The sequence below is a fragment of the Mesorhizobium sp. M00.F.Ca.ET.216.01.1.1 genome, assembly GCF_004010325.2.
In the GTDB taxonomy this organism is placed as follows: domain Bacteria; phylum Pseudomonadota; class Alphaproteobacteria; order Rhizobiales; family Rhizobiaceae; genus Mesorhizobium.
On the sequence record NZ_SADR02000010.1, the window covers coordinates 1 to 55995 of the forward strand.

At 62.4% G+C, this 55995-nt stretch carries 53 protein-coding genes and 3 pseudogenes (1 of these 56 only partly in view); 27 read left to right on the forward strand and 29 right to left on the reverse strand.

The features are described 5' to 3' along the window. Positions 1-191, forward strand: a pseudogene (locus tag EN859_RS39245) (phosphoribosyltransferase); the annotation flags it as partial. A 396-nt stretch (positions 192-587) separates the two neighbouring features. Then, complete coding sequence (locus tag EN859_RS14610) at positions 588-1523, forward strand: endonuclease/exonuclease/phosphatase family protein (protein WP_245525577.1); 936 nt, start codon at positions 588-590, stop codon at positions 1521-1523. Here EN859_RS14610 and EN859_RS14615 read toward each other — a convergent pair. The 3 genes from EN859_RS14615 to EN859_RS14625 all read right to left on the reverse strand — a co-directional run bounded on the left by EN859_RS14615 (position 1501) and on the right by EN859_RS14625 (position 5957). Continuing rightward, the gene (locus EN859_RS14615) at positions 1501-2685 is read right to left on the reverse strand and encodes an acetate/propionate family kinase (protein ID WP_127853604.1); all 1185 of its coding nucleotides are present in this window, start codon (positions 2683-2685) and stop codon (positions 1501-1503) included. The two genes, EN859_RS14610 and EN859_RS14615, sit on opposite strands and share 23 nt — an antisense overlap. A gap of 51 nt (positions 2686-2736) precedes the next feature. Next, the gene (locus EN859_RS14620; RefSeq protein WP_127853605.1) at positions 2737-5154 is read right to left on the reverse strand and encodes a phosphoketolase family protein; all 2418 of its coding nucleotides are present in this window, start codon (positions 5152-5154) and stop codon (positions 2737-2739) included. 374 nt (positions 5155-5528) lie between these two features. Beyond that, on the reverse strand, positions 5529-5957 hold the full coding sequence (locus EN859_RS14625) for an SRPBCC domain-containing protein (RefSeq protein WP_127853606.1): 429 nt from the start codon (positions 5955-5957) through the stop codon (positions 5529-5531). Between the two features lie 257 nt (positions 5958-6214). Here EN859_RS14625 and EN859_RS14630 point away from each other — a divergent pair, with 257 nt between their 5' ends. After that, positions 6215-6973, forward strand: coding sequence for a copper homeostasis protein CutC (locus EN859_RS14630; protein ID WP_189501968.1), 759 nt, complete (start codon positions 6215-6217; stop codon positions 6971-6973). Further along, on the forward strand, positions 6970-7461 hold the full coding sequence (locus tag EN859_RS14635) for a GNAT family N-acetyltransferase (protein WP_127853608.1): 492 nt from the start codon (positions 6970-6972) through the stop codon (positions 7459-7461). Before EN859_RS14630 ends, EN859_RS14635 begins: the two co-directional genes overlap by 4 nt. Positions 7462-7567: 106 nt before the next feature. Here EN859_RS14635 and EN859_RS14640 read toward each other — a convergent pair whose 3' ends face one another. The 3 genes from EN859_RS14640 to EN859_RS14650 all read right to left on the reverse strand — a co-directional run bounded on the left by EN859_RS14640 (position 7568) and on the right by EN859_RS14650 (position 11418). After that, positions 7568-8365, reverse strand: a complete 798-nt coding sequence (locus EN859_RS14640) for a xanthine dehydrogenase family protein subunit M (RefSeq protein ID WP_127853609.1) — start codon at positions 8363-8365, stop codon at positions 7568-7570. Positions 8366-8444: 79 nt separating this feature from the next. Beyond that, positions 8445-10793, reverse strand: a complete 2349-nt coding sequence (locus EN859_RS14645) for a xanthine dehydrogenase family protein molybdopterin-binding subunit (protein ID WP_127853610.1) — start codon at positions 10791-10793, stop codon at positions 8445-8447. A gap of 124 nt (positions 10794-10917) precedes the next feature. Beyond that, positions 10918-11418 carry a (2Fe-2S)-binding protein gene (locus EN859_RS14650; RefSeq protein WP_127853611.1) on the reverse strand — a complete coding sequence of 167 codons (501 nt, stop codon included), beginning with the start codon at positions 11416-11418 and terminating at the stop codon, positions 10918-10920. 494 nt (positions 11419-11912) lie between these two features. Between EN859_RS14650 and EN859_RS14655 the strand changes: the two genes are divergently transcribed. Continuing rightward, a complete protein-coding gene (locus EN859_RS14655) occupies positions 11913-12908 on the forward strand; it encodes an FIST N-terminal domain-containing protein (protein ID WP_348632923.1) in 996 nt (331 codons plus the stop codon). Between the two features lie 9 nt (positions 12909-12917). Continuing rightward, positions 12918-14258 carry a hybrid sensor histidine kinase/response regulator gene (locus EN859_RS14660; protein ID WP_127853613.1) on the forward strand — a complete coding sequence of 447 codons (1341 nt, stop codon included), beginning with the start codon at positions 12918-12920 and terminating at the stop codon, positions 14256-14258. Between the two features lies 1 nt (position 14259). Here the strand turns inward: EN859_RS14660 and EN859_RS14665 are convergent, their stop codons facing one another. Together EN859_RS14665 and EN859_RS14670 are read right to left on the reverse strand one after the other, a co-directional pair. Continuing rightward, positions 14260-14706 carry a VOC family protein gene (locus EN859_RS14665; protein WP_245525578.1) on the reverse strand — a complete coding sequence of 149 codons (447 nt, stop codon included), beginning with the start codon at positions 14704-14706 and terminating at the stop codon, positions 14260-14262. A 42-nt stretch (positions 14707-14748) separates the two neighbouring features. Then, positions 14749-15432, reverse strand: a complete 684-nt coding sequence (locus EN859_RS14670) for a response regulator transcription factor (protein ID WP_127853614.1) — start codon at positions 15430-15432, stop codon at positions 14749-14751. A gap of 200 nt (positions 15433-15632) precedes the next feature. Between EN859_RS14670 and EN859_RS14675 the strand changes: the two genes are divergently transcribed. The 3 genes from EN859_RS14675 to EN859_RS14685 are packed head-to-tail and all read left to right on the forward strand — an operon-like array spanning position 15633 to position 18059. Then, entirely contained in the window at positions 15633-16331 is a 699-nt protein-coding gene (locus tag EN859_RS14675) for a fumarylacetoacetate hydrolase family protein (RefSeq protein ID WP_127853615.1), read from the forward strand. A gap of 4 nt (positions 16332-16335) precedes the next feature. Continuing rightward, positions 16336-16986 (forward strand): maleylacetoacetate isomerase, encoded by a 651-nt coding sequence (gene maiA, locus EN859_RS14680; RefSeq protein ID WP_127853616.1) that lies wholly within the window; start codon positions 16336-16338, stop codon positions 16984-16986. Between the two features lie 32 nt (positions 16987-17018). Further along, positions 17019-18059, forward strand: a complete 1041-nt coding sequence (locus EN859_RS14685; RefSeq protein WP_127853617.1) for a zinc-dependent alcohol dehydrogenase family protein — start codon at positions 17019-17021, stop codon at positions 18057-18059. Between the two features lie 47 nt (positions 18060-18106). Here EN859_RS14685 and EN859_RS14690 read toward each other — a convergent pair whose 3' ends face one another. Beyond that, positions 18107-18970, reverse strand: a complete 864-nt coding sequence (locus EN859_RS14690; protein ID WP_127853618.1) for a DMT family transporter — start codon at positions 18968-18970, stop codon at positions 18107-18109. Positions 18971-19075: 105 nt separating this feature from the next. On the opposite strand from EN859_RS14690, the gene EN859_RS14695 reads away from it, so the two are divergent. Next, on the forward strand, positions 19076-20479 hold the full coding sequence (locus tag EN859_RS14695) for a PLP-dependent aminotransferase family protein (RefSeq protein ID WP_127853619.1): 1404 nt from the start codon (positions 19076-19078) through the stop codon (positions 20477-20479). A gap of 39 nt (positions 20480-20518) precedes the next feature. Here the strand turns inward: EN859_RS14695 and EN859_RS14700 are convergent, their stop codons facing one another. The 4 genes and pseudogenes from EN859_RS14700 to EN859_RS14715 form a co-directional block, all read right to left on the reverse strand. Then, positions 20519-21016 carry a MaoC family dehydratase gene (locus EN859_RS14700; protein WP_127853620.1) on the reverse strand — a complete coding sequence of 166 codons (498 nt, stop codon included), beginning with the start codon at positions 21014-21016 and terminating at the stop codon, positions 20519-20521. Positions 21017-21219: 203 nt separating this feature from the next. Further along, complete coding sequence (locus EN859_RS14705; protein ID WP_127853621.1) at positions 21220-21642, reverse strand: phasin family protein; 423 nt, start codon at positions 21640-21642, stop codon at positions 21220-21222. Positions 21643-21842: 200 nt separating this feature from the next. Beyond that, positions 21843-22118, reverse strand: a pseudogene (locus EN859_RS14710) (DUF445 domain-containing protein); the annotation flags it as partial. Positions 22119-22143: 25 nt separating this feature from the next. Continuing rightward, on the reverse strand, positions 22144-22743 hold the full coding sequence (locus EN859_RS14715; RefSeq protein WP_127853622.1) for a hypothetical protein: 600 nt from the start codon (positions 22741-22743) through the stop codon (positions 22144-22146). Positions 22744-22886: 143 nt separating this feature from the next. On the opposite strand from EN859_RS14715, the gene EN859_RS14720 reads away from it, so the two are divergent. Beyond that, positions 22887-24179 (forward strand): DUF445 domain-containing protein, encoded by a 1293-nt coding sequence (locus tag EN859_RS14720; RefSeq protein WP_127853623.1) that lies wholly within the window; start codon positions 22887-22889, stop codon positions 24177-24179. 7 nt (positions 24180-24186) lie between these two features. Then, entirely contained in the window at positions 24187-24777 is a 591-nt protein-coding gene (locus EN859_RS14725; protein WP_127853624.1) for an HMA2 domain-containing protein, read from the forward strand. Between the two features lie 14 nt (positions 24778-24791). Here EN859_RS14725 and EN859_RS14730 read toward each other — a convergent pair whose 3' ends face one another. From EN859_RS14730 to EN859_RS14745, 4 genes and pseudogenes are all read right to left on the reverse strand, one after another. Continuing rightward, a complete protein-coding gene (locus EN859_RS14730) occupies positions 24792-27626 on the reverse strand; it encodes a cation-transporting P-type ATPase (protein ID WP_189501971.1) in 2835 nt (944 codons plus the stop codon). A gap of 333 nt (positions 27627-27959) precedes the next feature. Then, positions 27960-28280 carry a DUF5132 domain-containing protein gene (locus tag EN859_RS14735; protein WP_127853626.1) on the reverse strand — a complete coding sequence of 107 codons (321 nt, stop codon included), beginning with the start codon at positions 28278-28280 and terminating at the stop codon, positions 27960-27962. 95 nt (positions 28281-28375) lie between these two features. Beyond that, the gene (locus tag EN859_RS14740; protein WP_127853627.1) at positions 28376-28639 is read right to left on the reverse strand and encodes a DUF5132 domain-containing protein; all 264 of its coding nucleotides are present in this window, start codon (positions 28637-28639) and stop codon (positions 28376-28378) included. Between the two features lie 121 nt (positions 28640-28760). Next, positions 28761-28973: pseudogene (locus EN859_RS14745) on the reverse strand (hypothetical protein); the annotation flags it as partial. Positions 28974-29180: 207 nt separating this feature from the next. On the opposite strand from EN859_RS14745, the gene rirA reads away from it, so the two are divergent. Beyond that, complete coding sequence (gene rirA, locus EN859_RS14750) at positions 29181-29642, forward strand: iron-responsive transcriptional regulator RirA (RefSeq protein ID WP_127853628.1); 462 nt, start codon at positions 29181-29183, stop codon at positions 29640-29642. An 8-nt stretch (positions 29643-29650) separates the two neighbouring features. On the opposite strand, the gene EN859_RS14755 is transcribed toward rirA, so the two are convergent. The 5 genes from EN859_RS14755 to hemP are packed head-to-tail and all read right to left on the reverse strand — an operon-like array spanning position 29651 to position 33750. Then, complete coding sequence (locus tag EN859_RS14755; RefSeq protein WP_127853629.1) at positions 29651-30439, reverse strand: heme ABC transporter ATP-binding protein; 789 nt, start codon at positions 30437-30439, stop codon at positions 29651-29653. Positions 30440-30446: 7 nt separating this feature from the next. Continuing rightward, the gene (locus tag EN859_RS14760; RefSeq protein ID WP_127853630.1) at positions 30447-31550 is read right to left on the reverse strand and encodes an iron ABC transporter permease; all 1104 of its coding nucleotides are present in this window, start codon (positions 31548-31550) and stop codon (positions 30447-30449) included. Positions 31551-31560: 10 nt separating this feature from the next. Next, positions 31561-32466, reverse strand: coding sequence for a hemin ABC transporter substrate-binding protein (locus EN859_RS14765; RefSeq protein WP_127853631.1), 906 nt, complete (start codon positions 32464-32466; stop codon positions 31561-31563). A gap of 11 nt (positions 32467-32477) precedes the next feature. Then, on the reverse strand, positions 32478-33533 hold the full coding sequence (locus EN859_RS14770) for a hemin-degrading factor (RefSeq protein WP_127853632.1): 1056 nt from the start codon (positions 33531-33533) through the stop codon (positions 32478-32480). A 10-nt stretch (positions 33534-33543) separates the two neighbouring features. After that, positions 33544-33750 carry a hemin uptake protein HemP gene (hemP, locus tag EN859_RS14775; protein ID WP_127853633.1) on the reverse strand — a complete coding sequence of 69 codons (207 nt, stop codon included), beginning with the start codon at positions 33748-33750 and terminating at the stop codon, positions 33544-33546. Positions 33751-33954: 204 nt separating this feature from the next. Between hemP and EN859_RS14780 the strand changes: the two genes are divergently transcribed. The 5 genes from EN859_RS14780 to EN859_RS14795 all read left to right on the forward strand — a co-directional run bounded on the left by EN859_RS14780 (position 33955) and on the right by EN859_RS14795 (position 38084). Then, positions 33955-36168: a TonB-dependent hemoglobin/transferrin/lactoferrin family receptor gene (locus EN859_RS14780; protein WP_127853634.1), complete on the forward strand. Its 2214-nt coding sequence runs from the start codon at positions 33955-33957 to the stop codon at positions 36166-36168. Between the two features lie 5 nt (positions 36169-36173). Next, positions 36174-36614, forward strand: a complete 441-nt coding sequence (locus tag EN859_RS14785) for a hypothetical protein (RefSeq protein ID WP_127853635.1) — start codon at positions 36174-36176, stop codon at positions 36612-36614. Positions 36615-36621: 7 nt separating this feature from the next. Further along, complete coding sequence (locus EN859_RS39250) at positions 36622-37140, forward strand: hypothetical protein (protein ID WP_245525579.1); 519 nt, start codon at positions 36622-36624, stop codon at positions 37138-37140. A gap of 212 nt (positions 37141-37352) precedes the next feature. Then, complete coding sequence (locus tag EN859_RS39255) at positions 37353-37706, forward strand: TonB family protein (protein WP_245525580.1); 354 nt, start codon at positions 37353-37355, stop codon at positions 37704-37706. Positions 37707-37769: 63 nt separating this feature from the next. Further along, positions 37770-38084 (forward strand): antibiotic biosynthesis monooxygenase, encoded by a 315-nt coding sequence (locus EN859_RS14795; RefSeq protein WP_127853636.1) that lies wholly within the window; start codon positions 37770-37772, stop codon positions 38082-38084. Between the two features lie 54 nt (positions 38085-38138). On the opposite strand, the gene putA is transcribed toward EN859_RS14795, so the two are convergent. Continuing rightward, positions 38139-41750, reverse strand: a complete 3612-nt coding sequence (gene putA, locus EN859_RS14800; protein ID WP_127853637.1) for a bifunctional proline dehydrogenase/L-glutamate gamma-semialdehyde dehydrogenase PutA — start codon at positions 41748-41750, stop codon at positions 38139-38141. A gap of 163 nt (positions 41751-41913) precedes the next feature. Between putA and EN859_RS14805 the strand changes: the two genes are divergently transcribed. Continuing rightward, the gene (locus EN859_RS14805; protein ID WP_127853638.1) at positions 41914-42366 is read left to right on the forward strand and encodes an Lrp/AsnC ligand binding domain-containing protein; all 453 of its coding nucleotides are present in this window, start codon (positions 41914-41916) and stop codon (positions 42364-42366) included. A gap of 1 nt (position 42367) precedes the next feature. Here the strand turns inward: EN859_RS14805 and EN859_RS14810 are convergent, their stop codons facing one another. Next, the gene (locus EN859_RS14810) at positions 42368-43567 is read right to left on the reverse strand and encodes a cytochrome c peroxidase (RefSeq protein WP_127853639.1); all 1200 of its coding nucleotides are present in this window, start codon (positions 43565-43567) and stop codon (positions 42368-42370) included. A 7-nt stretch (positions 43568-43574) separates the two neighbouring features. Next, positions 43575-44024, reverse strand: coding sequence for a FixH family protein (locus tag EN859_RS14815; protein WP_127853640.1), 450 nt, complete (start codon positions 44022-44024; stop codon positions 43575-43577). 155 nt (positions 44025-44179) lie between these two features. Here EN859_RS14815 and EN859_RS14820 point away from each other — a divergent pair, with 155 nt between their 5' ends. After that, complete coding sequence (locus tag EN859_RS14820) at positions 44180-45103, forward strand: sugar kinase (protein WP_127853641.1); 924 nt, start codon at positions 44180-44182, stop codon at positions 45101-45103. Here the strand turns inward: EN859_RS14820 and EN859_RS14825 are convergent. The 3 genes from EN859_RS14825 to EN859_RS14835 all read right to left on the reverse strand — a co-directional run bounded on the left by EN859_RS14825 (position 45090) and on the right by EN859_RS14835 (position 48776). Further along, a complete protein-coding gene (locus EN859_RS14825) occupies positions 45090-46115 on the reverse strand; it encodes an aldose epimerase family protein (RefSeq protein ID WP_127853642.1) in 1026 nt (341 codons plus the stop codon). The genes EN859_RS14820 and EN859_RS14825 overlap by 14 nt on opposite strands. Before the next feature lie 58 nt (positions 46116-46173). Next, a complete protein-coding gene (locus EN859_RS14830; protein WP_127853643.1) occupies positions 46174-47631 on the reverse strand; it encodes an NAD-dependent succinate-semialdehyde dehydrogenase in 1458 nt (485 codons plus the stop codon). Positions 47632-47828: 197 nt separating this feature from the next. Then, a complete protein-coding gene (locus tag EN859_RS14835) occupies positions 47829-48776 on the reverse strand; it encodes an AEC family transporter (protein WP_127853644.1) in 948 nt (315 codons plus the stop codon). Positions 48777-48944: 168 nt separating this feature from the next. On the opposite strand from EN859_RS14835, the gene EN859_RS14840 reads away from it, so the two are divergent. The 6 genes from EN859_RS14840 (at position 48945) to EN859_RS14865 (ending at position 54641) form a co-directional block, all read left to right on the forward strand. Beyond that, positions 48945-49493, forward strand: a complete 549-nt coding sequence (locus EN859_RS14840; RefSeq protein WP_127853645.1) for a histidine phosphatase family protein — start codon at positions 48945-48947, stop codon at positions 49491-49493. 230 nt (positions 49494-49723) lie between these two features. Further along, a complete protein-coding gene (locus EN859_RS14845; RefSeq protein WP_095486660.1) occupies positions 49724-50005 on the forward strand; it encodes an acyl carrier protein in 282 nt (93 codons plus the stop codon). 57 nt (positions 50006-50062) lie between these two features. Next, the gene (locus tag EN859_RS14850) at positions 50063-51250 is read left to right on the forward strand and encodes a beta-ketoacyl-ACP synthase (RefSeq protein WP_127853646.1); all 1188 of its coding nucleotides are present in this window, start codon (positions 50063-50065) and stop codon (positions 51248-51250) included. Between the two features lie 19 nt (positions 51251-51269). Continuing rightward, the gene (locus EN859_RS14855; RefSeq protein ID WP_127853647.1) at positions 51270-52541 is read left to right on the forward strand and encodes a beta-ketoacyl-ACP synthase; all 1272 of its coding nucleotides are present in this window, start codon (positions 51270-51272) and stop codon (positions 52539-52541) included. Positions 52542-52632: 91 nt separating this feature from the next. After that, positions 52633-53661, forward strand: coding sequence for a zinc-binding dehydrogenase (locus tag EN859_RS14860; RefSeq protein ID WP_127853648.1), 1029 nt, complete (start codon positions 52633-52635; stop codon positions 53659-53661). 2 nt (positions 53662-53663) lie between these two features. Then, positions 53664-54641 (forward strand): lipid A biosynthesis lauroyl acyltransferase, encoded by a 978-nt coding sequence (locus tag EN859_RS14865; protein WP_127853649.1) that lies wholly within the window; start codon positions 53664-53666, stop codon positions 54639-54641. Between the two features lie 49 nt (positions 54642-54690). Here EN859_RS14865 and EN859_RS14870 read toward each other — a convergent pair whose 3' ends face one another. After that, positions 54691-55122: a L,D-transpeptidase gene (locus EN859_RS14870; RefSeq protein ID WP_127853650.1), complete on the reverse strand. Its 432-nt coding sequence runs from the start codon at positions 55120-55122 to the stop codon at positions 54691-54693. 224 nt (positions 55123-55346) lie between these two features. On the opposite strand from EN859_RS14870, the gene EN859_RS14875 reads away from it, so the two are divergent. Next, positions 55347-55995, forward strand: the 5' portion of a protein-coding gene (locus tag EN859_RS14875) for an acetylornithine deacetylase/succinyl-diaminopimelate desuccinylase family protein (protein WP_127853651.1). The gene runs 632 nt beyond the window's last position; the window shows 649 of its 1281 coding nt (coding positions 1-649); the start codon lies at positions 55347-55349; its stop codon lies beyond the right edge, outside the window.

Consider the following 55995-nt stretch of genomic DNA (forward strand, 5'->3'; position numbering starts at 1 on the left):
CTCGGGAAGCCGACCGTGTGGTTTGCCTTAGCCAGCCGGGACGGTTCCGCGCGCTGGGTTACCACTATCAAAGTTTCCCCCAACTTTCCGACGGCGAGGTCATCGCTGCGATGGACGAGGCTGCCCATTCGCGAAAGGCTGGCCGGCACGGAAATCAGAAGGTCACGCACAAACAGCGAGGCTTGCGATGATCGTCGAGGATCAGCAAGGCGGTTCGGTGGTCGCCGATGCCGTGTTCGACAGGCCCGCCGATCGCGAGCGGATCGAGAAGGCTGCACGTGACAGGGGTGTCGTTTTTGCCGGATTTTGGCTGACAGCGGATCCGCTCGTTCTTTGGCAGCGGGTCAGCGAGCGCAAGGGCGGTCCTTCCGACGCCACGTCGACATCCTCTCGCGGCAATTGCAGCGAAATGCCGTTTCCACCTGGCGCAAGGTCGACGCCGATCGAAGACCTGCCGACATCGCCGCCGAGTTGGCGCGTTTCGCGGGAAATCGTGCTTCTGCGCCGGACGATTTCCTCGATACTGCGTCCTGACGCAGGCGCTGAATGCCGAGGTTCTCCACAATGCAGCCGTTCCGGAATTGTTGATGCCTGGCATCGTTGGTAAAAGAGCTTTAGCTGGATCGCCCCGCCAAGATCTCACAAGCAGCAATCGGATTGAAATGCTCAATCAGCCGCCAACGCTTTCGACTTCAGTCGCCGCTGCTCTTAGACAAAAGGCACCAAGGCTGATCGAGTTGAATGGCGATCCCGGCAGCATCACGATCGCGTCCTACAATGTCCATAAATGTGTTGGCACTGATGGCCTCTTCGATCCGCTACGTGTCGCGAAAGTTGTCCGGGAGATCGACGCCGACATCATTGCCTTGCAGGAGGTCGATGAGCGCACCGGCAAGAGGCAAGGTCTGCTCGACCTTGAAGCGCTTCGACAGGAAACGGACCTCGTCGCTGCGCACACGCCGGACAACCTTCGAAGCCATGGGTGGCACGGCAATATGATACTTGCGCGCAAGGGGATCGTTCAGGCCGTCAGCCAGGTGAGGCTGCCAGGTCTGGAGCCACGTGGCGCTTTGATCGCCGATCTGGAAATCGGTGGTGTGGTGTTGCGGATAATTGCAGCACATTTTGGCTTGCTTCGCCGTTCGCGCACCAAACAGGCGGGCGCGCTGCTCGAGGCTACGCATCCGGTCCTGCGGCCGACCATCCTGCTAGGCGATCTCAACGAATGGCGCGTGCGCAACAGATCCTCGCTGCTGGCGCTGTTGCCGCATTTCGGTCCGATCCATGTTGTGTTGCCGAGCTTTCCGTCACGGTTTCCGTTGCTTGCGCTCGATCGAATTCTCGCCAAACCACCTACTTTGATTTCCAGGATCGAGGTGCATCAGACGCCATTGTCCCGAATCGCGTCCGACCATCTGCCGATCAAGGCGCGATTGAACCTGAACGGCATCAGGCACCTGCATGTGCAACCGGATTTCTCCCTGTCTGACAAAACCGACATCAGGCCGGGCGATCAGGTATGAGGCGGAGCAACTGACTGCCTACGGCTCTCTCCTCGTCAGCGGGGATCACGAGAACGTCCACGCCGGAACCATCGAGGCTGATGGTTTCCTCACCGCGTCGGTTCCGCTCACGGTCGATGCCGACGCCAAGCCAACCGGCCGCGGCGCCGATCTTTTCCCTGACCAACGGCGCGTTTTCGCCAATGCCGGCTGTAAACACCAGCGTATCCAGGCCTCCAAGCGCCGCGGCCAGCGACCCGATCTCGCGCCCAATCCTGTAGACGAAGAGATCGACAGCCTCGGCGGCGAAAGGATCCTGCGAGCCCATCAAAGTCCGCATGTCCCCTGATATTCCCGACACGCCGAGCAGGCCGGATTGCTCATAGAGAAGCGAGGCCAGTTCGTCGCTCGACAGCTTCCTGTCCTGCAGGAGGTGGAGGACGATGCCCGGATCGAGCGCGCCGCAACGGGTGCTCATGACGAGGCCATCAAGCGTCGAAAATCCCATCGTCGTGGCGACGCTTGTCCCGGCGTTCATGGCGCACAGGCTGGCACCGCTGCCGAGATGGGCGACGATTGCCCGGCCGCCGGCGCCCGCGCCGTAGCGGTCGCGCAGCTTCGAAGCGAGGTGGTTGTAGGACAGCCCATGAAAACCATAGGAAACGATGCCGGCCTCGCTCATCGCGCGCGGAAGCCCATAGAGCTTGGCGAGTCCGGGCCGTGCCGAATGAAACGCGGTATCGAAGCAGCCGATCTGCATCGCCTGCGGCAAGAGGCTGGCAGCCAGTCCGACAATCTCGAGATTGATCTTCTGATGGACCGGAGCCAGCGGTTCGAGCAGGCGGAGTGCTTCGAGCGTGCGCCCATCGAGCAGCGTTGCCTCGACGAAGTCGCGGCCACCGTGCACGATCCGGTGCCCTACCCTGCCGATCCGGCGCAGCAGGCCCTGGTCGGTAAGCAGGGAGGCAATGGCCGCGAACGCCTCGCCGATATCGATCGGTCTGTCGCCCAGGCTCCTGTCGATCTCCGGGCTGCCGCCCGCAATCTTGGCCCGCAGCCGCGAATGCTCCCTGAGCGAAGAAACGCTGCCGCGCAGCAGCGGCGGAAGCTCGTCGCGCTCCTCGAAGACGGCGAACTTCAGGCTCGATGAACCGCCATTCAGGACGAAAATAGCGTCTGTCATTAGACCATCCGATGTGATGTCACCGCAATCCGCTAAAAGACTGAGATCGACTCAGTCCGGGCGCGCCGGCGCTGCATCGACGTCCTGCCCCCATTTCCAGCCAAGGATCTCCGGCATGTCCTGCCCATGCGTGCGGATATAGGCCTGATGTTCGAGCAGTTTGCCGTCCATCGCCTGCTTCAGGCCAACCTGCGCCCCCCTGAGTTCCGGAATCCGGTCGAGAACGCCTTGCACCAGATGGAACCGGTCGAGGCCGTTCAGCACCGTCATGTCGAACGGCGTCGTCGTCGTGCCCTCCTCGTTGTAGCCGCGTACGTGGATGTTGTCGTGGTTGGTGCGCCGGTAGGTCAGGCGATGGATGGTCCAAGGGTAGCCATGATAAGCGAAGATGACCGGCTTTCCGGTGGTGAACAGCGCATCGAAATCGCGATCCGACAGGCCGTGCGGGTGATGCTCCTTGGGCTGCAGGGTCATCAGGTCGACGACGTTGACCACTCTGATCCTGAGTTCCGGAAGATGATGCCTGAGGATCTGCACGGCGGCGAGCGTTTCAAGCGTCGGAACATCGCCGGCGCAAGCCATCACGACGTCCGGCTCCACCCCGCCGTCCGTCGACGCCCAGTCCCAGATGCCGACACCCGCCTTGCAGTGAACGATCGCCTTGTCCATCGACAGCCACTGCCATGATGGCGGCTTGCCGGCCACGATGACGTTGATGCGGTTCCATGTCTTCAGCACATGGTCGGTCACGCACAGCAAGGTGTTGGCATCCGGCGGCAGGTAGACGCGCACTATGTCGGCTTTCTTGTTGAGGGCGACGTCGATGAAGCCCGGATCCTGATGGCTGAAGCCATTGTGTTCCTGATGCCAGACATGGCTCGACAACAAATAGTTCAGCGACGCCACCTCCCGCCGCCAAGGGATTTCGCGGCACGCATCCAACCATTTCGCATGCTGGTTGAACATCGAGTCGACGATATGGATGAACGCCTCGTAGCAGGCGAACAGGCCGTGCCGCCCGGTCAGCAGGTAACCTTCGAGCCAGCCCTGGCAGGTGTGCTCGGAGAGGATCTCCAGAACCCTGCCTTCACGGCCGAGATGGACATCCTCGGGCAGAATCTTTTCCATCCAGGCGCGCTCGGTGGCCTCGAATACGTCCTGAAGCCTGTTCGAGGCAGTCTCGTCGGGGCCGACGATGCGGAAGTTCTTCGTCGCCTGGTTCAGCTTCATCACGTCGCGCAGGAATTTGCCCATGACCCGGGTTGACTCGGCCTTGACCGCGCCGGGCCGCTCGACCGCCACGGCATGATCCTGCAATCCGGGCAGATCGAGGGATCTGCGCAGCATGCCGCCGTTGGCATGCGGATTGGCGCTCATGCGCCGCACGGCTTGCGGCGTGGTCGCGCGGATCGACGCGACCGGGGTGCCGTCGGCGTCGAACAGTTCCTCGGGCCGATAGCTTTTCAGCCATGCCTCGAGCTGCTTGAGATGCTCGGGGTTTTTCGCGAGACCCGACAAGGGGACCTGATGCGCGCGCCAGAAGCCTTCGGTCTTCAGCCCGTCGACCTCTTTCGGCCCGGTCCAGCCCTTGGGGCTTCGCAGGACGATCATCGGCCACTTCGGTCGCTCCGCCGGCGCCGCAGGACTATCGCGCGCGGCGTTCTGGATCGCTCGGATGCGGTCTAGCGCGTCGTCAAGCACGGTCGCCATCCGTTCATGCATCAGGGCTGGATCGTGGCCCTCGACGAACAGTGGCTCGTAGCCATAGCCAATGAACAGCGCGCGCAATTCGTCTTCGGGGATGCGGGCCAGGATCGTCGGATTGGCGATCTTGTAGCCGTTCAGATGCAGGATCGGCAGCACCGCCCCGTCGCGCTCCGGGTTGAGGAACTTGTTGGAATGCCATGCGGTGGCGAGCGGTCCCGTTTCCGCCTCTCCGTCGCCGACGACGCAGGCGATGACAAGGTCCGGATTGTCGAAGGCGGCGCCATAGGCATGGGAAAGCGCGTAGCCCAGCTCGCCGCCCTCGTTGATCGAGCCCGGGACGTCAGGCGCGGCGTGGCTCGGAATCCCACCCGGAAACGAGAACTGCCGAAACAGCTTGCGCATTCCCTGCCCGTCCAGCGATATGTCCGGATTGAGCTCGCTGTAGGTACCTTCGAGATAGGCGTTGGCGACCATCGCCGGGCCACCGTGGCCGGGGCCGCAGACATAGATCATATCAATGTCCCGCAGCCGGATCGCGCGGTTGAGATGCGCGTAGATGAAGCTCAGGCCCGGCGATGTTCCCCAGTGGCCAAGCAGGCGAGGCTTGACGTGATCGAGCCGCAAAGGCTCGCGAAGCAGCGGATTGTCGAGCAGGTAGATCTGGCCGATCGTCAGATAGTTGGCGGCGCGCCAGTAGGCGTCGATGTCGCGCAGTTCATCTTCGGACAGCCGGCTGCCAGAGATTATCTTGTGCTCGGTCATCGCTGGCTCCCGTTGCCGTATTTTTTGAATACCGCCGGATCGCGACATGCGCCTGTGTCCATCGAACCGCGGCGAATGGACATCAACGCACTTGCACGGCGTTCGGTTCAGCATTCGTAGCGACAATGGACAGGGTGAGCCTTGATCCACCGCAAACGGGTTGTCATTGGATGGATAGGGGCGTCATCCGCCTGCGTAGCATCGAAAATCGTCAAGCACGGCGCGCTTCACACCAAGAAGACCTTGTTGCGGATGATTGGTTTCCTTCAGACGTGTTTTCGCAAACCCGAATGCAGAGCATCCGCGCTTCGGTTTGTCGGTTCGGTCAGTTCGCTGGTCGCCTGGTGACGCCGTGGCAGGAAAGAGCTGGGATATTACCCCTGTCCTGCGACCACCCGCTCAAGCCGTTCGAGGATGCGCGGCCAGCCGCTTCCCATGCCGGTGTAGCCACGTTCGTCCACGGGACGGAACCCGGACTGCTCCATCCGCACCCGCGTGGCCGCACCTTCGGGCGTTAGCGACCAGGTCACTACGGTCTTCAGCCCGGTGTCGGATTCCGTACCGTCGCCCCAGCTGTAGGCGAGCAGGCGCGGCGCTTCGACTTTCAGCACCACGCAGTTCGTCACACCAGACCAGCCCGGCACCGGTGTCGCGTGGAGGCTGAAGCGATGGCCTTCAACAGGCGCGAAGTCGTTCTCCATCAGCCATTCGGTGACCAGACGGGGCGTGGTCAGCGCGCGCCATACCTTGTCGGTCGCATGCGGAATTAGACGTTCGACGACGATTGATTTGGTTTCAGTCATGGTTGATTCCTCAGGGAATTGGTCTATCGCCAGGGTCCTGATCCAGCTTGTCCACCAAAAGCTCTGGGACCGCGAGATTGGCGCGCTGTCCATGCAAGACAAATAACCCGCTGGCTATGAACCATATATAACCGTTGAGTTATGGGATTGTCAAGCAGGGATTTGCCGCCTTGTCCAAGCGGCGGTGCGCTGTTCCGCTTTCGCTGCAATCGACCCGATGCTAGGGCTGTCCACGGAATGATGAATGGATTGTCGCTTTGCCCCAAGACTTTCGCCCGCCCCTGATCGAACTCTGCGTCGAGGGCATCGACGGGCTTTTGGCTGCGCAAACCGCCGGCGCCGACCGGATCGAATTGTGCGCCAGCCTGGTCGAGGGCGGCATAACGCCGAGCGTCGGCACGGTGCGCGCTGCGCTCGAACTCGCCACCGTTCCGTTCCACGTCATCGCGCGGCCGCGCGGCGGCGATTTTCTCTACAGCGAGACCGAGTATCACTCGATGGTCGCCGATGTGAGCGCGCTCCGTGATCTCGGCGTGGCCGGTGTCGTCGTCGGCTGCCTGAACGCGGACGGCACCATCGACGAAAAGCGCATGAGCGAATTGGTGCAGGTGGCGGGCGGCTTGAACGTCACCTGCCACCGCGCTTTCGATATGACGCGCGACCCGGCCGAGGCGCTTGAGGCGCTGATCCGCTGCAAGGTCGGTCGCGTGCTGACCAGCGGCCAGCGCGACACGGCACTGGAAGGCGCGGACCTGCTGGCGAATCTGGTCCGCCAGGCTGGGGACCGCATCATCGTCCTCGGCTGCGGCGGGCTTGCCCCCGAGAATATCGCCGAGGTGTTGGCAAAGACCGGGCTTACGGAAATGCATTTCGCCGCCCTCAAGGATGTGCCGAGCGGCATGCGCTATCGCAATCCTCATGTCGGCATGGGCGGCACGGGCCTCGACCGCGAGTACCGGACCACCGTCACCGACGAGGCACAGGTGGCGGCGACAATCGCGGCGGTCAGGGCATGAACACACTCTTGCCGATCAGCCGGGTTTCGCCGCAGGACGAACCTGCAATCCTCGCGCTCAACAACACCCATGCGGCCGAATTGTCATGGCTTGAACCCGAGCGGCTGTCCTTCCTGCTTGGCGAGGCGTTTTATGCGCGTTGCATCGGCGCGCTCGAAGCGTTCATCATGACCTTCGACCAGGATGCCCACTACGACAGCCCGAACTTCCTCTGGTTCCGCGAGCGCTACCAGCGTTTCGTCTATGTCGACCGGGTCGTCGTAGCGGGGGAGGCGCGAGGCCGCGGCCATGCCCGCCGGCTCTATCAGGATCTGTTCGACCATACGTCGCGCGCCGGACAGACCATCATCACCTGTGAGGTGAACACCGACCCGCCCAATCCGGCCTCGGATGCCTTCCATGCCGCGCTCGGCTTCGCAGAGGTCGGCGACGCTGTGATCCACGGCAAGAAAGCGGTGCGCTACTATATCAGGCAGCTCGCGGGCTGAGCCGGAAGGCAAGTCTTGCCGCTCGACAGGTCGGGCAAGGTAACGATCGCAAACTCAACGAAAAAGGGCCGCGAAGGCCCTTTTACATTCATAGTACCGCGGCCGGTTAAGCGTTAGCTGCAGCCACTGCGCGCCTAGCCATCACCGTGATCAGATTGGCTCGGTAGTCGGCCGAGGCGTGGATGTCGCTCATCAAATTCTTCGCCGGCACTTTCACGCCGTCGAGCGCGTCAGGCGCGAAATTCTTGGCAATCGCTGCCTCTATCTCCTTCGAGCGGAAGACGCCGTCGTCGCCGGCGCCGGTGACAGCAACACGGACGCCGTCCTTGCCCTTGGCCACGAACACGCCGACGATGGCATAGCGCGATGCCGGATTGCGGAACTTTTCATAAGCCGCCTTGGCCGGTGCGGTGAAGGTTACCGCAGTGATGATCTCGCCGTCCTTCAACGCCGTTTCGAACAGGCCTTTGAAGAACTTGTCGGCGGTGATCTCACGCTTGTTGGTGACGATGGTCGCCCCCAGCGCCAGCAAGGCCGCCGGATAGTCGGCCGCCGGGTCATTGTTGGCGATCGAGCCGCCGATCGTTCCCTTGTAGCGGACAGCCGGATCGCCAATGTGCGAGGCCATGCGAGCGAGCGCCGGACAAGCTTTCCTGAGCTTCTCGTCATTGGCGACGTCGTAATGCGCGGTGGCGGCGCCGATGGTGACGGTCTTGCCTGACACCTTGATGCCCTGCAATTCCTTGATGTGCGACACGTCGACGAGATCGGAAGGCGCCGCAAGCCGCGTCTTCATGGCGGGGATCAGCGTCATGCCGCCAGACAAGAGCTTCGCATCGCCGCTCTTGAGCAGCTTGGCGGCATCGGCGACCGAGGCGGCGCGATGGTAGTTGACTGAGTACATGGGTCACTCCCCTAAAGCGAATGGTGAAGTGGTGAATGGTGAGTAGTTGTCGTCTTCCTATTCACTATTCACTCCTTTTTCAGTGTTTCGTCGCCCGGATCGCTGCCCAGACCGTGGACGGTGATGCCGGCATGGCAATATCGTTGATGCCGATCGCGTCGGTGATGGCGTTGATCACCGCCGGCGGCGAACCGATGGCGCCGGCCTCGCCGCAGCCCTTGATACCGAGCGGATTGCCTGGGCAAGGCGTGTTCGAGGTCGAGACCTTGAACGACGGCAGATCGTCGGCGCGCGGCATGGTGTAGTCCATGTAGCTTGCCGTCAGAAGCTGGCCGCTGGCATCGTAATAGGCGCCTTCCAGCAACGCCTGGCCGACGCCTTGGGCGATACCGCCATGCACCTGGCCTTCGACGATCATCGGATTGATGATATTGCCGAAATCGTCAGCGGCCACGAACTGGACGATCTCGGTCATGCCGGTTTCCGGATCGATCTCGACCTCGCAGATGTAGCAGCCTGCCGGGAAGGTGAAGTTCGACGGATCGTAGAATGACGTCTCCTTCAGGCCTGGCTCCATACCGCCCGGTAGGTTGTGAGCGGTGTAGGCGGCAAGCGCCATTTGGAACCACGGCACGCTCTTGTCGGTGCCGGTGACCTTCAGCGCGCCGTTTTCGATGACGATGTCGCCCTCGTCGGCTTCGAGAAGGTGGGCGGCGATCTTCTTGGCCTTGGCCTCGACCTTGTCGAGCGCCTTGGCGACGGCCGACATGCCGACGGCGCCCGAGCGCGAACCATAGGTGCCCATGCCCATCTGCACTTTGTCGGTGTCGCCATGGACTATCGAGACGCTGTCGATCGGCACGCCGAAGCGCTGGTTGACCAGCTGCGCGAAGGTCGTCTCATGGCCTTGGCCATGGCTGTGCGAACCGGTCAGCACCTCGATCGTGCCAACGGCGTTGACACGCACCTCGGCCGATTCCCACAGGCCCACACCGGCGCCGAGCGAGCCAACCGCGGCCGACGGCGCCAGGCCGCAGGCCTCGATGTAGCAGCTCATGCCGATGCCGCGCAGCTTGCCTTTCTTGGCGGCCGCCGCCTTGCGCACGGAAAAGCCGGCATAGTCCGAAACCTTCATCGCCGCATCGAGCGAAGCGGCATAGTTGCCGGCGTCGTAATTCATGATGACCGGTGTCTGATGCGGGAACGAGGAGATAAAGTTCGTTCGGCGAAGCTCCGCCGGCGACACGCCCAACTCACGGGCTGCGGTCTCCATGGTGCGTTCTACCAGATAGGTGGCTTCCGGCCGCCCTGCCCCGCGATAAGCATCGACCGGCGCGGTGTTGGTATAGACGGCACGCACATTGGCGTGGATAGCCGGAATGTTGTACTGGCCCGACAACAGCGTCGCATAGAGATAGGTCGGCACGCAGGACGAGAACAGCGACATGTAGGCGCCGAGATTGGCGATGGTGTCGACCTTCAGGCCGGTGATCCTGTTGTTTTTGTCGAAGGCCATCTCCACCGTGGAGACATGGTCACGGCCATGGGCGTCGGAGAGAAAACTCTCCGTGCGATCGGCCACCCATTTGACCGGCACGCCGGTTTTCTTCGAGGCCCACAGGCAGACGATTTCTTCCGGATAGATGTAGATTTTCGAACCAAAGCCGCCGCCGACATCCGGCGCTATGACGCGCAGCTTGTTTTCCGGGGCGACATTGTAGAAGGCGCTCATCACCAGCCGCGCCAGATGCGGGTTCTGCGAGGTGGTCCAGCAGGTGTAGTGATCCTCGGCCCTGTCGTAGTAGCCAAGCGCCGCACGCGGCTCAATGGCGTTGGGCACCAGCCGGTTGTTGACGATCTTCATGCGGGTGACGTGGGCGGAAGCCTTGATCGCGGCGTCGGTCGCCTGGCTGTCGCCGAGCTCCCAATCGAAGATCAGATTGTTTTCGGCTTCCGGGTGGATCTGCGGCGCGCCCTTTTCAAGCGCCTTCGACGCGTCAACGACGGCCTTCAGTTCCTTGTAGGTGACCTCGACCGCCTCGGCCGCGTCGCGCGCCTGGCCCTTGGTTTCCGCGACCACGATGGCCACCGCGTCGCCGACATAGCGGACCTTGTCGAAGGCCAGCGGCGACCACGCGCCCATCTTCATCGGCGTCCCGTCCTTGGAATGGATCATCCAGCCGCAGATGAGATTGCCGATGCCGTCCGCCTTGAGCTCCTTGCCGGTCAGGACGCCAATGACGCCCGGCATCGCCTGCGCTTGTCTGACGTCGATCTTCTTGATCTGCGCATGCGCGTGCGGGCTGCGCACGAAGGCCGCATGCTTCATCCCGGGAACCACCATGTCATCGACATAACGGCCAGCGCCGGTGATGAACCTCCTGTCTTCCTTGCGCGCTACGCGAGCGCCAATCCCTTCAATGCCCATCGCAGAAATTCCTCCCGAATTTTCATGAAGCGAATAGCGAATAGCAACAAAGAGAGTTGGTGCCTCTGCGAACGCGAGCCAGGTTTCTAACCCTATTCGCTACTCACCACTCCCTATTCGCTGCCTAAGCAGCCTTCTTCACCTTGCCCTTCGATCCCTTGGACATCGTCTTTGATGCAGCGAGGATTGCTTTCACGATGTTGTGGTAGCCGGTGCAGCGGCAGATATTGCCCTCCAACTCGGCGCGCACCGTGGCCTCGTCGAGGCCTTCGGGATGGCGGGCAATCATGTCGATCGCCGTCATGATCATGCCTGGCGTGCAGAAACCGCATTGCAGTCCGTGATGTTCCTTGAACGCCGCCTGCACCGGGTGCAGGTCAGCGCCGTTTGCCAGGCCTTCGATCGTCACGATGCTCGACCCGGAGGCCTGCACCGCTAGCATCGTACACGACTTCACCGCCTTGCCGTCGACATGCACGATGCAAGCGCCGCACTGCGAGGTGTCGCAGCCGACATGCGTCCCAGTGAGGCCGAGATTCTCCCGCAAGAAATGAACCAGGAGCGTCCGGTCCTCGGCGGCGCCGCTGATCCGCTTTCCATTCACCGTCAACGCTATGTCCGACATGAAACCTCCCCTGGGTACTACCTTGGTCGTCTGACTGCCGGCGCTACCTGGGCGCTCCGGCTTTCCATCATGTTATATGGAAAAGTGTCTCTGAATCCCGAAGTTTCAAGAATGCAGTTCGCTCGAAATCCGCATATTGTACTTTCGGTCACGTAAAGTTCCCTAATGCCAACGCCACAAAAGCAATAGGAACCTCAAGTCTCCACGCCGGCGCCGGTCTGCCCATTGCCAAAGCGCCGTATGAAGACAACAATGCTCCCTCGACGCCGGCGCGCCTGACGCGCACAAAAGAGCGTCGGAGGAAATGCAGGAGGAAGCCGCTGGCCAGTTCACGGACGCGCTACGCATGCGGCCTGTCGGCGCTCACCACGGATGAGCCCGACGCCAACGCCTTCGCCCAGGCGATCGCGGCCGAAGCCGCAGCCATCGATGCCGGCTTCGCCCTGCTCTTCTTCTCCCAAAGCCTCGTCGATGCGGCAGCCCTGTCGGACGCGCTGAAGATCAACGCGCCGGCGCTTGCCTATGCCGGCTGCTCGACCGCTGGCGAAATCACTCCGCGAGGTCTGGAGGAAGGCCAGGTCCTCGCCTTGCTGTTTCCGTCAGCATCGTTTTCAGTCGCCAGCACCATGGTCGACAATCTCTCTTCGTCGGGCATGGACAGAATCACCGGCGAGGTCGAGGCGCTGCGGCGCTCGCTGCGTGGCCGCGTCGGGCACGAACGGGCCAACACCACATTCGCGCTCTGCTTTATCGATGGGCTGTCCTATGCCGAGGAAGCGGTGACCTCGGCCATCCATTGGGGGCTCGACGACATTCCATTGATCGGTGGTTCGGCGGGCGATGACCTGAAATTCGAGACGACGCGGCTGATCTCGAACGGCAAGGTTGCCTCCGACAGCGCCATCATCGTGCTGATCACCACGGAAATTCCTTTCCACGTGTTCAAGACCGACAATTTCGTCCCCACCGAAGAGAAGCTAGTGGTGACCGCGTCCGACCCCGATCACCGCATCGTGCGCGAATTCAACGCTGTCAATGCCGCAGACGAATATGCCGCCTCGGTTGGTGTCATCCCGCAGATGCTGACGCCACTGAGTTTCGCCTCGCACCCTGTGGTGGTGAAGGTGGGCGGCGAATTTTACTGCCGTTCCATCCAGAAGATGCATGCAGACGGCTCGCTGTCGTTCTTCTGCGCCATCGACGATGGCGTCGTTCTCTCCATCGCCCAGCCGAAGAACATGGTCGAATCGACACGTGCCGCCCTCAGGGACGTCGAGGAAAGGCTGGGCGGCATCGACATGATCCTCGGTTTCGACTGCGTGCTGCGCAGGCTCGACGCGCGCAACCGGCAGGTCTTTCGAGAAATTTCGGAACTCTACAAGGTCAACAACGTCATTGGCTTCGGTACCTATGGCGAACAGTACCGGTCGATGCACCTGAACCAGACTTTCACCGGCATCGCCTTCGGCGAGCGACAGGCAGCGGAATAGGGCGTTCTCATGCCGCTCAGGGACATTAACGACCTGGAGAAGCTAAAGAAGATCAACGCGGCCCTTGTCAGCCGCGTCGAGCGCTCGATGGACCAGCAGGGCAACGCGTTCTCGCTGTTCCAGACTGCGATTTCGCTGGAAAACCGTGTGCGCACGCGCACCGAGGAACTGCATGCGACCTTGCGCCGGCTCGAGCAGTCGAACATCGACCTGAGCGCGGCCAAGGAAAACGCCGAGTTGGCGAACCTGTCCAAGACCAGGTTCCTGGCAGCGGCCAGCCACGACGTGCTGCAGCCGCTGAATGCCGCGCATCTCTCCGTTTCGGCGCTGGCCGAGGTGCAGACCAGCGAAGAAGGCAAGAAACTGGTCCGGCAGGTCGAGCGGTCGCTGGAGACGATGGAGGACCTGCTCCGCACGCTGCTCGACATTTCCAAGCTCGACGCCGGCGTTGTGGAGCCCGACATTGGCGACGTCAGCCTGGAAATGCTGTTTTCGTCGCTGCGTTCGGATTTCCAACCTGTAGCCGAAATGAAAGGCTTGCTGCTGAAGTTCCGGCCGGTCAACGCCGTCGTGCGTTCGGACCGCACGCTGCTGCGCCGCATCCTGCAGAACATCCTTTCCAACGCGCTGCGCTATACCCGCTCCGGCGGCGTACTCATTGGCACGAGACATCGCGGCGATACGATCCGTATCGATGTCGCCGATACCGGCTGCGGCATCCCGGACGACCAGCGCGAGGCGGTGTTCGAGGAGTTCCACCGCGGCAGCATGGCCTTGGCCGATGCCGGGCTTGCCGGCGGGCTGGGATTGGGCCTGGCGATTGTGCGTCGCATGGCGGCCGCGCTCGGCCATCCCGTGACGTTTTCATCAAGGGTCGGGCGCGGCACGATTTTCCACATCGACGTTCCGGTCGGGATTGGTGCTCCGGCCGACTTCATCGCCAGTGCCGCCGACATGGAGCGGCCGCGCGGCTACGGTCTGTTCGGCACAAAGGTGCTGCTGGTCGAGAATGATATCGACGTGCTGCAGGCAATGACATCCCTGCTCGAGCGCTGGCAATGCCTGGTGCGCGCCGCAACCTCGACCAACGAGGCGCTCGACATGCTTGGTGACACAGACTGGGTGCCGGACATTGTCATTGCCGATCAGCATCTCGATGGCGGCGACCTCGGCACCACCACCATCGCCGAGGTCCGCGATTATCTCGGCCGCGCCGTACCGGCGCTGATCGTCACCGCCGACGGTTCCGAGACCGTTGCGAAAGCAGCCCGCACGGCCGGCATCGAACTGATGCGCAAGCCGCTGAAGCCGGCGCAACTGCGCGCGCTGCTGGCGCATCTGTTGGCTTAGACTAGAGCATGCTCAAGCAGGAAGATAGAGTGGCGGAACGATTCAACTTTAAGGCCGCCACTCTAGAACGCCAAAGCCGGTTGCTGACCTCGACCAGATTCTCGTCAGGGTCCTTGAAATAGACCGAAAGGATGGCGCCGACGGCTCCGGAACGCTCGCCCGGCCCGGCGACAATCTCAATACTTTCCGCCGAGAGCTGCCTCACTACCTCATCGATCGGTGTAACGGTGAGCAGGCAGAAATTGCCGCTGCCGGGCACCGTGTCGCGTGCGATGTCGGGCGAGGCACGCGCATCCTGAAGGCTGATCTTGTTGGTGCCGAAATGAAGCGACCATTTGCCGGGCCGCTCCTGTCGCGGTTCCATGCCAAGTACCCGTTCGTAAAAGCGGCAGGTGCGCTCGACGTCCGCGACGGCAAGCACGATATGGTCCAGCGCTGTGACCTTCATGGGCACGTCCCGTTGCGAGAACGCCTCTCCGCAGCCGGTGCGCTAAAACCCAGTCTGATCCCGAAACAGCTCGGCATTGTCGAGCTTTGAAACCTCGATGACGGCTTGTGTCCGGCTGTAGACATTGAGCTTGCGCAGGATTTCGGAGACGTGCGCCTTGACCGTGGTCTCTCCGACCTGAAGTTCATAAGCGATCTGCTTGTTGAGCAGGCCCTGGCGCAGCATCTGCAGCACCCGCAATTGCTGCGGCGTCAGCTTGGCCAGGCGCTGCACCAGGTCGGCGCGGTCGGTGCTGTCGGCGTCCTTCGGCTGCCCCTCATAGGTTTCTGGCACATAGATCGCGCCGTCCATCACCGAGCGGATGGCGGCGGCCAGATCACTCTTGCGCGCCGATTTCGGTATGAAGCCAGCCGCGCCATAGGACAGCGCCTCGGAAATGATCTTCGGCTCTTCATACCCCGAAACGATGACCACCGGCAGGCGCGGATACCGGGTTCTGAGCTGCAACAGCCCGTCGAAGCCATGCACGTCCGGCATGCTGAGATCGAGCAGCGCGAGATCGAACGGCTTTGCATCCGCCAGAAGATCAAGCGCCTCGGTGATCGAGCGCGCCTCGACCGTATCGACTTCCGGATAGGCCATCTGCACGGCGCTGTGCAGCGCCTCGCGAAACAGCGGATGGTCGTCGATGATCAGAAACCGGGCGCTATCGTTGACTGCGGTCATGGCGTTCGTTTCAATTCAGGAAGGGATAGAATAGTCTAGTGACCATGGCCAGATTATTGCCAAATAGTACATCGTCATCTTTGGCCGATCCCTATCTTTGGCCGATCCCTCGGGGCCACCGCTTTCTGAACCACAACGCCTTGCCCGACCGTCCAAATCGGCCGAAAGTGCCGTCCAGCAAAACCAAGCCGAGACAGTGCATGACCGCCTTCGTCCTCCCCTCGCCCGCAACCTCGTCGGTAGCTGTCGCAGGCTCGGCGGAACGTTTTGCGGTGCGGCGCATCTTTTGCGTCGGCCGCAACTACGCTGCCCATGCCCGCGAGCTCGGCAATGACGAGCGTGATCCGCCCTTCTTCTTCACCAAGCCGGCTGACACGGTGGTCGATTCCGGCACCACCATCCCCTACCCGCCATTGACCGGGAATTTGCACCACGAGATCGAACTGGTCGCCGCGATCGGCAAGGCAGGCTTCCGCATTGCCCGCGCCCAGGCGCTGGATCACGTCTGGGGCTACGGCGTCGGCATCGATCTCACCCGCCGCGATCTGCAGGATGAAGCGAAGAAGGCGGCGCGGCCATGGGATTGGTCGAAGGCGTTCGACCGCTCCGCCCCTTGCAGCCCGTTGGTTCCTGCACGCACATCCGGGCATCCGCAAAGCGGCCGCATCTGGCTCGCCGTCAATGGCGAGGTGAGACAGAACGGCGATCTCGCCGAACTGATCTGGCCGGTCGCCGACATCGTGTCGATCTGCAGCGAGGCGGTGGAACTGAAGCCCGGCGACCTGATCTTTACCGGCACGCCAGCCGGCGTCGGCGCGGTCAGGCCGGGAGAGACAATCACCGGCGGCATCGACGGCGTCGGAACGATCGAAGTGACCGTCGGCCAACCGATGTCGTGATCTCATGAGCGACATCGTCCTTCACAACTACTACCGCTCCTCGACCTCGTACCGGGTGCGGATCGCGTTGGAGATGAAGGGCCTGACCTACGACTACGTGCCGCATCATCTACGCCATGGCGAGCATCTCGAGCCGGCCTACCTGGCGGTCAATCCACAGGGACTGGTACCGGCGCTGATCTGGAGCGACGGCACGCTGTTGACGCAATCGCTGGCGATCATCGAATTTCTCGACGAGACCAGACCCGAACCGCCGCTGCTGCCGAAGGACGCGCTTGGCCGGGCACGCGTCAGGATGCTGGCGCAGATGATCGCCTGCGACATCCACCCGGTGAACAATCTGCGTGTGCTGACCTCGCTTCGCACTCTGTTCGGTGCCGGCGACGAGGATGTCGTCAACTGGTTCCGACATTGGGTGAACGAAGGTTTCCAGCCGCTTGAAAAGATTCTGGCTTCCTCTCCCGAAACAGGCAAATTCTGCCATGGCGACACGCCCGGGCTGGCCGACATCTGCCTGGCCGCTCAGGTCACCAACAATGCCCGTTTCGGTGTCGACATGACGCCCTATCCGGTGATTGAGCGCATCCACGCCGCCTGCATGGCGCTGCCCGCCTTCGAAAAGGCAGCGCCCGAGAACCAGATCGATGCCGAATAGCAGCGCACGATCAAAAGCATGAGGAAGTGCCAATGAAAGCCGTCGTCTTCGAAAAATTCGGCGAGGCACCGGCGATCCAGACCGTCCCCGATCCGAAGCCGGCGCCGGAAGGCGTCGTCATCAAGGTCGAAGCGACCGGCCTGTGCCGCAGCGACTGGCATGGCTGGATGGGACACGACGACGGTATCCGCCTGCCGCACGTGCCGGGCCACGAACTTGCCGGCGTGGTGGTGGCCGCCGGCAAGCGGGTGACCCGCTGGAAGGCCGGCGAGCGCGTCACCGTGCCGTTCGCCGTCGGCTGCGGCCGCTGCTTCGAATGCACCTCGGGCAACCACCAGGTCTGCGAGCACCAGTCCCAGCCCGGCTTCAACGCCTGGGGCTCGTTCGCCGAATATGTCGCCATCGACTATGCCGACACCAACCTGGTCCGCTTGCCCGATGAAATGGAATTCGCCACCGCCGCCAGCCTCGGCTGCCGCTTTGTCACCTCGTTCCGCGCCATCGTCGACCAGGGCCGGGTGACGCCTGGCGAATGGGTGGCCGTACATGGCTGCGGCGGCGTCGGCCTGTCAGCGATCATGATCGCCAGCGCCATGGGCGCCAATGTCATCGCCATCGACCTGACCGACGAGAAGCTCGAGTTCGCCAGCAAGATCGGCGCGGTGGCGACCATCAACGCCGCGAAGACGCCGAATGTGGTCAAGGCGGTCAAGCAGATCAGCAATGGCGGCGCGCATATGTCGATGGATGCGCTCGGTCATCCGACGACCTCGTTCAACTCGATTGCGAACCTGCGCCGGCGCGGCCGCCATGTGCAGGTCGGCTTGATGCTCGGCGAGCACGCCAGGCCGCAGATACCGATGGACAAGGTAATCGCCTTCGAACTCGAAATCCTCGGCAGCCACGGCATGCAGGCTTACCGCTACCAGGCGATGATGGAGATGATCCGCACCGGCAAGCTGAAGCCCGAACTCCTGGTCGGCAAGAAGATCAGCCTCGAAGAGGCGCCGGCTGCGCTGATGGCGATGGGCGGCTTCGAAGGCATCGGTATCGGGGTGGTGACCAAGTTCTAGCTACCGACCGCTCCGCCACGTGACCTACCAGAACGCATGGCCAGCGCCTATCTCGCAAATCGCTTCGCGCCGACGACGCAGAGCACGACGGCAACCGTGACGGCGACCATGACCGGACTGACCTGCTCGTGCAGCAGCGTCGCCGCCAGCGCGAGGCCGAAGAAAGGTTGGAGAAGCTGCAACTGTCCAACGGCGGCGATGCCGCCTTGCGCCAGGCCGCGATACCAGAACACAAAACCAATCAGCATGCTGAACAGCGAGACATAGGCCAGACCGAGCCACGCCGCCCTGCCGATACCTTCAAGCGACGGCGGTAAGGTGATGAGCGTCAGCGCCAGCGTGATCGGCAGCGACAGCACGAGCGCCCAGCAGATCACTTGCCAGCCACCGAGCTTGCGGGACAGCTTGGCGCCTTCGGCGTAACCCAATCCGCACACGACAATTGCCGCCAGCATCAGCGTGTCGCCGAGCGGCGAAGCCGACACGCCTTGCGTCAACGCGAACCCGGCAACCAGCGCGCTGCCAAGGCACGAAAACAGCCAGAACGCCGGCCTTGGACGATCACCGCCGCGAAGGACACCGAAGATCGCGGTCGCCAGCGGCAACAGGCCGATGAAAATGATCGAGTGCGCCGAGGTGATGTGCTTGAGCGCCAGCGCAGTCAGCAGCGGAAAGCCAACCACGACGCCGAGCGCCACGATGGCCAGCGAGAACAGATCTCGACGCTCCGGACGCTTCTGGCGAAAGACAAGCAGAAGCGCGAGGCCGAGAATACCTGCACTGGCGGCGCGGGCGACGGTTACGAACGCCGGATCGAAATCCATCACCGCCACTCGCGTTGCCGGAAGCGAGCCGCTGAAAATCAGGACGCCTATGAATCCGTTGATCCAGCCGCCCGCCGTCTTGTCCATCCACATGCTCCGATTGGTTCGCCTCTATCGGGCCAGGCGCATGGTGTCGCCAGAGACAATGAGGTACAATTTGACAAAACTGTCATGGCAGGACGAACGGTACAGATGGACGAACAGCCAGCAAGAAGCGAGGGGAGCGGGACGCTTGTCGAACGCGTCATGGCAACGGTCAGGCACAGAATCGCAGCGCGTACCCTGACACCCGGAGCACGACTGCCTTCGATCCGGGCTTTCGCGAAGACCATGCAGGTTTCCAAATCCACCGTGGTCGAAGCCTATGAGCGCCTTGCGGCGGAAGGCGCGATCCGCTCCCGGCCTGGCTCGGGCTTCTACGCTGCTGGACCACTGGCTCCCTTGTCGCTGGCCGAGATCGGCCCCAGACTCGACCGTGCTGTCGACCCGCTCTGGGTTTCGCGGCTCTCGCTGGAGGCAGGCGACGACATCCTGAAACCCGGCTGCGGCTGGCTGCCCGCATCATGGATGCCGGAGGCTGCCCTACGTCGGGCGCTGCGCACAGTGGCGCGGGCCGATGATGTGACGCTTGTCGATTACGGCACGCCACTCGGATTACCGCCGCTGCGTCATCTGCTCGCGCGGCGCATGGCCGAGCACGGCATCGAGGCATCTCCCGAACAGATCATGCTGACGGAATCGGGCACGCAGGCCATCGATCTTCTATGCCGCTTCCTGCTCGAACCCGGTGACTCGGTGCTAGTGGATGATCCCTGCTACTTCAACTTCCACGCTCTGTTGCGCGCCCATAGGGCCAAGGTGATCGGCATTCCTTACACCCCGTCGGGACCGGATATCGAGCTGTTCGCGCAGGCACTGATCGAGCACCGGCCGCGCCTCTACATTACCAATTCCGCGCTTCACAATCCGACGGGTGCGATCTTGTCGCCGGTCGTCGCGCATCGATTGCTCAAGCTCGCCGACCAGTCGGACCTGACGATCATCGAGGACGATATCTTTGCCGACTTCGAACATACGCCCGCGCCCAGGCTGGCGGCGTTCGACGGTCTCAGCCGGGTTATCCATATCGGCAGCTTCTCCAAGACACTTTCGGCATCGGTGCGCTGCGGCTTCATCGCGGCTCCCCGCGATTGGATGGAAGGACTGACCGACCTGAAGATCGCCACATCCTTTGGCAGCGGGCGGCTCGCATCCGAACTGGTGCTGACGCTGCTGAAGGACGGCAGCTACCGCAAGCACATGGATTTGCTGCGGGCGCGGCTTTCACGTGCCATGCACGATACATGCACCCGCCTGAGAGCGATCGGCATCGCACCATGGATAGATCAGCCGGCCGGCATGTTCGTCTGGTGCAGCCTGCCTGACGGGATGGATGCATCCGATATTGCCCGCCGTGCCTTGTCGGCCAACATTGTGCTGGCGCCCGGCAATGCGTTCAGCCTGTCTCGAACGGCCAGCCGTTTCCTGCGCTTCAACGTCGCGCAATCGGCGGACGAGAGAATTTTCAAGACGCTGGAAGAGGCGATGTCGCATTGATTCATGCAGTGGCAAAACTGCCGGCCTGTCGTCCCGCTTTCAGACCCCCGCCCGCTTGCGGCGCTCGTAAAGCATGACAAGTGTCTCGGCCGTCAATGCCGGCTTCTGCTCGCCTTCGATCTCGACGGTGTTGGCGGCCTTCATCAGATATTGGCCCGGGCCCCTGTCCTCCATGGACAGCAGCGTGGTGCGCAGCCTGATTCGGGCGCCGACCCGGACTGGCGCCAGGAACCGCACCTTGTCGAAGCCATAGTTGAAGGCAGCCTGGGTGTTTTCGGGCACGATGCCCATGCCAAGCGCCAGCGCGCCGATGATCGACAACGTCAAATAGCCATGCGCGATCGTGGTGCGGAACGGGCTTTGCCGCTTTGCCCGTTCGGGATCGACGTGAATCCACTGATGATCGCCCGTGCATTCGGCGAACTGGTCGATACGGCGTTGGTCGACCGTCGTCCATTCCGACACGCCAAGCTCCTGCCCGGCCATCATCCTCAGCTGCTCGAAGGTCGGCGGCGTCCTGGGCCGTGTTTCCGTCATTCCTATTTTCCCGATCGCTTTGCCTGTCTCCGGACCACGAACGGGCCGCCTCTGTCAATTCGCCCATGCGTGATTCTGGCCCGCCGGGCGACGGTTTGCTGCGACGGGTTGCGGCCCATCCACACCCATTGCTGCGCAGGAGCTGGAGTAATCGTGACAGATCGAAGTCAGCGAGGCGGAGTGAACCGGCGACGAATGAGCCGTTACTTCTTCTCGTAGCCGCTGCGGATTTCTTCCATCGCTTCCTTGATGCGGTCGCGCAGGATTTCGACGGATTCGGTGCCGGACTTCTTCGCCAGCTCGGCCACTTCGCCGGCGTTCTTCAATGCGGTCTCGAAGGATTTTCTGGCGAACTCGGCCTGCTTTGTCATCAATTCCTGCGGATTGCCCGGTGTTCTGTAGCTCTGCGCCATGTCGGAGATTTCGCGCAGCGCGTCCTGCAGCATCTCGCGCTGCCTAGACAGCAGCGAGGACGCTCCGGCAGCACTCGCCTTGGCCGATTTCTCCAGCGCCTCGAGGTTCTTGCGGTGATGGCTGAGGATCGCCTCGACGTTCGGCACCTTCAGGTCGCGGCCGAACCTGCTGAACATATCAAGGAACGAATCGGAATCCGGTTGTTTTGCCATGGTCGTTTGCTCCCCTGTTGCTACAAATGCTGCACCACCCCGCGAGAGAATAGCACTAGAGAGCCCTGTGTCCATTCGGACGCTCAATGGCATCCGCGTCTGGACCAGCCGCGACTCGGGGACCGCCTCAATTGGCGAGGAACAGCCGCTCCGCCGTATAGAGCACGACACCGGCAAGGCCGCCGATGATCATGCCGTTAAAGCGGATATATTGCAGGTTCTTCGCGGATCTTCTCGCGCATGGCCGCCAGCGCCTCCTCACCCTCGAACCGGCCGATCACTTTGGTGAACTCGTCGAACATTTTCTGGTGTCGGCGATCGTCGGCCACGGCTGACAGGCAATTCGGCCGCCAGCGGCACCTGCTCGATCTCCTCCAACACACGGTTGGTGACGAAACCGGGCAGGCCGGATTGGTCGATGGCGCCAGCGTCTGTAGCACCGGACGGATGACGAAGCGCGACAGTTCGGCCGCGCGTCAGTCGCTAGAGGGTCTTCGGATTTCAATTCGTCCGATCGGTTGGCGCTTGCTTTTCGGGGCTGAAGCCGGACAACTGCCTGACGACGATCGCATAGAAGAGGAGAGATGACGCCGATCCGGCCCATCTGCCCCTTGTCAATTGCAAAATTCCAAGGCCGCCAAAGACGAGCGCAATAAATGGATTCTTGAGAATTCGCAGCGCGCCGAACGCGTTCCAGAAGTTTTCGGTGGCGGGACCCAATCCATGGCCTCGCGTCGCCTGATAGGCGGCCAGACCCAACAGGCCGATTACGGCTGCTATGTCTCCCTCCAACGCGGGGGTCCCGTCGTCCGCCATGCTGCCGCTCGGAGGCGGCGGCTCTTGGCGAGGCGGCGGCGAAGATGTCTCCTGCAGGTCGAAGACTTCGCCGTGGGCCGCAATTTTGCGAATCGAGGGCAAATCCGTCTTGTGCTCGATGATAAAGCTTCCGGTCATCGGGTTCGCCCTCAAACCGGCAATCTCCGGATAATTCGAGAGCTTGTCGATTGCCGAGCGGAAATAGGACACGTCGCCGCGGAAATCGGAAACTCTCACCCGAAGGCGGCCCGACATGGTGTGTTCGACTGTTGCTTTGGGAAGCATGACTCGCCTGCTCGTTGGAACCCTGTTTGCGCCCCGATGCCAGCTGGTCTTTTCGCCGCACTCCTTTGTATTGCCTTCAGCCTCGCATATCGAGGAGTCTTGCACCAGAGTACTCTGCTCACAGATTATCCAGGAATCTCGGTATGCCGGCAGATTCGTCTTCTCCCCTTTCAGTCCCCGAACAATTCACTGACGCGAGCGCCGGGGACGACCAAATCGCCATTCGGCGCCAGCGTCGCAACCGCGCCTTCGCTAACGGTCTCCTTGGCTCAATGGCAGCAATCGTAGTAACCACGCATTGGGTAGATAATCCGGGCTTCGCGACATTGCTGCTGCGGTCAGGCGCCGAGGCTGGCGTGGTCGGGGGGCTGGCCGACTGGTTTGCCGTCACGGCGCTGTTTCGCCACCCTTTGGGTGTCCCGATTCCGCATACCGCTATCATCCCGAGTAGCAGGGATCGCATTGCCAGAACGCTCGGGCGCTTCATCGAGCGGCATTTCCTCACGGCGGACGTTGTCCTTGCCAAGTTGCGCAGTGTTGGTGTCGGACACCGCTTCGCCACCTGGATTGCTCTTCCTTCCAGTGCCGATGCGATCGCCGATACGATCGTGGACGCACTTCCATACCTGATCCGATCTGCGGGAAGCCCTGACCTGCTGAACTTCGCCCATCGCACGCTTGGCGAACAACTTCGGCAAGCAGACTTTACGCCTGTCCTTGGCCGCGTCCTTCATGCGTTGACGGTCAGCGGAGAAGCCGACGTCGTATTCGACCGCGCCATCCAAGTTGCCGAAAAATTACTCCAGGAGAACAGCGGCCAGATCGAAAAACTTGTGCAGGAACGCAGTCGCTGGTGGATTCCGAAGACCATAGACCGTCGGATAGCTGCTGCGCTTATTTCAGGTGTGATCGAAGTATTGCACAAGCTGCAGGAGCCTGAAGGTGACGCGCGGCTGAAATTCCGGGAAGCAATTTTGGACCTTATCCACACCCTGCAAACGTCTCCCGAGCAGCGGGAGCAGATAAACGCAGCCAAAAACCGTTTGCTCGAGCATCCTGGAATTCAGGCATGGCTCGGTTCAATCTGGACCGACCTGTCGGAGCTTGCTCTACAGGATTTGCAAACGCCTTCGTCGAAGACGCGCGCGAGCCTTCAGCGTGGGCTTTCACTGTTCGGACAGGCGCTTGCAACCGATGAGGCAATGCAGAAACACCTCGACTCTGCGCTGGAACGCTTGGCGCTCTATATCGTCACGTGGCGCGGCGAGATCAGCTCCTTCTTCAGCGACGTCGTCAGGAACTGGGACACGAAAGCTCTATCGGATCGCCTCGAGTTGGTGGTCGGGAGCGATCTTCAATACATCCGCATGAATGGAACCATCGTAGGCGCGCTCGTCGGATGCCTCCTCTACCTCGGAACATGGGCAATTTCCTGAGAGAATCGTGCTGCCCAACAAACCCTGCGACTGTCATCAAGCTTTTGTGAAAATCTCCTATCTCGCTCGCGAATGGTCGCCTTGGCGGCATCAAAGTGAGCGAATCGAGATGCATCTTCAAAAAACCGCCCGTGTCATTCACCGCACACCGGGCCGTCTACGGATCAAAATTCCCGCTGCACGCAATCAGGTCGCGTTTTTCGCCAATCTGCAGCGAGAGCTTCTCGGTGCGGAGGGCATATCCAGCGTGACCGTCAATCCCACGGCTGCAAGCCTGGTGATCAGGCACGACCGTCGTGTCGATCCGTTGGCTGTGTGCCGCGGCATTCCTTATCTGGCGGTTGAATCGTCTGTTTATCCGCCTGTCGTGACGAATCATCGGGCTGACGCAACGAGTGCGCGCGAACTGGACCTGGTGTTCCTGCTGGCAAAGCTTCTGCCTCTCGTCTTCGCGAGGCATCCCGCTGCCCAACTGGCAGAGGTCCTCGCCGAACCGGTGCTTCGTGCGGTTGTCGGCACCATGATGCGGCCGCAGTCGCATCGATCGTCGACTGTGGCGTATGAGCAAGCCGAAGAACCTATGCCGATCGCAGCGTAAGGCCGGGGGTGCAATTACACCGGTGCCGGAAGGTTTGTCTGCTCCTTGGCGCGGTTCCAGACCAACTCGCCGTCGACGGTATCACGTCGCGATTTCATCCATTCCATTGCCAGGAAGGGAAGAGTTCCGCCGACGAGGGTAATTATGGCGTCTGTTCCGGTGATCGGCGCTATCCCGAGAAGCCTTCTCACAAACGGAATTAAGAGGCAGCCGGCCTGAACGGCCATGGATCCCCCAAGGATCAAGGAGAGCGCGCGATTGGGCCGTCGCGGGCTGCGATCAAAGATACTGTGCCTATCTGAACGCGATGTGATGGCATGAAGAAGCTGGGCCATCACCAGGCTTTCGAAAGTCATGGTCCTCGTGATTGGAGAATCCAATCCATAGCGCGTGGCGCCGAGAAGGCTCACCGCCAGCGCTCCGCCGCTTATGATCGCAGACTGAGCGGCGAGCCGCCCGATTTCCCCGCGCCGCAATATCGCCGTGTGGTCTTCTTTCGGCGCCTGCCGAAGAATGTCAGGTTCAGGCGCTTCCATCGCCAGTCCGATGCCGGGCAGCACGTCCGAGATGAGGTTTATCCAGAGGAGTTGCATCGGCGAGAGCGGCGCTCCGATGCCGACCGAAGTGCCCGCCAGAACCAGCAGTACCTCGCTGAGGTTAGTGCTGACGAGGTAGCGAATGGTCTTCCGAATGTTGCGGTGGGTCGTGCGGCCTGTTTCGATGGCGGTGGCGAGACCGCCGAGACTACCGGTGTTGATGATGACATCCGCGATTTCCCTTGCGGCATTCATGCTCTGCTGCTGGCCGATCGCAACGCCTACGTCTGCAGCCTTCAACGCAGGGCCGTCATTCACTCCGTCACCAACCATTGCTACGGTTACACCTGCTTCCTGAAGAGAGCGAACGATTTGCAGCTTTTGCGCCGGGCTGACGCGACTGAACGCATGCGCGCGCCGAGCTGTCTGGGCAAGCTCGCCCGAAGACATTTCTTCGAGGTCCCCGCCATCGACAATCTCCACCTCGCCTCGACCGTTCAGCCCGATAAGCTCGCTAACGGCAGCTGCCGTTGCCTTCTGATCACCCGTGAGCATGATCGTCTGAATGCCGGCCTCGTGCAGTTGGCCCATCAGTTCGCTGGTACCCGGACGCACCTGATCAGCCATCCCAACCAGCCCGAGCCAGGCAAGGTCTCGACCATTATGCCCATTCGGCTTGGAACCTGTGGCCTGTCCACGCGCGACGCCCAGTACGCGAAGAGCCTGAGATGCCATTTCGAGATTTACTTTCCCGATGGCGGCGCGCCGTTCCGGAGTGAGTTCTCGCTCGGTGCCGTCTGGCAAGATTTCGGTGCGGCAACGCGCCAGAACCTCCTTCGGGCTCCCTTTCATGGCGGTCAGCGTCCCATCTTCCATTGCATGTTGCGTTACCATGAAGCGATAGGTTTCGCTCCTGCGCTGAACCGATATCCGTGCAAAGCGCTTACGCAGAGATGCAGCGTCCACGCCACCGTCGAGAGCGGCCTGGACGAGGCAGCTGTCGGTAGGCGAGCCGTTCAAACGCAATCCTTCTTCCGTCTGAACAATCTCGGCATCGTTGCACAGGCAGCATACTTCCAGCAGGTTGCGCAACGCGTTCTGCGCGCCCCTATCCCCATTGATCGAGTAGGCATTGTCGCCAATCCTGATCGTATCGACATCGATGTGACCAAGGGTCAGCGTTCCCGTCTTGTCGAAGCAAACAACCCGCGCTGCCGCAAGCGTCTCGACGGCATCTAGCTTGCGGATCAGAACACCTTCGAGACGCAGTTTCTCGATGCCAAGAGCAAAGGTGGTCGTCGCCACCATCGGCAGACCTTCAGGGACTGCTGCGACGGCAACGGACATCGCCGAGCGGGCCATCTGGAGAAGATCAATGCCACGCAGCCAGCCTAAAGAGAAAAGGCATGCGCAAGCGCCCAATGTCAGCCAGCCGAGCCGCTGTCCGAGGTCCTTAAGCTCCCTTTGGAGCGGCGTTTCAGGGGTGAGCGTTGCGCCGACCAGCCGCTGTATTCGTCCCGCTTGCGTGAGCGAACCTGTCGCCACCACGATCGCGCGCCCGCCGCCTCCAGTCACGATAGTTCCGCGATAGATCATGTTCGAACGGGTCCCAAGAGGCACGTTCACCCGTTCGATGGCACCCACAGTCTTCTGAATGGGTGCGCTTTCGCCCGTCAGCAGGGCTTCACTAATGGTCAAAGCCTCCTCACTCAGCAGACGCGCATCGGCCGGGACAACGTCTCCCCTTTGCACCGTAAGAACGTCCCCGGGAACGATCTCCTGAACTGGGACAGCGGCAATGACGCCTTCGCGCATAATCTGTGCGGTTTGGGGCCCCTTCGCTCCCAAACTTTGGATCGTCCGTTCCACACGACTTTCGGTTTGGTAGCCGATGACAGCGTTCAAGCCGACAACTGCGAGAATCACGGCGGCTTCGAATGCGCCGCCGGTGAGAATGGAGACCGATGCGGCACCAAGAAGCATTGCGACCGGCAAGCTTTGAAATTGGTCCGCAAGAATGCTCGCGCTTGACCGTGGCTGAATGTTTTCGAGGATATTGGGGCCGGTGCTTGCCAACCGCCGCAGAGCTTCATCTCCTGGCAGGCCCGCGTCTGCCGAAGCCTCCAGCTTGAAACACGACTGTTTTGGCGAAAGCGTATGCCACTCCGGGCCGGCATCGGGCATCTCGCCCGGTGCAATGATCTCACCTCGCAATAAAGCTGCGAGATAATCGATGATGGAATCGAGGCCTGACGTTACTTCAAATTGGACGACGACATTTCCGGTCACGTCGCTCGCGCTGATGCTGGACACGCCAGGCGCCGCGTGGCCTCCCCGCTCCAACAGAGTCTTGACGGAACTTGAGCCTTGCAATCCGCCGATTTTCAGCTTGGCCCGACCCGGGACTAATGTATGGATCCGGGTTATGGACACGGCGCTACGACTATTGGACGCCTCGGGATTCCCCGACTCGGCATGCATCCTACGGCATCCTTGAGCTGACCGTTGTACCGAACTCCACCGCGTGGGCTGGCTGGGCAAAACCACTGTGCCCGCGGTGGATTCCTTTGAGGCAACGAGTAGATGGCCTGGCGTATTGCAAAGCCCTCACGCCGGCCACGACCCGTTTCAGACGAATGTTGGTGCCTAGCTGCTAGGAGACTTTTCTGCAGCTTCGCTCTTACGGGCGCGACGCGCGCCGGTTTCGCTGCTGCCTCCATTGTCCGTTTCCTTGGTCGCTTCGGCCATCTCTGTTCTGGCTTCAGCAACCAAGTCGGACGTCATTTCATTCATCTCAGCAACGGCAACTCGGCCTTGATCGTAGGCAATCAGACCGGCCTTGAGAACCGCTTTGGAAACAGGACGCAGCACGGATACGGCAAGCGGCGCCAAGAAAGCCGCTCCCACTCCGAAGGCCAGACCCGTTGCTATGTTGCCGCCTTTAAATGCGTCTTCGAGTATCGCCATTGAACTTGCTCCTTGGTTAGTGCCCCATTCTTCCTACAGGTACGAGCGGACTTACCAAGACTCTGGGTCGCCAATCCGACTGCCGCATGTGGATATTAGGATTGGTCCCCGGACTTCGGTTGCTCACCCGCGGCTTTACGCGCTTCTTCTACTTCAGCCCGCGCCTCGGCCATGACGTCGCCGGTTCTCTCATTGAGTTCGGCGAAGGCAACTCGTGCTTGATCGTAAGCCACCAATCCAGCCTTGATGGCCGATTTGGCAAATGGCTTGACAATAGGGGCGAGCATGGGGGCAATGACACCTGCTCCAATGCCAATCGCCAAACCCGTGACGATATTAGCTCCCTTCAACACCGCCATGGTCCTACTCCCCTTGAAGCTTTATCGCGACGCGGCTGGAGCGCGTAGGATTACCCCAACGAATTGCCGCCGGGGCGGTTCCACGTGAACGTCGAAATTTGTCACTAATTTGTCACCCTCCTGCTACATTCAAGACGGTCTCTGCAACGAAGGCGGCGACGAACCCTAGCCAGGCAAACCGGCCCTCGAACGACTTGGCCGCGGCAAAGACCAGGACACAGAGCGCGAGCGCAGTTGTGGCGAGGAACTTGGTGCGCCTGAGCGCTGCAAGTTTGGCATCGGCGTCGATGCGGACGGGCGCAATCTGTGCAAAAGCCGGGGCTGGTCGTGACATGGCTGGGCCGCTCCTAGTCGGTGTTGCGGACTTACTTAGTATCGCAACCGCGGAATGCCCGTAGCAGCCGAAGCGGTCACGGGTTGAGCGATTGTGCACATAAAACATAAAGTTGACGCGTTCGTTCACCTATTATGGGGCGCTAGTCTGGAATTATTCCAAGGGATGGGCCATATTGTGCTCAAGCCACTGCTTAATGAGGACAATATGCGGCTTACGCGCCAGACCAACTACGCCATGCGCATCCTGATGTATTGCGCCGCAAACACCGATCGGCTGAGCCGCATCCCTGAGATCGCTGCCGCCTATTCGGTATCGGAACTTTTCCTGTTCAAGATCCTGCAGCCGCTCGTCGAGAATGGCCTGGTCGAGACAGTGCGCGGCAGGAACGGCGGGGTCAGGTTAGGCCGGGCGGCCGAATCCATCAATCTGTTCGATGTCGTGCGCGTGACGGAAGAGAGCTTCGCCATGGCCGAGTGCTTTGAGAACGACGCTGCCGAATGCCCCCTGGTCGACAGTTGCGCACTGAATTCTGCGCTGCGCGAGGCGCTCAACGCCTTCTTCGCCGTGCTGGAGCGCTACACGATCGCCGATCTGGTGGCGGCGCGCCCGAACGTGCGCCAGCTGCTCGGCATCGATATGCTGGAGCGCCGCGCGCCAGCCGCTTGATTCCTTGGCTATGCCGCTGATTGCGGCAAAACGAACGGCGTGTTTCCGGCCGGCAGCACGCCGACCTTCAGCCGGCAATCGAACACTTTTTCGATCAGATCGTCGCTCAGCACCTCTTGCGGCGAACCATTGGCGGCAAGCCTGCCGCGATGCATGACGAAGATCCGGTCGGCATACATGGCCGTCAAATTGAGGTCGTGGAGGATGGCGATCACGCCGCCGCCCCGCCTGGCGAAGTCGCGGGCGATATTCATGATGATCAGCTGATGCTTGATGTCGAGGCTGGAAACCGGCTCGTCGAGGAACAGATAGCGCGGCTTGCCGTCGAGCACCGGTGCCCAGACCTGGCACAGCACGCGGGCAAGCTGCACGCGCTGCTGCTCACCGCCCGAAAGCTCCTGACAGAAACGGCCGGCAAAACCATCGAGGTCGACCCGCGCCAGCGCCCGTTCGGGCAGCCTCCGGTCTTCGCCGGGCAGCACGCCGGAACGCCCGCCGACCAGGCCGAGCCTGACGATCTCGCGCACCGTGAAGGGGAAAGACAATGTCGTTGCCTGCGGCAGCACGGCGCGCAGCGCCGCTGCCTCGACCGGCTTCATCGTGGACAAGTCGCGGCCATTGATGGTGACCTCTCCCGAATAGGCAAAGTCACCGGACAACGCCTTGAGCAAGGTCGTCTTGCCCGAGCCGTTAGGCCCGACGATGGCTGCGATTTTGCCAGGCCGTGCAGCGAAATCGACATTGGCGACGATGCGCCTGCCGCCGATCGCCACCGAGACATCCCGCCCTTCGATCATGACATTCTCACAGGTCGATGACGCCGCGCTTGCGCAGCAGGATCCAGAGGAAGAACGGCGCGCCGGCGATCGCGGTGACGATGCCGATCGGCAGTTCGGCGGGCGCGACGATGGTGCGGGCGACGGCATCGGCCATTAGCAGCAGCGATGCGCCGAGCAGCGCCGAGGCCGGCAGCAAATAGCGATTGTCTGGGCCGATCAGCAGCCTCAGCAGATGCGGCACGACGATGCCGACGAAGCCGATGCCGCCGCTGACGGCGACGGACGCGCCGACCGCTGCCGAGACACCGACGATCGCGGTGTATTTCAACCGCTGGACGGGGATGCCGAGATGGCCGGCGGTCGCCTCGCCGAGTGCCAGTGCGTTGAGGCCTCGCGCCAGGAACGGCATTGCCGCCAGCGCCAGCACGATGACCGGCCCGACGGAACCGATCTTCTGCCAGGTTGCACCGGCGAGCGAGCCGAGTTGCCAGAAGGTCAGGTCGCGCAACTGCCGGTCGTCAGCCATGAAGATCAGGATGCCGGTCAGCGCCATGGCAAGCGCTGCCAGCGCGATGCCGGCGAGCAGCATGGTGGCGACCGAGGTTCGGCCCTGCCCTGTCGCGATTTGGTAGAGCAGCAATGTCGTCACCAGCCCGCCGCAGAAGGCCGCCAGCGGCAAGGCAAGCGCGCCCAGCGCTGAGCTGAGCGGCGCCAGCACGGTCGTGCCTAGGACGATGACGGCCACTGCGCCGAGGCTCGATCCGGCCGAAACGCCAATGAGGCCGGGATCGGCCAGCGGATTGCGGAACAGTCCTTGCATGACCGCGCCGGAAACGGCAAGCGACGCGCCGATCAGCACGCCGAGGATGACGCGCGGCAGACGGATATCATAGACGATGAGCCGGTCGCGGGCGCTCAATGCCTCGTCGCCCGGCATCGCGCCGAACAGCCCGTCGCGAAGGGCGCTGATGGCCGATGCATCCGACGCGCCGGACATCAGCGACAACAGCACGGCAGCGGCAAGCCCGACGCACAGCAGGAGGATGACGATACGTGCGCGTCGCGAGCGGTCGCCTTCGGCTGCAGTCGCCAACGTGCCCCCAGCACCGGCGATCGATTGATCGGTCATTATTGCCCGCTCAATCCGTGACCTGCCCGCCATAGAGCGAGACAACAAGGTCGTGGATGGCGCCGGCTGTGCGCGGCCCGAAGCCGAGCAGATAGCCGCCGTCCATGCGGATCAGCTTGCGGGCGGCGCCTGCCGGCGTCGAGGCAATGGATGGATTCCCGAACAGCTCCTCATCCGACGTTGCGGGCCCGGCATTGTTCATCATCAGGATCACGTCCGGCCTGGCGGTGATGATCGCTTCGTCGGACAGTTGCTTGTAGCCGGAAAAACCGTCGATCGCGTTGACGCCGCCGGCCAGCCTGATGATGCCGTCGGCGGCAGTATGGCTGCCGGAAGCGAGGACCTTGCCGCCCTGCGTCGACAGGATGAACAGGATGCGCTTACGATCCTTGATCAAAACGGTTCGTTTTTCGGCTGCTTTCAGCCTGGTCTCGACCTCGGCCGCCAGCGCATCGGCCTTGGTATCGACGCCGAGCGCCTTGCCGACGAGGCGGATCTTTTCCAGGATGCCTTCATTGTCATAGCGCTCGGGCACCTCGATGAACGGGATGCTCGTCTTCTTCAGCACGTCGACCGCTTCCTTCGGGCCGCTGCCGTGCAGCGCCAGTATCCCTGACGGATTGATCGACAGCACGCCTTCCGGCGACAGCTGGCGCATGTAGCCGACATCCGGCAGCTTCAGTGCCGCCTCCGGATAGCGGCTGGTCGAATCGCGTGCGGCCAGATGGCGTTGCTCGCCGAGCGCGTAGACGATCTCGGTGATCGAACCGCCGATGGCCACGATCTTCGATGTGTCCGCAAAGACAGCCGCATCTTCGGCGGCACGGGCCGGCTGCGCGGCAAAGACCAGCGAAATACCGATCACCGGCCCAAGTATTGATCCGAAAACACGCGCGAGCTTGGGAAAAAGAGCCATTGCCGTCGTCCTCAGGCTGCGGTCGGGCTTGGAATGCGTGGCAGGTTCTCGGCCAGGAACCGCCAGTCGTCGCGCTCGCCTTCGCCTTCGTGACGCTTGCCAAAGAACTGGATGATCATCTTGCCGTTGGCGCCATAGACTTCGATCGAGGTGACATGACCGTCCTTGGTCGGCTTGCGCACCGCCCAGACCTCATGGATGTGGTCTGTCCGCAGATGCAGATGGAAGGTCTCGTCGAGCACGTTGATCCATGGCCCAATCGGCTTGATCGATTTGACCGGACCGGAATGGATCTGGATGCAGCCGCGATTGCCGACAAAGCACATGATCGGCATGTCGTCTGCGGCGGCATGGTGGAACATGGCGCTGACGGCGTCATTGTCGAGCAGCCAGGCATAGTCCTGGCCGACCATGCGTACCGCCTGGCGGCGGCTGAGCTTCAGCGTCTTCAGCATGCCGAAGAACTGATGCACGTCGGTGAGCCGGCTCCAGCGGTCGCGCAGATCGTCGATGCTGGCACTGCTGTCCGACGCCTCGGCCTCGTCCTCGACCTCTGAAATCGCCACCATCGGCTCCTGGTTCGGTGATTCGAGCCCGGCAACCAGCTTCTGATAGGCATAGAGGTTGGACGCAGGCCTGAGATGCACCTTATGCACCGCCTCGCCTGCGTCGTCGAAGAACTGCAGGCTGCGCCGGATGTCGCCGCCGTCGCGCTTTTCCACGGCGAAACCGTGCGCCCAGACTTTCGGGAAGATGCGCAGGTCGATGTTCTCGCCGAGCACCATGGCGTTGTGATTGCCGGTCACCACCCTGTCGTAGACGCCAATCTTCTCGTGTACCGCGCTTTCATTGCGGGTCAGCGCCGTCACCTCGCCGGCCGCCTCGAGGCCGGTCAGAAGATCGTTGACGCGCGGCTCGACGCGGACGACGCCGTCGCCGCAATGCGCCGCGACAAGCTCCGCTTCCGAAATGCCGAGCTGGGCGGCAAGATCGCGCTCGCGCGCTTTCGGATTGTCTGCCCGCGCCCGCCGGATTTCATGCGGAGCGGGTTTCACGCGCTGGTCCATATCATTCCACCTACTTGTTGAGGATGAGCTTGCCCTGGCGGGTGATCTTCAGCCGGTAGAGCGCGCCGTGATGCTCGATGCCGATCTCGTGCTCGCCCTGGAACAGCGTGTTGCTGGACAAGGTCCTTACCGACACGGGGATCCGGTCAAAACGGACCGAACTGTCATCGGAACGGCGGACGCGATAGCGAAAGTCACCGGGATTGTGTGTGTTCATGGTTCGATCCCTTTCCTGTGCCGGCCGGGTCATCTGGCTCGGCGCCTGCGTGATTGCCGATTCATTCTTGACTCGAATAATCATGTTTACTAGTCAGTGCAATACCGGACTAAATGAGTCAAGATTTAACACGCCGGACACCATGAAAAATGCCAGCGAGCGCCGAGCCAGCCAGCATCGAACCTGGATTTTTGGAGTTGGGGCATGGGGTTGGCGAATTGGGGACGACTGGCGGGCGGCAATGCCGGTCCGGCACACCAGTCTATGGCAAAGGGAATGGCCGCATTGCTGGCAGGTGCTGCGGCGATCACGGTGCTCGCACCGCCAGCCAAGGGTCAGCAGGCTGTTCAGACCGACCAGCAACAGACCGATCCGTCTGACAAAGCCGACGAGGCCAAGCCGAGCGTGGCGGGCGCAACGCTGCTTGACAAGATCCTGATCCTTAGCCGCACCGGTGAGACGGCGATCGAATCTCTGGCTTCGGCCAGCCATGTCGACAAGGAACAGCTCGAACGGCGCATGGCAACGACGCCTAACGAGATGCTGCTGGGCGTACCGGGTGTCACCGTGCAGGCCGACGCCAGACGCGTCAGCTCCAGCATCAACATCCGTGGCCTGCAGGATTTCGGCCGCGTCGCAGTGATCGTCGACGGCGCGCGCCAGGACTTCCAGCGTTCCGATCACGGCACCCAATCGACCTTCTACGTCGATCCCGAGCTCATCAAATCCGTCGATGTGATCCGCGGCCCGGTCGCCAACACCTATGGCTCGGGTGCCATCGGTGGCGTCGTCTTCTTCGACACGAAGGATGCCGACGACTTTCTTCGCGACGGCGAAACCTGGGCGGCGTCTGCGACCGGACGCTACGAGAGCAACGGCAAGGGCTGGACCACCAGCGCCACCGGCGCCTACCGCTTCAACGAGAACTGGGACGCGCTGGCCAATATCGTTTACCGCAACTACAGCGACTACAAGGATGGCGGCGGCGACACAGTCGAAGGCACCGGCTTCGACGTGTTGAGCGGCCTGCTCAAGACCACCATTCGGCCAACCGACAACAGCGAATTGAAGCTCGGCTGGGTCGGCTCAAGCGACGGCTGGAACGAGATCAGCGGCGACACGCCGGTAAATGACGTCGACCTGAAGGCGAATACCTTCACCGCCCGCTACAACATCACCGACGAAGACAAGAGCTGGCTCGATCTCCACATCAACGCCTCCTACAACAAGACCAACCTCGATCTGACAAGCCTTATTCCCCAAAACCGGTTTGACCCGGTAACCGGTCTTCCTGTGGTCCTGCCGGCAGGTTCGGCATCGACTTTCGATGTCGGCACCTCGGGCATCGACATCTGGAACACGTCGAGATTCGAGACCGGCGGCATCGCGCATGAACTGACCTATGGTGGCGACTGGGTTGGCGATGATGTCGAGACAGGCGGTACCGCGGGCGGCGACAGTTTCTACACGCCCTCGGGCAAGCGAGATGTCTCCGGCGCCTATGTCCAGAACAAGCTCACCTGGGACTGGCTCGAGGTCGTCACCGGGCTGCGTTATGACAGCTATAGTCTCAAGGGCAGCAGCAGCGAAACGTCCGGCGACCGGCTGTCGCCGCGCATCACCGTAGGCGTCTCGCCATTCGAAAGCGCCCGCCTTTCGGGGTTGCAATTCTACGGCACATACGCGGAGGGTTATCGGTCTCCGTCCATCACCGAAACGCTCATCAGCGGCAACCATCCTGCGGGCGTCAGCTTCCCGTTTCTGCACAATCCCAATTTGAAGCCGGAAACCGGCAAGACCGTCGAATTCGGCGTCAACTACAGCACTAATGGCATCATCCAGGTCGATGATGCGCTGCGGCTGAAGGCCGCCTATTTCAACAATAATGTCGACAATTACATCGACGGTGTCACACTGTCGGCGTATGACCCGACCAGCGGCTGCCCGTTCGGCCTAGGCATCCCGATATGCTTCCAGTATCAGAATTTCGCCAAGGCCAAAATTCGCGGTTTCGAGATGGAAGGCGTCTACGACGCCCAATGGGGCTACGCCGGGCTCTCGGCCTCGATCATCGATGGCCACACCATATCCTACGATGGCGAGCGGGCAGACCTCGTCACCGTCCCGTCTTCCCAGGTCACGGCGCAACTTGGGCTGCGGTTCATCGAGGACAGGCTGATCGTCGGCGGCGAGGTGCAGTACAACGGCAAGCCGAAAGGCAATGCCGTCGCCAAGGACTATACGCTGGTCAACGCCTTCGCCAGCTATCAGGTGACCGACAATTTCAAGGTTGATTTCCGCGCCGACAATTTGTTCGATGTCAAATACGCCAACCCGTTGAATGCCTCGACGACGTCTGTCGTCTACGAGCCCGGCATCACCCTGAAACTGGCGGCGACCATGCGCTTCGGAGGCTGAAGACAATGACAGGCTTGACGGCATCGCTTCGTCTTTTGACCTCGACGCTGGCGATGTCGCTTGCGGCGGTTCCGGCATGGGCGCAGTCGGCGCCGGACCATACCCTGACCCTCGAACTCAATGGTGCGCAGGCCTCCGACAAGGGCTGCCGTCTGACCTTCGTGGTCACCAACGCCCTTGGTGCCGACCTCTCGAAGGCGGCGTTCGAGATCGCGCTGTTCAACGAGGGCGGCGTCGTCGACCGGCTGACGGTGCTTGACTTCAAAGAACTGCCGGCGGGCAAGACCAAGGTGACACGGTTCGATCTTGCCGGCACCGACTGCGCCAAGGTCAGCCGCGTGCTGATCAACAGCGCAACCGAATGCGTGGGCGCCGGCATCGAGCCGGGCGCCTGCATGCGCGGACTGAAGACCGAGACCAAGACCGACATTACCTTCGGCGTCTGAGAAGACAGTGGGTGCGGAGCCCGTACTGGCGAAAGACACCGTCGCATGGCCGCTGGCCAGCGCTGGTGTGGTGCCACTGGGGACAAATGACCTTGATTTGACAAGTCTGCGTCGTTCGCCGCAGTTTCCGTTCCGCGCCATGCAGGAAACCAGCATCACTCCCGACACCAGCGGCGAATTTGACGTGGCGCCGCTCGACGCGCTCGCACGGGCGCGCCCGGCGGGGCAGACACGCAAATGGACGGCGGCGATCATCATCTCCTGCCTGCTTCATGCGGCGGTCGCCACGGTTTTTCTGATCGCACCTGCCGGGACATTCGATCTCAGCGATAGCAACCAGATTGAAGGCGGCGACCAGCCCGGCGCTGCCGTGGTCGGCAGCGCTTCGGACGGCCAATCACCCGGCGCGATGAACGTTACCTTGGTTCCCGATCCACAACTTGCCAAGCCTGAGCCCCAATCGACGCTCATCGGCCGACTGGGGAAGCAACGACGCAGGCTCCCGTGCCCTTGTCGGAAACTGTGAAACAGCCAACGGTCGCGCCGGACATATTGGTGGCCGGCGCCCCGCGCCATGACGACCGGAGTGTAGTTCCAAAGAGTGAAACATCGTCTGCGGTTCAGACGGAGAGCGCTAAGGCACCTCCCGACGTCGGCCGACAACCACCGATCCCGAGCCCGAGGCCAAGTGCGACAGCCGGTCTTGGAGGATCAAGCGAAACGAACGATGCGCGCGGCTTGGCAAACGGCCAGGAAACCAGGGCGCCAATTGCCAGCAAGGGCAAAAAGCAGGCCGACACCGGCGAAGCGGCAGCGTCCCGTTACAGTGGCGAGGTGGCGAGCAAGTTGGCTCGCGCCAACCGCCGTGTTTCGAAATCAGCGCAAACAAAGGCCCGCAACAACGCGATGGTGGCGTTCGTGGTGCTCGCCAACGGCAGCATCAGCGATTTGCGGCTTGCCAAAAGCTCAGGCTCTCCGGAGCTTGATCAGTTCGCCTTGAACCTTGTGCGCCAACAGGCACCCTTCCCTCCCATTCCGCCGGAGACCGGGATGTCAAGCTGGCTGTTCAAAGCGCCGATCGGTCCGTTTTGAGAACCTCGTGGTTTCAGACAATCCATCAATGGGCACAATTCACCAATGCTGAAAGGACTATCAATGTACATCGCCATGAACCGCTTCAAGGTACAGAATGGCTCGGAGGCCGCCTTCGAGGACGTCTGGAAGAACCGTGATTCCAGCCTCTCCGAGATGAAGGGCTTCAAGGAATTTCACCTGCTGCGCGGCCCGGTCAACGAGGACGAGGGCTACACGCTGTTCGCCTCGCACACGGTGTGGGCGAGCCATGAGGATTTTATCGCCTGGACCAAGTCCGAGAATTTTCGCGCCGCGCACAGGAACGCCGGCACCAGCAAGGTCCACTATATCGGCCATCCACAGTTCGAAGGTTTCTCGGTCGTCGAAGGCGCATGAAATGGCAGAGCCAGCAGGCCCTGCCGATCCACAGGCCGCAGCCCAGGCCGACCTTTACGCCGCGGCCAGCAGGCTGGCATTGCCTCCCGCAGCCGTAGTGTCGACGCAGACGGCGCGCTCATGCGCGTAGGCGGCCGGATTGAGCACCTCACTGACAAGCGGCACGATCGGGCCGGTGCGGTCGGCAATGACCTTGCGCACGATGCGCGCGGCCTCGGGCATGCCGGAAAAGGCGACGACATCGACCCGCAGCGAGCGTGCCTCGACCGGATCGGGCCGGCCGTCGATCGCCGCCAGCGGCAGGCCCTTGCCGGTCAGTGCCGATAGCGCTGCCGGCGCAGCCGGAGCAACGGCGAGCACCGCGTTGCCGGCGGCGAGCGCCTGGATCGTCTGGGCAAGTAGCGTGTCGCCGTCCGGTCCCAGGCAGAGCACGCGCCCGCGCGGCGAAAGCGACAGTGTGTTGGCCTCGCCGGTCGGCCCGGGCAGGTCGACCTGGCCGAAATCGATGCCGGCAGCGGCACCGATGGCCGCCGCGCCCTTGCCGCGCAGATGCTTGCGCAGGATGGCGACACGGTCGGGCCTCGTCGACCAGCCGCCAAGCGCCGGATCCGGCAGATTGTCGGCGAGCTCGGTTGCCGTCACCTTGCGGCCGTCGGCAATGTGAGTGCCCGCCTCCGGCCCCTTGCGGAAGCGCCTGAGATAGTGCGGACCGCCGGCCTTCGGCCCGGTGCCGGAAAGCCCCTCGCCGCCGAACGGCTGCGAGCCGACCACCGCACCGATCTGGTTGCGGTTCACATAGATGTTGCCGGCATGGATGCCATCGACGAAGTGCTGGGCGCGGCCCTCGATGCGGGTGTGCAGGCCAAAGGTCAGGCCGTAGCCCTTGCGGTTGATCGCGGCGATGACCGCGTCGATCTCGTCGGCGTCGAAGGTGGCGACATGCAGCACCGGCCCGAACACCTCGCGCTCCATCTCCTCGATGCCTTTGACCCGGAAGACATGCGGCGCGACGAAACGGCCATCCTTCGGCGCTTCGAGCTTGGCGATCAGCCGGCCCTGCAGGCCCATCTTGGTGCAATAGTCACGGATCGATTGTTGCGCCTCGTCGTCGATCACCGGGCCGACATCCGTCGAAATCCGCCATGGATCGCCGAGGCTGAGCGCCTCCATCGCGCCCTTCAGCATTTCCAGCATCTTCTTCTCGACGTCCTTCTGCACGTAGAGCACGCGCAGCGCCGAACAGCGCTGCCCAGCGCTCTGGAAAGCCGAGGCAAGGATGTCGCGCACCGCCTGTTCGGGAAGTGCTGTCGAATCGACGATCATGGCATTCAACCCACCCGTCTCGGCGATCAGCATCGCATCGGCCGCGGCGGTCTCGGCCAGTTGCTTCTCGATCAGCTTGGCGACCTCGGTCGAGCCGGTGAAGCAGACGCCGGCAATGCGCGGGTCGGCGGTCAAAGGGCCACCGACCGACGGGCCGTCGCCGGGCAGAAGCTGGATGACGTCTTCCGGCACGCCGGCCTCGCGCATCAGTTCGACGGCGCGTGAAGCAATCAGCGGCGTCTGTTCTGCCGGCTTGGCGATGACCGAATTGCCGGTGACGAGTGCTGCCGCGATCTGGCCGGTGAAGATGGCGAGCGGAAAGTTCCATGGCGAGATGCAGGCAATCGCCCCACGCGCTTCCGTGACGGATTCTGCATTGGCCGCCTCGGCAGCGTAGTAGCGCAGGAAATCGACCGCCTCGCGCACTTCGGCGACACCGTCGGCCAGCGATTTGCCGGCCTCGCGGCTGGCGAGCGCAAAGAACTCGACGGCGTTGGCCTCATAAAGATCGGCGGCGCGGTTGAGGATGGCGGCGCGCTCGGCAACGGGGCGCCTTGCCCATGCCGGCTGCGCCTCCACTGCGATGCGCACGGCGGTCGCCACCTGCTTGGTAGTCGCCTCGCTGACCGTGCCGATCACCTCGTCGGGTCTTGCCGGATTGACAACCGGGCGCTGCTTGCCATAGCCGGCGGCGCGCGTGATCGGCTTGGCGTGCCAGCGGTCAGGCCCGGCAAACTCTGCCTTGGCGCTCTCGATCGCAGCCAGCGTCAGCGTGTCGGTGATGTCGTAGCCTTTCGAATTGCGGCGGCCGGCGCCGAAGATCGCAGAAGGCGGTGGGATCGCCGGATTGGCGGCCGGGCCCTGTTTCTCGACCGTTTCGAGCGGGTCGCGGGCGATATCCTCCGGCTCGACCTCCTCGTCGGTGAGCTGGTGGACGAAGGAGGAGTTGGCGCCATTTTCCAGCAACCGGCGAACCAGATAGGCCAGCAGGTCGGAATGCGCACCGACCGGCGCATAAATGCGGCAGCGCGTGCGCTCGGCCTTGCGTACCGTCTCGTGCAGCGCCTCGCCCATGCCGTGCAGACGCTGGAACTCGAAGGAATCGCGGTCTGTCGCCATCGACAGGATGGCGGCGACGGAGTGGGCGTTATGGGTGGCAAATTGCGGATAGATGCGGTCGGTCATCGACAGCAGCTTTTTCGCGCAGGCCAGGTAGGAAACGTCGGTGTTGGCCTTGCGGGTGAAGACGGAGTAGCCGGCAAGCCCAAGCGTCTGCGCCCGCTTGATCTCGGTGTCCCAATAGGCGCCTTTGACCAGCCGCACCATGATGGTGCGGTCGTATTTCTTTGCCAGCGCATAGAGCCAGTCAATGACGAAGGCCGCGCGCGGACCATAGGCCTGGACGACGACGCCAAAGCCATTCCAGCCGGCAAGCTCCGGCTCGGCCAGCACCCGTTCGATGACGTCGAGCGACAGGTCGAGGCGGTCGGCTTCCTCGGCGTCGATGTTCAGCCCCATGCGCGAATGGCGCGCCGCGAGCGCCAGCGACAGCAGCCGCTCGGCCATCACAGGCAGCATCTTTTCCCTCTGCGTCACTTCATAGCGCGGATGCAGCGCCGAAAGCTTGACCGAGATGCCGGGGTTCTGGCGGATGTCGGGACCGTTGGCGCCGGCGTCGAGCGAGGAGATGGCGTCGGCATAGGCCTTGAGATAGCGTAATGCGTCGGCCTCGGTGCGGGCCGCCTCGCCCAGCATGTCGAAGGAATAGAGATAGCCTTTCTGGGTCATCGACCGGCCACGCTTGACGGCCTCGGCGATGCTTCGGCCGAGCACGAACTGTTCGCCCATTTCGCGCATGGCCGCTGCCACCGCCTTGCGGATCACCGGCTCGCCCAGCCGGCGCACCATGGCGCGCAGCGTGCCTTCGATGCCGCCTTCGCCTTCATCGAGCACGCGGCCGGTCAGCATCAGCGCCCAGGTCGATGCATTGACGAAAATCGAGCTCGAACCGCCCGAATGCGCCGACCAGTCGTGCGGCGCGATCTTGTCGGCGATGAGGTCGTCCATCGTCTCGGTGTCGGGCACGCGCAGCAGCGCCTCGGCCAGGCACATCAGTGCCACGCCCTCCTTTGTGGAGAGGCCGTAGGCGGACAGGAACACTTCCATCAGCCGCGGATCGGATGAGCCGCGCACCGCCCGCACCAGATCCGCGGCACGAGCCGAGATCGCCTTGCGTTCTTTCGTCGAGAGCCCTGTCGCCTCGACCAGCCGCTTCACCGCCTGGTCTTCATCGGGCAGATAATTGGCACGGATCTGCTGGCGGATGGCATCGAGCGCTGGCATGGCGGTCCTATGGAGCAAACAAAAGGGAGCGGGCCGGCGGTCACCTACCCGAATGACGCAAGCTAACACAAAGCCCAATTTCAGTCGGTCCAAAGAAATCGACAAGATAGATCAATCGATCTATCGTAGGGCCGATGTATCCTCGATTGGGACTGTGATTTTGGTGATAGAAGACCAATTGGACCGCCTCGACAAGAACATCCTGTCGGCGCTGTCACGCGACGGGCGGCTGTCCATGTCAGAACTCGCCGCAAAGGTCGGCCTGTCGAAGACGCCGGTGCAGGCAAGGGTGAAACGGCTGGAGAAGGACGGCTTCATCCGTGGCTACCAGGCGATCATCGACCGCGAGCGCATGGGCGAAGGCCATGTCGCTTTCGTCCAGGTGAAACTCTCGGATACTCGCTCGGCCGCGCTTGATGCCTTCAACCGCGCCGTGCAGGCGGTGCCGGAGATCGAGCAGTGCCACATGATGGCGTCGAGCTTCGACTATCTCCTGAAGGTCCGCACCACCGACATCGCCGCCTATCGCCGCGTGTTGGGAGAGCGCATCTCCGCCCTGCCCCACGTCGCCCAGACCTCGACCTTCGTGGCAATGGAGACGGTCAAGGACCGTTAAATCACTCCGCCAGTGTCTTCAGGAACGCCACCAGTGCCGCTCGCTCACGGTCCGAAAGCTGCAGCGGGTGGACCTCGGACGTCCCCTCGACACTTGCCGGCGCCTTCGAGTAATGCGCCAACACCTCGTCGAGCGACAAAAACTGCCCGGCATGCATATACGGCGGACGGGTGGCGGCGCCGCGCAGCGACGGCGTCTTGTACGCGCGGATGAGTTCCGGCCCGCCCTTGACCATGAAGCGCAGTTCGCCGCAGGCGCCGGCATCGCCGTCGCGGAAGGCGCCAAGGCAGTTGAACGGATCGGCCTCGACCTGCGCCACCGCGTCTATGCGGCCGCGATCCGGAGGCAGGTCCTTGATCGGCGGCACGCCGGTGTTGTGGAAACTGTTGTCGGTAAAGCGCGGACCGTTATGGCATGTCACGCAATTGGCCTTGCCGATGAACAGTTTCAGCCCCTGGATCTCCTCGGCTGAAAAGGCATCGTCGCCTTGCGGCGGGGCGCCAGTGGCCAAAGCCGCGGCAAAGCGGTCGAAGCGCGTCTGCGGCGGCGCAATCGACCGCTCGAAGGCCGCGATCGCCTTGCCGATGTTGGCGAAGACGCGGTTGACGTCCTCGGCCTGTTGATCGGGCATGGCGTTCCAAGCCGCTTTCTCGGCATCGGTGCCAAGCGGGCTGGCATTGGCCGGCACATTCGAAAGGTCCGGCAGCAGCCCGAAGATGCGTTCGTAACGCTCGCCGAAGCGGGCCTTGATATAGTGCGCAACGGCGGCCCGATTGCCTGCCTGCTCGAGTGGATTTTCCAACGGCGTCAGCGCCTGCGCCCAGAGGCTGTCGCGCCGCCCGTCCCAGAAGAACCACGGATCATGCGCGACGCCGGCCAACGGCATCGTGCGCCGGTTGGTGCGGCCGACGCCGACCGCCTGCGGCAGGTCGTCCTGGAACTGCCGGTCGATCTTGTGGCAGGTCGAGCACGAGACCGTGCCGTCGCGGCTCATCCCGGTGTCGAAGAACAGCGTCGAGCCCAGTGCCGCGGCGGCCGGCACGTCAGCGAAGCGATTGGTGGTATCGGGCTTCAGCGGCGGCAGTGCCGACAGCGCCAGCGAGGCGATGGTTTTCTTCTCAGCGTCGGAAAACTCAGGCTTGCCGCAGCCGGCGAGCACGACCATCACCGTGAGTGCGAGAAGGCGGCTCATCCGGCTCATCTATGGCTCACAGCACCACGTTGAAGATGACCGTGTCGGAACCGGCCGCTGCGGAAATGGCAAACCGCAATTGCCACCACCCGCTCATCGTGAATTTCAGCCCCTCGATGCGATAGCGGCCGTCGCCGAGATAGTTGGTCGCCTGCGGGCTGGTCGGCAGGCCGTGACTGTGCTGCGGCATGCCGCCGGAGATGGTGATCGCTGCCCCTTCCACCGGGGCGCCCGCAACCGTCTTCAAGGTCAGCAGCCAGGATTGCAGTTCGCCTTGCCGGATGACGCCCCGCTCCGGCTCGAAACTGGCCACAAACAGCCCGTTTGCCGTGGTCTTCGAGCGAGATGTGTCGGGGCCGGCAAGCTGAGGCGACCGCGGCGCGGTCAGATAGACCACGGCTAGGATGCCAGCCAGCAAGGCAGCCAGACCAAGACCCGCAAGAAGATAACGCCATAACGATGCCAAACCGGTTCCTCGTCCAGAGATAACGTCTCGGGCGGCAGATCACGTCCCGCCTCGCCTGTGGGAAAACGCTTCTGGCGCAAAAAACCGCCGCCGCCAAGCATGGCGCTGCCGCTTGCAAAAAGATACAGCACCCGAAGTGAGCCGGAGGAAGGTACATGGCAGGAAACGGCGTCGCCTCGATCGGCGAGTGCATGCTCGAGCTTTCAAGCCAGGCAGGTCCGAACTGGCGCATGGGCTTTGCCGGCGACACCTTCAACACCCTGTGGGCACTGCATGCGCTGAGCGGCGACCGGCCGGCGACCTACGTCTCGGCCTTCGGTGACGACCCGTTCTCGCGCGATCAGATCGACTTCTTCGCCAAGAACGGCATCGGTATCGGCGCCAGCCCGGTCATTTCAGGCGCGCGACCTGGCCTCTACGCCATCACGCTGACCGGGGCCGAACGCTCCTTCACCTACTGGCGCGGCGATGCAGCGGCGCGGCAGCTTGCCTCGGATGCGGCCGCCCTGGCGAAAAGCCTTGAAAACCAGGCGCTTGTCTACTTTTCCGGAATCACTTTGGCAATTCTGGACGAAGCCGCGCGCAAGACATTGCTGGCGGCGGTGGCCGAGGCGCGCGCGGCCGGCTCGCTTGTCGCCTTCGATCCCAACTACCGGCCACGGCTTTGGCACAACCGCGAGGACGCGCAAGCGGCGATCCTCGCGGCGCTTGCCGTCACCGACATCGCGCTGCCGACCTTTCCCGACGAGCAGATGCTGTTCGGCGATACAACGCCGCAAGCGACCGCAGAGCGGCTAGCAAAATTGGTCCGTGAGGTCGTCGTCAAGAACGGCGAGGAACCGGCTCTGATCTGCGAAAACGGAAAGCAGCAAAATGTTCCGGCCGTGTATGTCGCCGCCCCTGTCGACACGACCGGGGCCGGCGATTCCTTCAACGGTGCGTATCTCGCCGCCCGGCTTGCCGGCCATGCCCCAACTGAAGCAGCGTTCCGCGCGCATCGCGTCGCCGCCGCCGTCGTACAGGTGCGCGGCGCGCTAGCGCCGTTCGAAGTTCTACAAACTGCTTTTAAGGCAGCCTGAAGCGATATTCCGTCACGTGATGGTAGATCTGCCCCGGCCACAGAGTAGCCTGCGGGAAATACGGCCGGTTCGGCGCATCCGGCCACACCTGCGGTTCCAGGCAGAAGCCTGAAAAGGCCTTGTACTGGCGTCCGCCGAGTCCCGGCAAGGACGGTGCCAGATACTGGCCGATATAGAGCTGGACGCCTGGCTCTGTCGTCCAGACCTCCATTTCCACGTCGGAATTTGCGCCTTGCACCCATGACGCCTGCCTGAGCGGCCCTCGCGTCGAGGCGAGGCAGAAATTCTGGTCATAGGGAAGTTGCTCGCCCTCGAGTTCCATGCGCAGCGGCCGCGCCTGGCGGAAATCGAAGGGGGTACCGTCAACGGGTTTCACGGCGCCAGTCGGGATCATCTCGTCGTCGACCGGCGTATAGGCGCCGGCATTCAGCATCAGCCGGTGGTCGAGGATGTCTGCGGCGCCGCCGTCATCCAGGTTGAAATAGGAATGCTGGGTGAGATTACAGAGCGTCGGCTCTTCGCAGGTCGCGGTCAGTTCCACGCTCAGCGTGCCCGGAATCTTCAACCGGTAGGTGCAGGTCACGTCGAGCGCGCCGGGAAAGCCCATCGTGCCATCGGGATCATGCAAGGTCAGCGTGACAAAATCCTTGCCATGCAGCGAAACCGTCCACGGCCGGTGAAAATAACCTTGCGAACCGCCATGCAGCGTGTGCTTGCCGAGGAAGTTGCGTTCGGTCTGGTAGCGCTTGCCGGCAAGGGTGAAACGGCCGTCGCGGATGCGGTTGGCGTAGCGGCCTACGACGGCGCCGAAGAAGGCCGTATCCGTCTCATAGGGTTCGAAACGGTCGTAGCCGAGCACCAGCGGGGCATCGTGCCCGGCCAGGCGCAGATCCTGGACGATTGCGCCCAGCCCGATAATGTTGGCGGTGATGCCGCCACCCCGGATGGTGAAGCGGCGGACGGCCTCTCCCGCCTGCGTCGTGCCGAAGACCTCACCGTCTTTCATCGCCATGCCCGAAACGCCAGTTTGTTGATCGATGCCTGCCTGACCTTGCGGACCGGCTCAGGAATCAGAGGCCGAGGCCACCGATGCAGACATATTTGGTGTCGAGATAGTCCTCGATACCCTGATATCCGCCTTCCTTGCCGAGGCCCGATTCCTTGACGCCGCCAAACGGCGCTTCAGGCGTGGTGATGAGGCCCTCGTTGACACCGACCATGCCGTATTTCAGCCCTTCCATGACCCGGAACGCGCGGCCAAGATCGCCGGTGTAGAAATAGCAGGCGAGGCCGAATTCGGTGTCGTTGGCGAGCGCAATGGCTTCCTCTTCGGTCTCGAACTTGAACACCGGCGCGACCGGGCCAAAGATCTCCTCCTTCATGAAGCGCATCTTCGGCGTCGCATTGGCAATCACCGTCGGCTGGAAGAATGAACCGCCGAGCGCGTGGCGCTTGCCGCCGGCGACGACCTTGCCGCCCTTGGCGGTGGCGTCGGCGATAAACTCCTCGACCTTCTCGACCGCTTTCTCGTCGATCAACGGTCCTTGCTGCACGCCGTCCTCGAGACCGGAACCGACCTTCAGTCCATTGCTGGCGGCGGCGAGCTTTTCGACGAACGTGTCATAGACACCCGACTGCACCAGGAAGCGGTTTGTGCAAACGCAGGTCTGGCCGGAATTGCGGTACTTGGCGGTGATCGCACCGGCGACGGCACGCTCGACGTCGGCGTCGTCGAAAACGATGAACGGCGCATTGCCGCCAAGCTCCATCGACACTTTCTTGACGGTCACCGATGACTTCTGGATCAGGATCTTGCCGACCTCGGTCGAACCAGTGAAGGTGATCTTCTTGACCAGCGGGTTGGCGCAGATCTCGTCGCCGATCTCGGCGGCGGAACCCGTCAGGATGTTGATGACGCCCTTGGGGAAGCCGACTTCCTCGGCGAGCGCGCCCCAGGCGAGGCCGGAATAAGGTGTCTGCGAAGCGGGCTTGACGACCGCGGTGCAGCCGGCGGCAAGCGCCGGGCCGAGCTTTCGGGCCAGCATCGAGGACGGGAAATTCCATGGCGTGATGGCGGCGATGACGCCGACCGGCTCCTTGGTCACCAGGATGCGCCGGTCCGCCCACGGCGACGGCACCACGTCGCCATAGGTGCGGCGACCTTCCTCGGCGAACCACAGTATGTAGGACGCGGACGAGCCGATCTCGCCCTTCGATTCGAACAGCGACTTGCCCTGCTCGATGGTCAGCAGTTCGGCCAGCACGTCCTGATTGTCCATCATCGCGTCATGCAGCTTGCGCAGCAATTTCGAGCGTTCGAGCGCGGTGGTCTTGCGCCACGTCTGGAAAGCGGCATCGGCGGCTTCGATGGCGCGGCGGGTCTCGACCTTGCCAGACTTCGGCACCGTGCCGATCTTGAGGCCGGTGGCGGGATTGTTGACGTCGACGGTCTGGCCGCTGTCGGCCTGCACCCATTCGCCGTTGATGAGATTGGCCTGCCGCATGAAATGGCTGGTTTTCTGAAGCATGGTCTAGCCTCCCTTCGGCGCACTGACGGCGCTGGATTTTCTTCGGTGAGCGTGCGCAATGGCATCGATGCCGGCACGCTGGAGCCATTGCTCTTAGCCTAGGGCAAGCCCCGCAAGCAATCGCAAGATGGCATATAGGGTTTGGGCCAGCGCAAGGCGAGAGCCACAGGCGCGCGAGTTCCTACCCGAAGATGTTCCTATCCGAAGATGTGGACGACTACGGTCAGCCAGAAGGCCGTGGTGACGACCGCACAGGCGGTAGCGATGGTCATCTGGTTCGATGCCAATGCCTGGCCGGTGCCGAACTGCGTTGCAATCAGGTAGGAATTGACCCCGGACGGCAGTGCGGCCGCCACTACCGCCACCTTCGCCGACAATGGCGGCAGGCCAAACAGCCAGACCAGGCCGAGTGCAACGGCGGGCATCAACAACAGCTTCAGCGTCGACAGCGCCAGAGCCGGCCGCACGTTGCCGGAAATACCGAAGCGGCGCAGGCCAAGCCCCATGGCAAACAACGCCACCGGCCCGGCTGTATCAGCAAGCGCATCGACCAGCCGAACGGCCAGTGCCGGCAAGGGCAGGCCGGTGACACGCCATACCCATCCGGCCATGATGCCGACGATCAGCGGATTGGAAAACATCTTTCGAAAGAAGCTCCGGATGATGCGGAGCGGATGCACGTGCTCGTCACCACGGCCAAAGATTTCAAACAGGATGATTGACGCCATTATCATCGTTGGCAGATGCACGGAAACCAGCAGCGACAGCACTTCGAATCCATTTGGCCCAAACGTGCCGAGGACGAACGGGATGCCGAGCAGGACGAGATTGGAAAAAGCCGACGACACGCCGCCAACGACTCCCGCACGCGCATCGCGCCCGAACACCCGAGTGATGACCAGGTGGCCTGCGGCCCACGTGACTGCCGCAGCCGCAAAATAGGCTCCCCAGAACGACCAGGGCGCGGCGCCATGGAAATCGGCGTTGACCATGGTGCGGAACAGAAGCAGCGGCATCGCCACCCCGACGGCAAATTCGGCGATCGCCTCGCCCGCCTCGGCCTTCAGATAGCCGGTGAGCCCGGCCAGATAGCCGAGCGCGACAAGGCCGAAGACAAAAAGGACCGTTTCGATGAGTGGAGACATTTTTCCCGTGATAGGCGAGCCGGGATTGCAGCGCAATCGCCCGGACCTTCGGAAACGGTCTGTCCTCGCAAACAGCCGGGCTTGGCCAGCCTTGTCTTTCAGCCGGCTTTGCCATCCCTATATGCCGGTCACCGGAACCACCTCTGGCGACTGGAAGAAGGATAGCTGATGATTCGATTTGTGCTGGCGCTGTTGCTGCTCATCGTCCCCGCCGCAGCCCACGCGACAGATGCCGGCTGGGCGTTGCTGCGCGACGGCGGACATGTCGTGCTGCTTCGCCATGCCATTGTCACCGGCACCACCGATCCGGCAAATTTCGACATCTCCAAATGCGCCACCCAGCTCAACCTGTCAGCGCGCGGGAAGCAGCAGGCAAGCAAGATCGGCGCGCTGTTTGCCGCCCGCGCCGCCCCCATCGAGCGGGTGCTGTCCAGCCGCTACTGCCGCTGTCTCGATACGGCGCGCATCGCTTTCGAAAGCGAGCCGGAGCCGTTTGCGCCACTTGACCTGCTGAAGACCGACCCGTCGGAGAAAGCCGCCCAGCTCACGGCGATCGTAAGCGAGATCCGCGGCTATTCCGGTTCCGACAATCTGGTCATGGTCACCCATCTGGAGAACATCATGGCACTCACCGGCGTCTCGCCGCGCGAAGGCGAAGCGGTGGTCGTCGAGCCGCAGGGGGACGGAGTGCGCGTGCTCGGCCGCGTCACCTTCTAACAGCGCTGACGTCCCGCGGTTAACACGGAAGAAGCGTTGCCAAAATGCAACACTCGAAAGAAGTCGCAACAACACCGCTTGCGAGGACCAACCGGCGGCCCTTCTTGCCTTTGAACAAGGCGCTTCCCATCTGCGCGCGGCGTATTCGGCCTTTTCCTGCCCGGAAAAACCGATTAGACAGCGCCCAAACACATGCGGACAGATTCCGCCCGCAACCGAAGGAAAAGCCCTTGTCCACCACTTTCGCCAAAGTCGCCAAGATCATCGCCGACACCAGTGAGATCGATATCGACACGATCACGCCTGAAAGCCACACCATCGACGATCTCGGTATCGACAGCCTCGATTTCCTTGACATCGTCTTTGCCATCGACAAGGAATTCGGCATCAAGGTGCCGCTGGAAAAGTGGACGCAGGAGGTCAATGACGGCAAGGCCTCGACCGACGACTATTTCGTTATGAAGAACCTATGCGCCAAGATCGACGCATTGGTCGCGGCCAAGAACGCCTGAAATGGGCGGAGCGCGCGACCTTGACGCGCCTTTAAGCCTGACCCACAACAGCCGCCCATGAACCCCCACGACGTCGTCATCACCGGCATCGGCCTTGTCTCTTCGCTGGGAGAAGGTCCGGATGCGCACTGGCAGAAACTTGCGCAGCCGGGCCTGGAACCCGTGCTCGAAGCCTCGCGCTTTCCGCCCTACACCATCCATCCGCTGCCGGAGATCGACTGGAATCTGCAGATCGCCAAGCGCGGCGACCAGAGGCAGATGGAAACCTGGCAAAGGCTCGGCACCTATGCCGCCGGCATGGCGCTGGACGACGCTGGAATCAAAGGCAATGACGAGCTCTGCACGACCATGGACATGGTCGTGGCTGCCGGCGGTGGCGAGCGCGACGAGGCGGTCGACGCCGACATTCTCGCCGCTTCGGAAAGCCGCAACGACCGCGACGTGCTGCTCAACGAGAAACTGACCACGGAATTGCGTCCGACGCTGTTTCTGGCGCAGCTTTCCAATCTGCTCGCCGGCAACATCTCGATCGTCCATAAGGTGACGGGCTCGTCGCGCACCTTCATGGGTGAGGAAGGCGCCGGCGTCGCCGCTGTCGAGACCGCCGCGGCGCGCATCCGTTCCGGCCAGTCGACGCATATTCTGGTCGGCGGAGCCTTCCAGACCGAACATTCCGACATGCTGCTCGGTTATGAGCTGGCTGGTTACCTGCACCGCGGCGCCTGGAAGCCTGTCTGGCAAAGGCAGGGTGCGGAAGGCGGCGGCGTGGTGACGGGATCAGGCGGCGCCTTCCTGGTCCTGGAACAGCGCGAGCATGCGACAAGCCGCGGACGACGGATCTACGCCGAACTCGGCCCGGTTGTATCCGGACGCGCCAGGCGCCGGCTCGGAGGTCTCGAGGCCGAGATCGCCGCGCTGCTCCGGCAGGCTGCATTGCCGAACGGCGAACTGCTCGCGATCTCCGGGGCGTCGGGTGCCCACGCGGCGACCGCTGCCGAGAAATCAGCCTTCGACGCCAATCCGGCGATTGCCGCACGCGCCTTTTCAACGCTGACCGGCCATATGAAGGAAGCGCAGTTTCCCTTCGCCGTGGCGCTGGCGGCATTGGCTGTCGACCGCAAGGCCGCCTACCCGGTCTTCGACGCCACAGTCGAGAGGCCGTTTGGCGGCGTTCCGAAGACTGTCCTTGCAACAGCGATCGGCTATCACCAATTCGAGGGCGTGGCGCTGGTTAACGCTGCCTAGAGGGTGTCAGGACAAAATCATGGCCAATCTGAACGATCACATGGGCAGGCCGATCGTTGCCGTCACCGGCATCGGCGTGGTGACATCGCTGGGCGTCGGCAAGGCCGACAACTGGGGCGCACTCACCGCAGGCCAATCCGGCATCCATCCGATCACCCGCTTTCCGGTCGATCATCTGAACACCCGTATCTCCGGGATGGTCGATTTTCTGCCATCGAGTTCGAAGGGAGCCAGCCTCCTGACCTACGAACTGGCCGAGACCGCCGCACAGGAAGCCGTAGCCGAGGCAGGTCTTAATTCCGGCGATTTCGGCGGACCACTTTTCCTCGCCTCACCGCCGGTCGAGCTAGACTGGAGCGAGCGCTTTTCGCTGTACAATTCCGACAAGCAGGACATCGGCGCCGAAAGGCTGCTTCGGGTAGCGCGCGGGCTGAAGGAATTCGCCATCTTCGAGACCACCCAGTTCGGTTCGATCGCCGACCGGCTCGCCGACCAGTTCGGTACGCGCGGCCTGCCGATCACGCTGTCGACCGCATGCGCCTCGGGCGCCACCGCGATCCAGCTTGGCGTCGAGGCGATCCGCCGCGGCGAATGTGACAGGGCGCTGTCGATCGGCGCCGACGGTTCGGCGACCGCCGAGGCGCTGATCCGTTTTTCGCTGCTCTCGGCGCTCTCGACCCATAACGACATTCCCGAAAAGGCATCCAAGCCGTTCTCCAAGGATCGCGACGGCTTCGTGCTGGCTGAGGGTTCGGGCGCGCTTGTGCTGGAATCGCTTGAGGCTGCGCTCGCCCGCGGCGCGACCGTTCTCGGCATATTGCGCGGCTGCGGCGAGAAGGCTGATGACTTCCATCGCACCCGCTCGAAGCCGGACGGCTCGCCGGCGATCGCGGCGGTTCGCGCCGCCCTGGCCGATGCCGGCTTGGGCGAAGACGAGATCGACTACGTCAACGCTCATGGCACCTCGACGCCGGAAAACGACAAGATGGAGCATCTGTCGCTGTCGACAGTGTTCGGCGAGCGGATCGGCTCGATGCCGATCTCCTCGAACAAGTCGATGATCGGCCACACGCTGTCGGCCGCCGGCGCGGTCGAGGCCGCATTTTCGCTGATGACCATGCGCGAAAGCGTCATCCCGCCGACTATCAACTACGACAATCCCGATCCGGCAATCGTGCTCGACTTGGTGCCGAACAAGAAACGCAATGCCGAGGTCGGCACGGTCCTGTCGAACTCCTTCGGCTTCGGTGGCCAGAACACCTGCCTTGTCATGGCGCGGGAACCGGTCTAAGCGACCGTTCCGTTCTAGCACTTTGTCGTGCGCATGATCCTTTCCGAAACGGATTCCGATTTCCGGGGTCATGCGCTACCTGGGATTTGGCATGCGCGCATTGCAACTGATCGAGGATCGTCGCCTTGAAACGGTGGACCTGCCGCCGCCTCCCCCGCCCTCGCTCGGCGAAGTGACGCTACGCATCAAGGCGGTGGCGCTGAACCACATCGACGTCTGGGGCTGGCGCGGCATGGCCTTCGCCAAGCGCAAGCTGCCGTTGGTCGTCGGCGCGGAAGCTTCCGGTGAGGTCGAAGCGGTCGGCGCCGGTGTATCCGGCCTTCTGCCCGGACAATTGGTGTCGATCTATGGCGCGCGCACCTGCGGACTTTGCCGTGCCTGCCGCGAAGGCCGCGACAATCTCTGCGAACATGTTTCCGGCGTTCACGGCTTCCACCTCGACGGCTTTGCGCAGGAAAAGATAAACCTGCCGGCACGCCTGCTGGTGCCTGCCCCGCCCGGCGTGACGGAGATCGGCGCGGCCGTCGCGCCCGTCACCTTCGGCACCGTCGAGCACATGCTGTTCGACAATGCCAGGCTGCAGCCCGGCGAGACCATCCTCGTCCATGCCGGCGGCTCGGGCATCGGCTCCGCTGCAATCCAGCTGGCGAAGAAGATGGGCTGCAGCGTGATCACCACGGTCGGTTCGAACGACAAGATCGACAAGGCAGTAGCGCTCGGCGCCGGCCACGTCATCAACTATCGAGAGGATCGTTTCGAAGGTATCGTGCGCAAGCTGACCAAGAAGAAGGGTGTCGACGTGGTGTTCGAGCATGTCGGCGCCGACACCTTTGCCGCCTCGATGCTGTGCCTGAAGCGCGGCGGGCGCCTGGTGACCTGCGGCTCCACCTCGGGCGTGTCGACGCAAATCAACCTGATGCAGCTGTTCCAGCAGCAGCTGAAGCTGCTCGGCTCGTTCGGTTGCCGCATGGAAAACATGGCCGACGCCATGCAGAAGATGGCTGCGGGACTGGTTTCGCCAGTGATCGACACCGAAGTGGGCTTCGACGAAATCGACGCCGCGCTGAAGCGCATGGAAGGCCGCGACGTGTTCGGCAAGATCATCCTGCGCGTCGGCTGAGGATGGTCGGCAGCCCCTTCAGGAAAGTCGGCAGGGACTTAGCGTTCCGCCATGGCAGGCGGCTTCGCCAGCTCAACTACTGGCTGGTCGCACGCGTCGCGATGATGATGATTTCGGTGCTGCGCCTGCTACCGGCCGACAAGGCGCTCAATTTCGCCGACCGTGTCGCCCGCCGCATCGGACCGCTGGTCGGTCGCCACCGCGTCGCCATCGACAATCTGCGCAAGGCCTATCCGGAAAAGAGCAACAGCGAGATCGAGGCCATTGCCTCCGACATGTGGGGCAACATGGCCCGCCTTGCCGCCGAATATGTCTTCCTCGACATTCTCTTCGACTACGATCCGAAGGCAGCGAAGCCTGGCCGGGTCGAGGTCAGCGGCATCGAGCATTTCGTGCAGATCGCCGGCGAGGCGAAGCCGCACATCCTGTTCACCGGCCATCTCGGCAATTTCGAATTGCTGCCGGTGGCGGCCGCCACTTTCGGCATGAAGATAACCGCGCTGTTTCGGCCGCCCAACAATCCATACCTGGCCGACTACATCCTCTCGACGCGCCGTTCGACGATGGGCGCCTTGCTGCCGTCTTCGGCCGGTGCCTCATTCGCGCTTGCGGCCATTCTGGAGAACGGCGGCAATATCGGCGTCCTGGTCGACCAGAAATTTTCGAGTGGACCCGAGACGACCTTCTTCGGCCGGCCATGCCAGAGCAATCCGGTGCTTGGCATTCTTGCCCGGCACTATGATTGCGATGTCTATCCGGCACGCTGCGTGCGGCTGCCGGGCAACCGTTTCCGGTTGGAGATCGAAAACCGGCTGATACTGCCGCGCAATGAGAGCGGTAGTATCGACGTCCCCTCCACCACCCAGCTTCTCAGCGACGTGGTCGAGCGCTGGGTGCGTGAGGAACCCGGCCAGTGGATGTGGTTCCACAAAAGGTGGGAGATCAGCGGCCGCCGGCGCAGCCGGCGTGGACGCGAATAAGATGCCGCTCGCCAGTAGCCGTAAGGCCACCTTTTGGTGGGCGCCAGCTTTAGTCTGTAACAACGATCCGTGTATTGCCGAAACCGGCTTCCCGCACCATCGAATAGAAGGTCGCGGCATTGGCGGTGTGCAGCCGAACACAGCCATGCGAGGCCGGGCGTCCAAGGTATCTCACCGCGCCCGTGCCGTGGATGGCATAGCCGCCGCGGAAAAACACCGAATAGGGCATCGGCGACATATGGTATTTGCGCGAGTACCACATCCGCGCCGTGCGTTGCGGCCGGTAGCTGCCGCGTGGGGTGAAGTAGCCTCTGCGGGCGGTGGAGACGTTCCACCGATAAAGCACCTGGCCATAGCGGCTGATGGTCATGGTCTGCGAAGACACATCGATGCTGGCCATGAGCCCGGCAGCCTTGCCTTCGATGGAGGTGCCGAACAGCATCGCTACCAGCGCCGCTGCCATGAGAACGGTTCTTTTCATGCGATTAAACCCCTTTGATAGCCCTTGGACTGCCCTTGCGTGCCCCCAACGCTGCTTTCATCTTTTTGACGGCAGGTGAGTGAAGTAACACACACTCCTTGACCAATTTGCCAATCCAAAGCGGTGAATTTGAACGATTTCCCGTAATAGTTGCCGCGACGACACGCATTGCCGACATGGCGGCAGGCTTGCAAAACCACCCCGTTCGCTGCTCAAATCGCCGGATGAACGAACGACTCCTGAAGGCAATCGATGACCGGGCCGATGATCTGGTCGCGCTGACCGCTGACCTGATCCGCTTTCCGACCATCAATCCGCCCGGCGAAGCTTATCGGCCATGCGCCGAATACATTGGTGCGCGACTGAAGAAGCGCGGTTTCGAAATCGAATTCATCCGCGCCGAAGGCACACCCGGCGACACCGATCGCTACCCGCGCGTTAACGTCGTCGCCCGCTTTGACGGCCGGTCACCCGGCGCCTGCGTGCATTTCAACTCGCATATCGACGTCGTCGAAACCGGGGTCGGCTGGACCGTCGATCCCTTTGCCGGCATCGTCAAGGACGGTAAGGTCTACGGTCGTGGTGCCTGCGACATGAAGGGTGGGCTTGCGGCCTCGATCATCGCCGCCGAAGCCTTCATGGAGGTTTTTCCGGACTTTCCGGGCGCCATCGAGATTTCCGGCACGGTCGATGAAGAGTCCGGCGGCTTCGGCGGCGTCGCTCATCTGGCGAAGCTCGGCTATTTCTCCAGCCCCAAGGTCGACCACGTCATCATCCCCGAGCCTCTGAACAAGGACCGCATTTGCCTTGGCCATCGCGGCGTCTGGTGGGCGGAGATCGAAACCAAGGGCAAGATCGCGCACGGCTCGATGC

What these genes read in the sequence shown, in the direction of transcription:
- EN859_RS14610 (WP_245525577.1), top strand. Translation starts at nt 588, where the DNA reads ATGCCTGGCATCGTTGGTAAAAGAGCTTTAGCTGGATCGCCCCGCCAA.
- EN859_RS14615 (WP_127853604.1), bottom strand. Translation starts at nt 2,685, where the DNA reads ATGACAGACGCTATTTTCGTCCTGAATGGCGGTTCATCGAGCCTGAAG.
- EN859_RS14620 (WP_127853605.1), bottom strand. Translation starts at nt 5,154, where the DNA reads ATGACCGAGCACAAGATAATCTCTGGCAGCCGGCTGTCCGAAGATGAA.
- EN859_RS14625 (WP_127853606.1), bottom strand. Translation starts at nt 5,957, where the DNA reads ATGACTGAAACCAAATCAATCGTCGTCGAACGTCTAATTCCGCATGCG.
- EN859_RS14635 (WP_127853608.1), top strand. Translation starts at nt 6,970, where the DNA reads ATGAACACACTCTTGCCGATCAGCCGGGTTTCGCCGCAGGACGAACCT.
- EN859_RS14640 (WP_127853609.1), bottom strand. Translation starts at nt 8,365, where the DNA reads ATGTACTCAGTCAACTACCATCGCGCCGCCTCGGTCGCCGATGCCGCC.
- EN859_RS14645 (WP_127853610.1), bottom strand. Translation starts at nt 10,793, where the DNA reads ATGGGCATTGAAGGGATTGGCGCTCGCGTAGCGCGCAAGGAAGACAGG.
- EN859_RS14650 (WP_127853611.1), bottom strand. Translation starts at nt 11,418, where the DNA reads ATGTCGGACATAGCGTTGACGGTGAATGGAAAGCGGATCAGCGGCGCC.
- EN859_RS14660 (WP_127853613.1), top strand. Translation starts at nt 12,918, where the DNA reads ATGCCGCTCAGGGACATTAACGACCTGGAGAAGCTAAAGAAGATCAAC.
- EN859_RS14665 (WP_245525578.1), bottom strand. Translation starts at nt 14,706, where the DNA reads ATGAAGGTCACAGCGCTGGACCATATCGTGCTTGCCGTCGCGGACGTC.
- EN859_RS14670 (WP_127853614.1), bottom strand. Translation starts at nt 15,432, where the DNA reads ATGACCGCAGTCAACGATAGCGCCCGGTTTCTGATCATCGACGACCAT.
- EN859_RS14675 (WP_127853615.1), top strand. Translation starts at nt 15,633, where the DNA reads ATGACCGCCTTCGTCCTCCCCTCGCCCGCAACCTCGTCGGTAGCTGTC.
- maiA (WP_127853616.1), top strand. Translation starts at nt 16,336, where the DNA reads ATGAGCGACATCGTCCTTCACAACTACTACCGCTCCTCGACCTCGTAC.
- EN859_RS14685 (WP_127853617.1), top strand. Translation starts at nt 17,019, where the DNA reads ATGAAAGCCGTCGTCTTCGAAAAATTCGGCGAGGCACCGGCGATCCAG.
- EN859_RS14690 (WP_127853618.1), bottom strand. Translation starts at nt 18,970, where the DNA reads ATGGACAAGACGGCGGGCGGCTGGATCAACGGATTCATAGGCGTCCTG.
- EN859_RS14695 (WP_127853619.1), top strand. Translation starts at nt 19,076, where the DNA reads ATGGACGAACAGCCAGCAAGAAGCGAGGGGAGCGGGACGCTTGTCGAA.
- EN859_RS14700 (WP_127853620.1), bottom strand. Translation starts at nt 21,016, where the DNA reads ATGACGGAAACACGGCCCAGGACGCCGCCGACCTTCGAGCAGCTGAGG.
- EN859_RS14705 (WP_127853621.1), bottom strand. Translation starts at nt 21,642, where the DNA reads ATGGCAAAACAACCGGATTCCGATTCGTTCCTTGATATGTTCAGCAGG.
- EN859_RS14715 (WP_127853622.1), bottom strand. Translation starts at nt 22,743, where the DNA reads ATGCTTCCCAAAGCAACAGTCGAACACACCATGTCGGGCCGCCTTCGG.
- EN859_RS14720 (WP_127853623.1), top strand. Translation starts at nt 22,887, where the DNA reads ATGCCGGCAGATTCGTCTTCTCCCCTTTCAGTCCCCGAACAATTCACT.
- EN859_RS14735 (WP_127853626.1), bottom strand. Translation starts at nt 28,280, where the DNA reads ATGGCGATACTCGAAGACGCATTTAAAGGCGGCAACATAGCAACGGGT.
- EN859_RS14740 (WP_127853627.1), bottom strand. Translation starts at nt 28,639, where the DNA reads ATGGCGGTGTTGAAGGGAGCTAATATCGTCACGGGTTTGGCGATTGGC.
- rirA (WP_127853628.1), top strand. Translation starts at nt 29,181, where the DNA reads ATGCGGCTTACGCGCCAGACCAACTACGCCATGCGCATCCTGATGTAT.
- EN859_RS14755 (WP_127853629.1), bottom strand. Translation starts at nt 30,439, where the DNA reads ATGATCGAAGGGCGGGATGTCTCGGTGGCGATCGGCGGCAGGCGCATC.
- EN859_RS14760 (WP_127853630.1), bottom strand. Translation starts at nt 31,550, where the DNA reads ATGACCGATCAATCGATCGCCGGTGCTGGGGGCACGTTGGCGACTGCA.
- EN859_RS14765 (WP_127853631.1), bottom strand. Translation starts at nt 32,466, where the DNA reads ATGGCTCTTTTTCCCAAGCTCGCGCGTGTTTTCGGATCAATACTTGGG.
- EN859_RS14770 (WP_127853632.1), bottom strand. Translation starts at nt 33,533, where the DNA reads ATGGACCAGCGCGTGAAACCCGCTCCGCATGAAATCCGGCGGGCGCGG.
- hemP (WP_127853633.1), bottom strand. Translation starts at nt 33,750, where the DNA reads ATGAACACACACAATCCCGGTGACTTTCGCTATCGCGTCCGCCGTTCC.
- EN859_RS14780 (WP_127853634.1), top strand. Translation starts at nt 33,955, where the DNA reads ATGGGGTTGGCGAATTGGGGACGACTGGCGGGCGGCAATGCCGGTCCG.
- EN859_RS14785 (WP_127853635.1), top strand. Translation starts at nt 36,174, where the DNA reads ATGACAGGCTTGACGGCATCGCTTCGTCTTTTGACCTCGACGCTGGCG.
- EN859_RS14795 (WP_127853636.1), top strand. Translation starts at nt 37,770, where the DNA reads ATGTACATCGCCATGAACCGCTTCAAGGTACAGAATGGCTCGGAGGCC.
- putA (WP_127853637.1), bottom strand. Translation starts at nt 41,750, where the DNA reads ATGCCAGCGCTCGATGCCATCCGCCAGCAGATCCGTGCCAATTATCTG.
- EN859_RS14810 (WP_127853639.1), bottom strand. Translation starts at nt 43,567, where the DNA reads ATGAGCCGGATGAGCCGCCTTCTCGCACTCACGGTGATGGTCGTGCTC.
- EN859_RS14820 (WP_127853641.1), top strand. Translation starts at nt 44,180, where the DNA reads ATGGCAGGAAACGGCGTCGCCTCGATCGGCGAGTGCATGCTCGAGCTT.
- EN859_RS14825 (WP_127853642.1), bottom strand. Translation starts at nt 46,115, where the DNA reads ATGGCGATGAAAGACGGTGAGGTCTTCGGCACGACGCAGGCGGGAGAG.
- EN859_RS14830 (WP_127853643.1), bottom strand. Translation starts at nt 47,631, where the DNA reads ATGCTTCAGAAAACCAGCCATTTCATGCGGCAGGCCAATCTCATCAAC.
- EN859_RS14835 (WP_127853644.1), bottom strand. Translation starts at nt 48,776, where the DNA reads ATGTCTCCACTCATCGAAACGGTCCTTTTTGTCTTCGGCCTTGTCGCG.
- EN859_RS14840 (WP_127853645.1), top strand. Translation starts at nt 48,945, where the DNA reads ATGATTCGATTTGTGCTGGCGCTGTTGCTGCTCATCGTCCCCGCCGCA.
- EN859_RS14850 (WP_127853646.1), top strand. Translation starts at nt 50,063, where the DNA reads ATGAACCCCCACGACGTCGTCATCACCGGCATCGGCCTTGTCTCTTCG.
- EN859_RS14855 (WP_127853647.1), top strand. Translation starts at nt 51,270, where the DNA reads ATGGCCAATCTGAACGATCACATGGGCAGGCCGATCGTTGCCGTCACC.
- EN859_RS14860 (WP_127853648.1), top strand. Translation starts at nt 52,633, where the DNA reads ATGCGCGCATTGCAACTGATCGAGGATCGTCGCCTTGAAACGGTGGAC.
- EN859_RS14865 (WP_127853649.1), top strand. Translation starts at nt 53,664, where the DNA reads ATGGTCGGCAGCCCCTTCAGGAAAGTCGGCAGGGACTTAGCGTTCCGC.
- EN859_RS14870 (WP_127853650.1), bottom strand. Translation starts at nt 55,122, where the DNA reads ATGAAAAGAACCGTTCTCATGGCAGCGGCGCTGGTAGCGATGCTGTTC.